46 protein-coding genes and 1 pseudogene are annotated in these 57,671 nt (G+C 62.4%); 23 read left to right on the forward strand and 24 right to left on the reverse strand.

The window, feature by feature from the left end; genetic code table 11:
- Positions 1-50: 50 nt before the first annotated feature.
- On the reverse strand, positions 51-1,706 hold the full coding sequence (locus E4K65_RS15755) for a GMC family oxidoreductase (protein WP_235885649.1): 1,656 nt from the start codon (positions 1,704-1,706) through the stop codon (positions 51-53).
- A gap of 6 nt (positions 1,707-1,712) precedes the next feature.
- A complete protein-coding gene (locus E4K65_RS15760; protein ID WP_209312067.1) occupies positions 1,713-2,207 on the reverse strand; it encodes a 2,4'-dihydroxyacetophenone dioxygenase family protein in 495 nt (164 codons plus the stop codon).
- Positions 2,208-2,515: 308 nt separating this feature from the next.
- Here E4K65_RS15760 and E4K65_RS15765 point away from each other — a divergent pair, with 308 nt between their 5' ends.
- Positions 2,516-4,135 carry a XylR N-terminal domain-containing protein gene (locus tag E4K65_RS15765; protein ID WP_135174951.1) on the forward strand — a complete coding sequence of 540 codons (1,620 nt, stop codon included), beginning with the start codon at positions 2,516-2,518 and terminating at the stop codon, positions 4,133-4,135.
- Positions 4,136-4,166: 31 nt separating this feature from the next.
- Here the strand turns inward: E4K65_RS15765 and E4K65_RS15770 are convergent, their stop codons facing one another.
- A complete protein-coding gene (locus E4K65_RS15770; protein ID WP_135174952.1) occupies positions 4,167-5,123 on the reverse strand; it encodes a MurR/RpiR family transcriptional regulator in 957 nt (318 codons plus the stop codon).
- Positions 5,124-5,364: 241 nt separating this feature from the next.
- On the opposite strand from E4K65_RS15770, the gene E4K65_RS15775 reads away from it, so the two are divergent.
- The 6 genes from E4K65_RS15775 to E4K65_RS15800 all read left to right on the forward strand — a co-directional run bounded on the left by E4K65_RS15775 (position 5,365) and on the right by E4K65_RS15800 (position 11,629).
- Complete coding sequence (locus tag E4K65_RS15775; RefSeq protein ID WP_167770842.1) at positions 5,365-6,906, forward strand: ABC transporter substrate-binding protein; 1,542 nt, start codon at positions 5,365-5,367, stop codon at positions 6,904-6,906.
- Positions 6,907-6,985: 79 nt separating this feature from the next.
- Entirely contained in the window at positions 6,986-7,930 is a 945-nt protein-coding gene (locus tag E4K65_RS15780) for an ABC transporter permease (protein WP_135174954.1), read from the forward strand.
- On the forward strand, positions 7,927-8,787 hold the full coding sequence (locus E4K65_RS15785) for an ABC transporter permease (protein ID WP_135174955.1): 861 nt from the start codon (positions 7,927-7,929) through the stop codon (positions 8,785-8,787). The genes E4K65_RS15780 and E4K65_RS15785 overlap by 4 nt, the downstream gene beginning before the upstream one ends.
- 3 nt (positions 8,788-8,790) lie before the next feature.
- Positions 8,791-9,765, forward strand: a complete 975-nt coding sequence (locus E4K65_RS15790) for an ABC transporter ATP-binding protein (RefSeq protein WP_135174956.1) — start codon at positions 8,791-8,793, stop codon at positions 9,763-9,765.
- Positions 9,762-10,718 (forward strand): ABC transporter ATP-binding protein, encoded by a 957-nt coding sequence (locus E4K65_RS15795; RefSeq protein WP_135174957.1) that lies wholly within the window; start codon positions 9,762-9,764, stop codon positions 10,716-10,718. The genes E4K65_RS15790 and E4K65_RS15795 overlap by 4 nt, the downstream gene beginning before the upstream one ends.
- Positions 10,719-10,993: 275 nt before the next feature.
- A complete protein-coding gene (locus E4K65_RS15800) occupies positions 10,994-11,629 on the forward strand; it encodes a LysE family translocator (protein ID WP_027548219.1) in 636 nt (211 codons plus the stop codon).
- Between the two features lie 142 nt (positions 11,630-11,771).
- Here E4K65_RS15800 and E4K65_RS15805 read toward each other — a convergent pair whose 3' ends face one another.
- The 14 genes from E4K65_RS15805 to E4K65_RS15870 all read right to left on the reverse strand — a co-directional run bounded on the left by E4K65_RS15805 (position 11,772) and on the right by E4K65_RS15870 (position 29,121).
- Positions 11,772-13,064: an ABC transporter substrate-binding protein gene (locus E4K65_RS15805; RefSeq protein ID WP_135174958.1), complete on the reverse strand. Its 1,293-nt coding sequence runs from the start codon at positions 13,062-13,064 to the stop codon at positions 11,772-11,774.
- Positions 13,061-14,959, reverse strand: a complete 1,899-nt coding sequence (locus E4K65_RS15810; protein ID WP_135174959.1) for an adenylate/guanylate cyclase domain-containing protein — start codon at positions 14,957-14,959, stop codon at positions 13,061-13,063. Before E4K65_RS15810 ends, E4K65_RS15805 begins: the two co-directional genes overlap by 4 nt.
- A 417-nt stretch (positions 14,960-15,376) precedes the next feature.
- Positions 15,377-16,690: an alpha-amylase family glycosyl hydrolase gene (locus E4K65_RS15815; RefSeq protein WP_135174960.1), complete on the reverse strand. Its 1,314-nt coding sequence runs from the start codon at positions 16,688-16,690 to the stop codon at positions 15,377-15,379.
- A gap of 19 nt (positions 16,691-16,709) precedes the next feature.
- Positions 16,710-18,140 (reverse strand): MFS transporter, encoded by a 1,431-nt coding sequence (locus tag E4K65_RS15820; protein WP_135174961.1) that lies wholly within the window; start codon positions 18,138-18,140, stop codon positions 16,710-16,712.
- A 198-nt stretch (positions 18,141-18,338) separates the two neighbouring features.
- Positions 18,339-19,622 carry a 3-hydroxyacyl-CoA dehydrogenase gene (locus tag E4K65_RS15825; RefSeq protein ID WP_135174962.1) on the reverse strand — a complete coding sequence of 428 codons (1,284 nt, stop codon included), beginning with the start codon at positions 19,620-19,622 and terminating at the stop codon, positions 18,339-18,341.
- The gene (locus tag E4K65_RS15830) at positions 19,609-20,835 is read right to left on the reverse strand and encodes an acetyl-CoA C-acyltransferase (protein ID WP_135174963.1); all 1,227 of its coding nucleotides are present in this window, start codon (positions 20,833-20,835) and stop codon (positions 19,609-19,611) included. The genes E4K65_RS15825 and E4K65_RS15830 overlap by 14 nt, the downstream gene beginning before the upstream one ends.
- A 66-nt stretch (positions 20,836-20,901) precedes the next feature.
- A complete protein-coding gene (locus E4K65_RS15835; RefSeq protein ID WP_135174964.1) occupies positions 20,902-22,080 on the reverse strand; it encodes an acyl-CoA dehydrogenase family protein in 1,179 nt (392 codons plus the stop codon).
- Between the two features lie 11 nt (positions 22,081-22,091).
- Positions 22,092-23,201 carry an acyl-CoA dehydrogenase family protein gene (locus E4K65_RS15840; RefSeq protein WP_135174965.1) on the reverse strand — a complete coding sequence of 370 codons (1,110 nt, stop codon included), beginning with the start codon at positions 23,199-23,201 and terminating at the stop codon, positions 22,092-22,094.
- Positions 23,198-24,655 carry a CoA-binding protein gene (locus E4K65_RS15845; protein ID WP_167770843.1) on the reverse strand — a complete coding sequence of 486 codons (1,458 nt, stop codon included), beginning with the start codon at positions 24,653-24,655 and terminating at the stop codon, positions 23,198-23,200. Before E4K65_RS15845 ends, E4K65_RS15840 begins: the two co-directional genes overlap by 4 nt.
- Positions 24,656-24,685: 30 nt before the next feature.
- Complete coding sequence (locus E4K65_RS15850) at positions 24,686-25,849, reverse strand: acyl-CoA dehydrogenase family protein (protein ID WP_209312068.1); 1,164 nt, start codon at positions 25,847-25,849, stop codon at positions 24,686-24,688.
- Positions 25,846-26,907 (reverse strand): acyl-CoA dehydrogenase family protein, encoded by a 1,062-nt coding sequence (locus E4K65_RS15855; RefSeq protein WP_167770844.1) that lies wholly within the window; start codon positions 26,905-26,907, stop codon positions 25,846-25,848. The genes E4K65_RS15850 and E4K65_RS15855 overlap by 4 nt, the downstream gene beginning before the upstream one ends.
- Positions 26,908-27,049: 142 nt before the next feature.
- Positions 27,050-27,808 (reverse strand): IclR family transcriptional regulator, encoded by a 759-nt coding sequence (locus E4K65_RS15860; protein WP_135174969.1) that lies wholly within the window; start codon positions 27,806-27,808, stop codon positions 27,050-27,052.
- A gap of 93 nt (positions 27,809-27,901) precedes the next feature.
- A complete protein-coding gene (locus tag E4K65_RS15865; protein ID WP_135174970.1) occupies positions 27,902-28,792 on the reverse strand; it encodes a sigma-70 family RNA polymerase sigma factor in 891 nt (296 codons plus the stop codon).
- A 20-nt stretch (positions 28,793-28,812) separates the two neighbouring features.
- Positions 28,813-29,121, reverse strand: a complete 309-nt coding sequence (locus E4K65_RS15870; protein WP_135174971.1) for a hypothetical protein — start codon at positions 29,119-29,121, stop codon at positions 28,813-28,815.
- A 181-nt stretch (positions 29,122-29,302) separates the two neighbouring features.
- Between E4K65_RS15870 and E4K65_RS15875 the strand changes: the two genes are divergently transcribed.
- Complete coding sequence (locus E4K65_RS15875) at positions 29,303-30,709, forward strand: DHA2 family efflux MFS transporter permease subunit (RefSeq protein WP_135174972.1); 1,407 nt, start codon at positions 29,303-29,305, stop codon at positions 30,707-30,709.
- A gap of 82 nt (positions 30,710-30,791) precedes the next feature.
- Here E4K65_RS15875 and E4K65_RS15880 read toward each other — a convergent pair whose 3' ends face one another.
- Positions 30,792-31,694, reverse strand: a complete 903-nt coding sequence (locus E4K65_RS15880; RefSeq protein ID WP_135174973.1) for a GNAT family N-acetyltransferase — start codon at positions 31,692-31,694, stop codon at positions 30,792-30,794.
- Positions 31,695-31,928: 234 nt separating this feature from the next.
- Between E4K65_RS15880 and E4K65_RS15885 the strand changes: the two genes are divergently transcribed.
- From E4K65_RS15885 to E4K65_RS15905, 5 genes and pseudogenes are all read left to right on the forward strand, one after another.
- Positions 31,929-32,852, forward strand: coding sequence for a 2-hydroxyacid dehydrogenase (locus E4K65_RS15885; RefSeq protein WP_135174974.1), 924 nt, complete (start codon positions 31,929-31,931; stop codon positions 32,850-32,852).
- Positions 32,853-32,921: 69 nt separating this feature from the next.
- The gene (locus tag E4K65_RS15890; RefSeq protein ID WP_135175021.1) at positions 32,922-33,215 is read left to right on the forward strand and encodes a cupin domain-containing protein; all 294 of its coding nucleotides are present in this window, start codon (positions 32,922-32,924) and stop codon (positions 33,213-33,215) included.
- Positions 33,212-34,674: pseudogene (locus E4K65_RS15895) on the forward strand (aldehyde dehydrogenase family protein). The gene E4K65_RS15890 and the pseudogene E4K65_RS15895 overlap by 4 nt, the downstream one beginning before the upstream one ends.
- 7 nt (positions 34,675-34,681) lie before the next feature.
- Positions 34,682-35,728, forward strand: a complete 1,047-nt coding sequence (locus E4K65_RS15900; protein ID WP_135174975.1) for a tartrate dehydrogenase — start codon at positions 34,682-34,684, stop codon at positions 35,726-35,728.
- A gap of 13 nt (positions 35,729-35,741) precedes the next feature.
- Positions 35,742-37,199: an NAD-dependent succinate-semialdehyde dehydrogenase gene (locus E4K65_RS15905; RefSeq protein WP_135174976.1), complete on the forward strand. Its 1,458-nt coding sequence runs from the start codon at positions 35,742-35,744 to the stop codon at positions 37,197-37,199.
- Between the two features lie 119 nt (positions 37,200-37,318).
- Here the strand turns inward: E4K65_RS15905 and E4K65_RS15910 are convergent, their stop codons facing one another.
- Together E4K65_RS15910 and E4K65_RS15915 are read right to left on the reverse strand one after the other, a co-directional pair.
- Complete coding sequence (locus E4K65_RS15910) at positions 37,319-38,593, reverse strand: NAD(P)/FAD-dependent oxidoreductase (protein WP_135174977.1); 1,275 nt, start codon at positions 38,591-38,593, stop codon at positions 37,319-37,321.
- Positions 38,594-38,608: 15 nt separating this feature from the next.
- On the reverse strand, positions 38,609-39,277 hold the full coding sequence (locus E4K65_RS15915) for a haloacid dehalogenase type II (RefSeq protein WP_135175022.1): 669 nt from the start codon (positions 39,275-39,277) through the stop codon (positions 38,609-38,611).
- A 176-nt stretch (positions 39,278-39,453) separates the two neighbouring features.
- Here E4K65_RS15915 and E4K65_RS15920 point away from each other — a divergent pair, with 176 nt between their 5' ends.
- The 6 genes from E4K65_RS15920 (at position 39,454) to E4K65_RS15945 (ending at position 47,114) form a co-directional block, all read left to right on the forward strand.
- Entirely contained in the window at positions 39,454-40,296 is an 843-nt protein-coding gene (locus E4K65_RS15920; RefSeq protein ID WP_135174978.1) for a GNAT family N-acetyltransferase, read from the forward strand.
- Positions 40,297-40,309: 13 nt separating this feature from the next.
- Positions 40,310-41,686: an aspartate aminotransferase family protein gene (locus E4K65_RS15925; protein ID WP_135174979.1), complete on the forward strand. Its 1,377-nt coding sequence runs from the start codon at positions 40,310-40,312 to the stop codon at positions 41,684-41,686.
- A gap of 277 nt (positions 41,687-41,963) precedes the next feature.
- Entirely contained in the window at positions 41,964-43,571 is a 1,608-nt protein-coding gene (locus E4K65_RS15930; protein ID WP_135174980.1) for an ABC transporter substrate-binding protein, read from the forward strand.
- Between the two features lie 83 nt (positions 43,572-43,654).
- Positions 43,655-44,605 (forward strand): ABC transporter permease, encoded by a 951-nt coding sequence (locus E4K65_RS15935; protein WP_135174981.1) that lies wholly within the window; start codon positions 43,655-43,657, stop codon positions 44,603-44,605.
- Positions 44,602-45,456 (forward strand): ABC transporter permease, encoded by an 855-nt coding sequence (locus E4K65_RS15940; protein ID WP_135174982.1) that lies wholly within the window; start codon positions 44,602-44,604, stop codon positions 45,454-45,456. The genes E4K65_RS15935 and E4K65_RS15940 overlap by 4 nt, the downstream gene beginning before the upstream one ends.
- Positions 45,453-47,114, forward strand: a complete 1,662-nt coding sequence (locus E4K65_RS15945; protein WP_135174983.1) for an ABC transporter ATP-binding protein — start codon at positions 45,453-45,455, stop codon at positions 47,112-47,114. The genes E4K65_RS15940 and E4K65_RS15945 overlap by 4 nt, the downstream gene beginning before the upstream one ends.
- Positions 47,115-47,128: 14 nt before the next feature.
- Here E4K65_RS15945 and E4K65_RS15950 read toward each other — a convergent pair whose 3' ends face one another.
- On the reverse strand, positions 47,129-47,605 hold the full coding sequence (locus tag E4K65_RS15950; protein WP_027547764.1) for an Lrp/AsnC family transcriptional regulator: 477 nt from the start codon (positions 47,603-47,605) through the stop codon (positions 47,129-47,131).
- 225 nt (positions 47,606-47,830) lie between these two features.
- Here E4K65_RS15950 and E4K65_RS15955 point away from each other — a divergent pair, with 225 nt between their 5' ends.
- Entirely contained in the window at positions 47,831-49,156 is a 1,326-nt protein-coding gene (locus tag E4K65_RS15955) for an NAD(P)/FAD-dependent oxidoreductase (protein ID WP_135174984.1), read from the forward strand.
- A 423-nt stretch (positions 49,157-49,579) separates the two neighbouring features.
- Here the strand turns inward: E4K65_RS15955 and E4K65_RS15960 are convergent, their stop codons facing one another.
- Together E4K65_RS15960 and E4K65_RS15965 are read right to left on the reverse strand one after the other, a co-directional pair.
- Positions 49,580-51,313, reverse strand: coding sequence for a thiamine pyrophosphate-requiring protein (locus tag E4K65_RS15960; RefSeq protein ID WP_135174985.1), 1,734 nt, complete (start codon positions 51,311-51,313; stop codon positions 49,580-49,582).
- Positions 51,314-51,335: 22 nt separating this feature from the next.
- Positions 51,336-53,063, reverse strand: a complete 1,728-nt coding sequence (locus tag E4K65_RS15965; protein ID WP_135174986.1) for an alpha/beta hydrolase family protein — start codon at positions 53,061-53,063, stop codon at positions 51,336-51,338.
- Positions 53,064-53,238: 175 nt separating this feature from the next.
- On the opposite strand from E4K65_RS15965, the gene E4K65_RS15970 reads away from it, so the two are divergent.
- Entirely contained in the window at positions 53,239-54,204 is a 966-nt protein-coding gene (locus E4K65_RS15970; protein WP_135174987.1) for a LysR family transcriptional regulator, read from the forward strand.
- Positions 54,205-54,644: 440 nt separating this feature from the next.
- Complete coding sequence (locus tag E4K65_RS15975) at positions 54,645-55,460, forward strand: Bug family tripartite tricarboxylate transporter substrate binding protein (protein ID WP_167770846.1); 816 nt, start codon at positions 54,645-54,647, stop codon at positions 55,458-55,460.
- A gap of 523 nt (positions 55,461-55,983) precedes the next feature.
- On the opposite strand, the gene E4K65_RS15980 is transcribed toward E4K65_RS15975, so the two are convergent.
- On the reverse strand, positions 55,984-56,547 hold the full coding sequence (locus tag E4K65_RS15980) for a TetR/AcrR family transcriptional regulator (protein WP_029677468.1): 564 nt from the start codon (positions 56,545-56,547) through the stop codon (positions 55,984-55,986).
- A gap of 78 nt (positions 56,548-56,625) precedes the next feature.
- Here E4K65_RS15980 and E4K65_RS15985 point away from each other — a divergent pair, with 78 nt between their 5' ends.
- Positions 56,626-57,636 carry a quinone oxidoreductase family protein gene (locus tag E4K65_RS15985; protein WP_135174989.1) on the forward strand — a complete coding sequence of 337 codons (1,011 nt, stop codon included), beginning with the start codon at positions 56,626-56,628 and terminating at the stop codon, positions 57,634-57,636.
- The last annotated feature ends 35 nt before the right edge of the window (positions 57,637-57,671 follow it).

Genomic DNA, 57,671 nt, shown 5'->3' on the forward strand with positions numbered 1-57,671 from the left:
CCGCCGCTCCGGATGCCATGACATCGTCGATCGTGCGACCGACAACGTGCTCATCGAACCGCGCTCGAAGCCGGCGCTAGCAGCGTCTTCCCGGCGATCAGATCGGCGGCGCGCTCGGCAATCATGATTGTCGGTCCGTTGGTGTTGCCTCCTGGCACGGTTGGCATGACCGAAGCGTCGACCACCCTCAGCCCCTGCAATCCACGCACGCGCAGTTGCGGATCGACCACTGCCGCTGGCCCAGTCCCCATCGCGCAGGTCCCGACGGGATGATGGCCGACCTCAGCCGTGCGCCGGACAAACGCGTCAAGGTCGGCGTCGGAGACGACCTCGGCGCCAGGCGAAGTCTCGCGCTCGATCAGCAGGCCGAGCGGTGGCGTATTGTAGATGCGCCGTACCAATCGAATGCATTCGCGCGCTGTCTCGCGATCGCCTTCGGTTCCAAGAAAATTGAGCCGGATACGCGGAGGGTCACGCGGATCAGCCGAGCGCAGACGCAATTCGCCGCGACTTTCGGGATAATTGATCGACGGATATCCCTCCAGCATGTGCTGTTGCGGCGGCGTGATCCCGGGAAACCAAACCTTGGCGTCCATGCGCGTCGAGTTGAAGAAGAGCTGAATGTCCGGTCGCTCGACATCGGGCCGGCTGCGCACGAAGGCGAGCGCGGTCAATGCCTGGGTCGCGAAATCGCCCTTGCGGAACAAGGCCCACTGCAACACAGAAAGTGCAACGCGATCGGCCCGCAGGCGGCTCAGAAAGGTGATCGGCTGCTTGATCGCGAATTGAATGTGAAACACCACATGTTCGGATAGATTCTTGCCGACCGCTGGGAGCTCGTGAACAGGGGTTATCCCGTGTTCGGCAACTTCATCGGCCGGCCCGATACCCGACAACAAGAGAAGCTGTGGTGAGTTGTAGCTCCCACCGCACAGGATCACCTCGCGCCTTGCGCGAACGGAAACACGCTTGCCGTTCGCGACGTAGGTGACGCCCGTCGCGCGCCCCTTCTCGATCAGGACCCGCTCCGTCAGGGCACCGATCTTCACGGTGAGATTGGCACGCTTCAATGCGGGGCGGAGATAGACCGCCGATGCGCTGCTGCGCACACCATTCTTGATCGTCAGGTCGACGATGCCAAAGCCCTCAGGCTGCGCTCCCGAGAAATCGTCGGTCATCGGAATCCCCGCGGCAATCGCCGTGTCGCGGATCAAGCCGAAATTCAGGTTGGAAACATCGGTTGGGCTGACGCCGAGCGGTCCTGCGCCGCCGTGATAATCGCCTTCGCCTCGCCAGCTGCCCTCCGCGCGCTTAAAATAGGGAAGAACGTCGGCATAGCTCCAGCCTTCGCACCCGGACTGGCGCCACAGGTCATAATCGCGCGGGTGTCCGCGCACGTAGAGCATGCCGTTGATTGACGAAGAGCCGCCCAGGACCTTGCCGCGTGGAAGCGAAAGACGCCGCCCGTCGAGAAACCGCTCCGGCTCCGTCGCATAATTCCAGTTGAACTTGGGACCGCGCCAGATCTGGCGCCATGCCAGCGGTATTTTCATGAATATGCTGTTGTCCTTGCCGCCGGCCTCGAGCACGAGGACGCTGACTTTCGGATCTTCGCTCAAGCGGTTCGCCAATACACAACCGGCCGAACCGGCGCCCACGATGACGTAATCACACTCGTCCACGCGCCCTCTCCCCAATTCCAGCAACCCGACTCAGATGAACATGTCGTTGTTGACGGGGAGGCCGTTCGCCTCGCAGTAACGCGTGTAGTGTTCGATGAACCAGAAGACATCGGCGGTGAAATCATACTCACCGTTGTCATCGAAGAATTCGATAGCGCCGTTCAGCCAGAACAGCGCCTTCATGCCATTCGGATCGTCGGAATAGAGCGTGTGCGCCGCTCCCGGGAGCTCGTAGATGAAGTCGCCGGGCCTGGCGATCCAGTCGTATTCGTAATAGCCCCAGGATCCTTCCAGAGTGATGGCCGACACGAAGCCGCGATGCTTGTGCGTGCCGATCCGCCCGCCGCTCTTGACCCACAGAATGTTGGCTGCTGCGTTGTTGCGAACGTCGAAGCACAGGTGCTTGATGGCTGCGACGTCGCCAAAAGGAATCCAGGGTGAGGATTTGTCATCGCCCGCGATATAGGCGCCTTCCTTTGCAAAGCGCCTGATCGCCTCCGAGTGTGGCTCATCCGGTAGCTTCACGATTTTGCTCGCGTCCCGCATTCCGTTTCCCCCCAAGAGCACTTGGCTCTCTTTTGGCCGAGGTAATCACCCTGGTCGGAAAGCGGTCAAAGAGGAAATCACCGCTGCACCGCAACCGTTCATTCGAACGTCCGTCAAGCTATTGATAAAGATGGAGATGTTCCTTCGGATCACGATCGGCAAACGCAGCTTGGCGACGATCGGGGCGAGAGCGAATGGATCATTTCATAAATTTGGATTGATCAAATGATGCAAACCCGGCAACTCTGTAGCGAGAAGAAAAGCTTGGTGGGGGGGAGTGCGGCCAAATGATTTCCAAGATCGAAGAAAGCAGCCTGCTCGATCGCGGTGGACGGCCAACCTTGCGGGATATGCTCTCCCAGATCGTGTACGATCCTGCTCACGCGCATATCAGCTTGCGCAACGCGCGGCTTGTCCTCCATCGCGCCTCGATCGCTGTTCAGCTCCAGGAGGAATTGGTTCGCCGCTTCGGGTCTCACGACGCGCGGGTTATTTTGCTGCGCTTAGGGTTTCAGGCGGGAACGCAGGATGCAGAGTTTATCCGCACCGCCTGGCCTGGGCTCGACATCGGGGACGCGTTCACCGCAGGCACGCGGATGCACACCATGTCTGGCGTCGTGCGCGTGCAGACTGTCTACAACGACTTCAATTTCAAGCAGAACAAGTTTGCAGCGGAGTTTCTCTGGCATGGTGGCATGGAGGCGACCGAGTTTCTCAATCGCCAACGCTGCGCGTCCGAGCCCGTTTGCTGGATGCAGGTCGGCTACGCGTCGGGATATGCCAGCTTTTTCTTCGACAAGCTGATCGTCTACAAGGAAACGGAATGTGCCGCGATGGGGCACAAACACTGCAGGGTGACCGGCAAGACGGCCTATGCCTGGGGTGCCGACGATCCCACGGTTCGCATGTTCCGCGAGGAGGTCGTTCCATCGCTTGCAGACCTTCCGCGCAGAACCGGCGGGGTCGAAACGGCAATCCATGTGCCGACGAAGACAACCTCCAGACACGGGGGTGCAAGCCTCGAAGACGTTGTTCTGGAGCCCGTCCGCAGCCAGCTGGATAGCGTTGCCGCAGGAGAGCTCCCTGCGCTGATCGTCGGTCCACATGGTTGCGGAAAACACCTCGCGGCGCGCTACCTGCACCACCAGCGCCACGGAACAGGCGGCCGATTGCGACGCCTTGTCTGCAGATCCCTCACCAGCGAGCAGATCGATATCTGGCTCAGGAAATTGAAGCAATCACGCGAGACGTGGCTCCTGGAGAATATCGAGACACTGTCCGAGGAATGCCAACTCCTGTTGGCCGAAAGAGTAGAGAGTCGGGACTTGCCGCCCGGGCTGCAATTGGCCGGCACATCCACTCATCGGCTGAGCGAGCTCATTGCCATGCCCGCACTCCGCCGGGACTTTCTCTTCGCCCTTGCGGTTCTGCCGATTGAGCTTCTCGGCCTCCAGCACAGGCGCGGCGACATTGCCGACATCACTCGGGCCATGCTCGCAGCGATGTCGGAGAACGAAGCCTTGCCGCAGCATCGTCTCTCCCGTGCGGCGCTGGATTTGGTCAAGGGCATCGCTCTCCCTGGGAATCTCCCGCAATTGCGCTCGGTTCTCCTGAACGCCTTGTTCAAGGCCAGGTTCGACGGCGGCAACGAACTGCCGGGAGAGATTCAACCGAAGCACTTCTCGAGCGAGCTGGCATTAGCGCCTCCCAGTTCTGCAGACACCTATGTGGGCGGCATAGTCGATCAAATGGCTGCTAAATCGCTCACGATGAGCGAACTAAACCAACGAATCTACGCGGAGGCGCTGCGACGTTCGGATGGCAGGGTTTCGACAGCAGCGCGGATGCTCGGCGTCACCAGGCCCCAGTTCGTTTATCGGGCGAGAGGAATTGAATCCGGGAATTGAGGACCGTACGATCGCGACGAGCTTCCTCGCTTCAGTCGCCGAGCGGCCCATTTGAATTTCCGTCCGTCCCCTTCAGCAACTCGTATTTGATCCGACGCATCCGTGTCTGGGCTTCGAGCGGCTTGCAATAGGCCGTCGAGGCGGCGAGCAGATCGATGGCCGCGAGAAGGGCATAGCGCGACGCGGTCGGCTTGAGCGCATCGGGCGCTTCGGGCACGTACACGCCGAGCGCAATATCGGCGATTGAGGCCAGCCTGCTTTGCGGCCTGGTAATCGCGACGACCAGGGCGCCGTATTGCTTGGCGATACTGGCTGCCTCAATCACCTCGGTCGCCGCACCGGTGGTCGAGATGGCGATGACGACGTCGTCCTGGCCAAGGGTCGCGGCGATCATGCGCATCAAGCTCGGGTCGGAGGCGTGAGAGACGGCGATCCCGAGGCGAAAGAAGCGATTCTGAACCTCCATTGCCGCAAGGGTCGAGCCGCCGCCCACGCCGAATGCTGCGAGTTTCGAACAGCGCGCGATGGCTTCGGCAGCCCTCTCGATGTCCTCCTTCCGCAGTCCCTCCTCGGCAGCGGCGATTGCGCGACGAATTTCCTGGAACACCGACCGCCAGAGAGCGGGGCGCGCCAGATCCGTGCCGACATGCGGGGGCAGCTCGACGTAAATCCGCCCGACCGCCATTGCTTGAGCCAGCCTCACCTTGAGGTCACGGACGCCGCGACAGCCGACGGAGCGGCTGAACCTGGTCACTGTCGGTTCACTGACACGCGCGCTGCGGGCCAGCTCCGCATTGCTCGCGTGAATGGCAAACTCGACGTCGGCCAGCAGCGCCATGGCAACACGCTGCTCCGATGGGCTGAGACCCGGAGCACTCTGTCTGATGACGGAGATGATATCGCCGGCCACGAACGCGTCGCGGCGCGACGGCGTCGAGACTGCTGTCCCAGCGGACTTCGCCGGGTGAATTCGCTTCGCACGCGGCATGCGCGCCCTTCCTCAGGTCGGATTAACCTGCGCCCCCAACCAGGAGAGCGTCGTAAGAAACCTTCAGCTTCGACCGATCAACGTATCGACAGATCGGCAATCATTGGCAATTTTCCACTTGAAACTTAGCATATTATGCATGTAACTTTCAAACAAACGATAACGCGCCGCCGGGTCAACACCTGAGGGCGCACCGCTGCACGTGAAGGCAGGCGGCTGAAACAAGGTGGGAGGGGCGATCATGAGATGCGACCTCAGTGTCTTGATGCGTGGCGCCGTCGGGATCGCCACCGCATTGTTTCTCAATGCACAGGCCAGCGCGGCCACCCTGCTTCGCGAAGCCACCATCGGCGAACCGCCGCCACTCGACGTCATGCTGACGACTGCCGACGTCGCATCAGTCATCGGCCGCCACATCTTCGAAACACTGTATGCGCTGGACTCGACCTATACGCCACGGCCGATGCTGGCCGAGAGCGATCGCGAGGAAGACGGCGGCAAGACCATCGTCATCAAGCTCCGCGAAGGCGTCCCCTTCCACAACGGCAAAGAGATGACCGCCAAGGACGTGGCCGCCTCGCTGACGCGGTGGGGCAACTTCGGTGCGCGCGGCAAGCTCCTGATGGCCGCAGCCACGTCGGTCGAGGCAACCGGAAAATACGAGGTCACGCTGAAATTGTCCGCGCCGAACGGCGCCTGGAAGAATCTCATTGCGGACGTCAATGGTGGCCTTGCGATCTATCCGGAAGAAATCGCCGCCAATGCCGGAAACCGGCCGATCGAGCAGAAGGACTATATCGGTACCGGGCCTTACAAGTTCGTGGAGTGGCGACCGAACCGCTATGTCGAGGTGGAAAAATTCGATGGCTACAAGCCGGTGAAGGAAAAGGGCGACGGCTTCGCCGGCGCCCGCGTCGCCATCTTCGACAAGATCCGGTTCATTCCGGTCCCGGACGTCGGCACCCGCGTGAGCGGCGTGCAGGCCGGCGACTACGACTATGCGGAAATGATCTCTGGCGATCTGTACGAGTCCCTGAGCAAGGACCAGTCGGTTCAGGTGCAGCGTACGAACGCGCCGATCTTCGGCCTTTTCTTCATGAACTCGAAGCAGGGAATCCTGAAGGACAACTACAAGCTCCGCCGCGCCATCCAGACCGCGCTGGACAAGTCGCAGGCCCTGCGCGTCGCCTTCGGCGCCAAGGACCTGTGGAATGCCGAGGGATCGATCTTCCCGAAGGGCACGCCCTGGTACTCGGCGGAAGGCGTTTCCGGCTACAGTCCGCGCGATCCAAAGAAGGCCAAGGAGCTCGCCAAGGAGGCGGACTACACGGGAACTCCGATCCGCCTCTTGGTCTCGACGAACTATCAGGCGCACTATGACGAAGCCTCGGTCTTCACACGCCAGCTGGCCGACGCCGGGATCAATGTTCAGATGATGGTCGTCGATTGGGCGACGCTTCTCAAGATGCGAGGCCAGCCGGAACAGTGGGACATCTTCGTCACCCACCATTCGTTCTCGCCTGATCCGCTGCTCCTCACGTTCCTGAATGCGAGCTATCCCGGGTGGTGGGACAGCCCCGAGATCAGTTCGCTTCGGGCCGAGCTGATCAAATCGACCGATCCGACCGCACGCAAGTCGACATGGGACAAGATCCAATCGCTGATCTACGACCAGGTGCCGGTCATGAAAGTGGGCGATGCCTACACCTATGACATCGCTTCTCCCAAGCTGAAGGGACTGAACCCGAACGGTCCAGTGTTCTGGAATGTGTCTACCAAGTAAGGACGGACAATGAGACCGCTGGGAATGTCGAGCGCCGTCACCGACGCGCTTCGTCGCCGCTGATCAGCTGCACCATCACATGTGGTCTTACGCACTCAAGCGCGCGGGAACGACGGCGGTAACGCTTCTAGCGGCGTCCATTATCATCTTTGCCTTCATCCATATCGTTCCGGGCGATCCCATCTATGTTCTGCTCGGTGACACCGCGACCCCCGATCAGATCGACGCTCTGCGACACCAGCTCGGCCTCGATCAACCGATCATCCTGCAATATCTGACCTGGATCGGCCACGTGCTCGAGGGCAATCTCGGACGGTCGATCTTCTTCCAGGCGCCGGTGCTGTCGGTGATTGCCGATGGGGCCGAGACCAGCGCCTTGCTCGCCACCATGACGATGATCTGGGTTACGCTCATCGGTGTGCCGATCGGCATGATCGCGGCGGTTCGGCACGGCACCTGGCTCGACCAGGGGCTGTCCGGCGCGGCGATGCTGATGGCCTCGATTCCTACGTTCTGGGTCGGGCTCTATTTGATCCTGATCTTTGCCGCGTGGCTCGGCTGGTTTCCGAGCTCCGGTTATCCATCGATCTTCGAAGGCGGGCTCGTCAACCTCCGCTATCTCGTCCTCCCGAGCCTGGCGCTTGCGGCGCCGAATGCCGCGCTGATTCTGCGGCTGACGCGCGCCAGCATGCTCGACGTCTCCCGCGAGGATTACGTGCGCACGGCGCGTGCAAAGGGTATCAGGCCCTGGCAGGTCGTGGTTCGGCACATCCTGCGCAACGCGCTCCTGGCGGTGGTCTCGGCATTCGGCTTCACTTTCGCGGCGCTGCTGTCCGAAGCGGTGGTGACCGAAACTGTGTTTGCCCTGCCGGGTATCGGCCGCCTCGTCGTCCAGTCGATCCTCCGCCGGGATTATCCGGTGATCCAGGGCGTCATTCTGGTCATCGTCGTCGTCTATCTCCTGATCAACCTGATCGTCGATCTGAGTTATCGCCTGCTCGATCCACGGGTCGAACTCCAATGAGCCGTGACGGCGCGATCCTTTGGCTGAAGCCGTTCATCGCGCGCCCGATCGCACTGTTGGGGCTCGGCATCCTCCTGGGGACCATACTCGCCGCGACTTTCGCGCCCTGGCTCGCACCTTACGATCCCTACGCCATCGACCCGTCGATCCGCCTGACGCCTCCGAACGCGCTTCATTGGTTCGGTACCGACCAATTTGGCCGGGACACCTTGTCACGCGTCATCCACTCGGCGCGCATGGCGCTCCTGATCGGTTCGGGCGTGGTCATGTTCGCGCTTGCGACGGGCGTGCCGATCGGCGTGCTGTCCGCCCTGTTCCCCCGGCTCGGTCACCTGCTGATGCGCATGGTCGATGTGCTCATGGCATTCCCGAGCCTGCTGCTCGCGCTTGGGCTGATCGTCGTCCTCGGCCCGAGCGTGGCCAATGCCATTCTGGCGATCGGGCTCGGCTACATGACGACCACGACGCGGATCGTTTACGGTCTGACGCTGCGCTTGCGCATGGAGACCTATGTCGAGGCATCCCGCAGCATGGGCGCCGGAACGGCTTGGCTCATCGGCAAGCATATTTTGCCGAACCTGGTCTCACCGCTTCTTGTGCAGGCCAGCTTCGTCTTCGCGTTCGCGCAGCTTGGCGCGGCATCGCTAGATTTCCTTGGCCTGGGCGCTCCGCCGGAGATTCCGAGCTGGGGCAACATGCTGGCGGAATCGCGCACCTTCATCACCCGCGCGCCGTGGCTGCTGTTCTTTCCGGGCATGATGATCGTGGCGACTGCATTTTCGCTCAACCTGGTCGGCGATGCACTGCGCGATCGTCTCGATCCTCGGTTCCGTCAGCTCTTTAGCGAGAAGGGCTAGATCGTGCTGTCCGTTCGCGACCTTACGGTGTCATTGGGGCCGGAGACTGCACCGGTCGACATCGTCGCCGGCGTGTCCTTCGAACTTGGCAAGGGCGAAATCCTCGGCCTCGTCGGCGAATCCGGCTGCGGCAAGAGCATGACCTCGCTTGCGGTGATGGGATTGCTGCCCCAGCCCGGCCCGCGGATCCGGGCCGGCCGGGTCCTGTTGGAGGGCTGCGACGTGACGCAGCTGCAGCCCTGGCAGCGCGTCGTAGCGGGCCACGGCCGGATGGCAATGATCTTTCAGGAGCCGATGACCTCGCTTAACCCGGTTCGTCGGATCGGCGATCAGATCGCCGAAGCCGTGCGCGTGCATGATCGATTGTCCGGCCCTCCGGCGATCGACAGGGCGCGCGAGCTGCTCGAGCAGGTGCGCATGCCCGATCCCGCAATGCAACTGTCGGCGTATCCGCATCAATTGTCCGGCGGCCAGCGCCAACGGGTCATGATCGCGATCGCACTGGCCTGCAGGCCTCAGGTTCTGATCGCCGACGAACCGACCACGGCACTGGATGTTACCATCCAGGTGCAGGTTCTCGGGCTGCTGCGCGAGCTCTGCAACCGCCTCGACATGGCGATGCTGTTCATCACCCACGACATGGGGGTGATCGCGCAGCTCGCCGATCGCGTGTCGGTCATGTATGCGGGCCGGATCGTGGAGACCGCGGGCGTCGAGGCGTTGTTCGGCAGACCGCGCCACCACTACACGCGCGGACTGATGGACTGCATGCCGTCGCGGAATTCCGGCGCACGCCGTCTGCCAACCATAGCGGGCCAGCCGCCGGCACCCGGCACGGTCGGCGCTGGCTGCGTCTTTGCCTCACGGTGCGCAGCGGTGCGCGAGACGTGCCGCACCGCGGCCCCACCGCGCGCGGAAGTTTCTCAAGGACACGACGTGCTCTGCGCCTTCCCTCTGGATGGCGGGGAACCGCGATGAACGGCAACGCAGTCCTCGACGTTCGGGATCTGAAGGTCTCCTTCAGCGTCAGGCGCGCCGGCCGAAAATATCAGGTGCGGGCGGTGGATGGTGTGTCGCTGTCGCTGGCAGAGGGTGAGGTGCTCGGGATCGTCGGCGAGTCAGGCTGTGGCAAGACCACGGTGGGCCGCTCCATCGTCGGGCTGGTCCGGCCCGACAGCGGCACCATCAGCTTCAAGGGAACGGACATGACGGGTGCCAGCCTTCGCGACATGCGTCTGAACATCCGGATGGTTTTCCAGGATCCCTATGCATCGCTCAATCCGCGGCGCACGATCGGAGATTCGGTCGCGGAGGCTGGCGATATCAATGGTTTCTTCACCAGTCGCGCCGGGCGCAGCGCGGCGATCGCCGCCACACTGACGGCGGTCGGCCTGGATCCGTCTTTCGCCGCGCGCTATCCGTACGAACTGAGCGGCGGGCAGCGGCAACGGGCCGGCATCGCACGAACAATTCTTCCCTCACCGTCCATTGTGATCGCCGACGAGCCGGTCTCGGCCCTGGACGTGTCCGTGCAGGCCCAAGTGCTCAATCTGATGATGGACCTGCGTGAGCAGCTGAGGCTGTCGATGCTGTTCATCTCCCACGACCTCGGCGTCATTGGGCAAATCAGCAATCGCGTTGCCGTGATGTACATGGGTCGGATCGTGGAGCAGGCCGCAACGCGGACGGTTTTGGATGATCCGCGCCACCCCTATACACGTTCGCTGGTGGCGGCAATTCCGAAGCCGGACCCATCCAAGCGGATTCTCGGTGCGATCGAAACGGGTGAACCGCCAAGCCTCTTCAAGCGGCCACGCGGCTGCGCCTACGCCCCACGTTGCCCGATAGCCAGCGATCGCTGCCAGGTCGACGTTCCTGAGCTTCGGTCTGCCGGCACGGACGGTAGAGCCATTGCCTGCCACAACGTGTAGCCGGCGAGCACATCAAGCATACCGTCGCTGGCCCAGGATGGGCCAACCGTACGGTGGCAGCCTAAGCTCTGTCCTCACGCCCGCCCTGCACACCGCGTCTGATCCAGCAAGCCTGTCGACGCGAGCGTCGATGGTGCGTACGATCGCCGCGTCGGCCAGGTGCAGACCATGCGGGTCTCTCGCCTCCAGACCGCTTCACGCATGGTGCGCCGAACCGAACCAAACACTCGGCAGTGTGTATTATAGTCGACGGCAATGTGGAGGAGCGGCGCGGTATGCTATCTTTTCTTGCATTCATCGGGGTGTCGATAATCGTCATCATCACGCCGGGGCCCGACACGGCCACAACGATCCGCAGCGCCCTTCTGGCCGGGCGGACTGGCGGGATTTGGACGGCGGCGGGCATAGCAGTTGGGCAGACAATCTGGGCCCTGGCGACCAGCGTCGGCCTTGCTGCTCTCGTGGTGGCCTCGGCGCCACTATTTATTGCGATCAAGTATTTGGGCGCCGCTTATCTTATCTATCTGGGCATCTCCGCGTTACGCGAAGCTCTTTGGCCGGGGGAACAAGGTTCGGGGATCTCGGTGGAAAGCCACTCGCATAGCCGCGTTAGCCCTTCGATGGCTTTCAGGCAGGGGCTCATCAGCGATCTCGGCAATCCTAAGATGGCTGTTTTCTTCACCAGCCTGCTTCCCCAGTTCGCACCGATAGGCGGCTCGACCTTCGCCACACTGCTCGCTCTTGGAATTGTCTTTGCAGGTATGACCTTTCTCTGGCTCGCAGTTTATGCCGCAGCTATCCACAAGATGCGGAATGCACTTCAACGCCCCACCGTGCGTCGCCTCGTAGAAGGCATGACCGGAATGGTCCTGATCGCTTTGGGTTTGCGCATCGCCACCGAGCAGCGGTAGAGGGTACGAGGACGCGTACTCATAAGTCTTCGTCGATGTCCGGCTCGCCCCGACGCCGACCGCCGTCCTCTTCCGTCCGGCCGGTGCGATCGTGGCCGAAGTCGTTTTCGATGGACAGCGTGTTGCTTCGTATATCGACAGGCTACCTATCTTTGAAGGTCGGCTCGGTACATCCGCCGCAAACCCAGGGGAAGGTCCAATCAGCGGTGCGCTTTGCGCTCTCGGGAAGGTACCTGCTCCAAACCGAAGCCTTGATCGGGTTGATTGACTGCCAGACCACATCGAAGCTTCCTGAAGCCTGGAGCTTGCCGATCATGGCTGGCTTGGAGAGATGATGATTGGTGTTCATCACCACTTCAAAGCCGCTTGGCGCATTGACTCGCTGGCCGTACATGGCTTGCCTGACGGCATTAACATCAGCCGTGCCTGCTTGACTGACAGCCTGAGTCCACATCCTGAAGCCAAGGAAGGTCGCTTCCATCTGATCATTGGTGGTGGTGTCCCGCTGTTCGTTGAAATCCGCCCACATTTTCACGAACACGTCGTTTTCCGGCGACTTGACGGACTGAAAGTAGTTTCGCGCAGCCAGGTGCCCGGCAAGTCCGCCGAGATCCAGGCCACGCAACTCCCGCTCGCTGACGGTGAGAGTCATAAATGGCGTTTTGCTCGTATCGATCTGTTGCTTCGCCAGCTCGGCGTACAGTTGAACGTTTGATTCACCGATGACGGTTGAGATCACTGCCGTCTTCTTCCCTCCGGAGGCATAGGCCTTCACGCTCTGAACGATCTCGCGCCAGTCGGATTGGTCCGGCGATGCGTAGATCGCCGTAATGTCCTCTGAAGACACACCCTCGGTCGCGAGATAGACGCTCATAATCTCGTTGGTCTTGCGCGGATAGAGATAGTCGGTTCCGAGCAAGACCCATCGGCGAACATTGCCACCCTCCTTGCTCATCAGGTAGCGGATCGCCGGTATCGCCTGCTGGCTCGGCGTGGCGCCCAAGTAGAAAACGTTGCGAGAACTTTCTTCGCCTTCGGATTGAACGGGATAGTAGAGCAAGCCGTTCATTTGCTCGAAAATGGGAATTGCCGCTTTTCGGGAAAGAGACGTCCAGCCGCCAAAGACCACCGCGACCTTGTCCTGGGTCAACAACACGCCGGCCTTTTCGGCAAAGGTGCCCCAATCGGACGCGGGGTCAGCAACGACCGGCTCGAGTCGCTTTCCAAGCAGCCCTCCCTTCCTGTTCTGGTCCGCAATCAGCATCAGGACCGTGTCTTTGAGGACGGACTCGCTAATCGCCAAATTGCCGGACAGTGAGTGCAGGATGCCGACCTTGATCGTGTCTTGGGCGGCGTGAACGAATGAACCGGCAAGGCTCAGCCAGAGCGCCAGCAGCGTCGACAGAATGCCGCAAGACAGCGGTGACTTACTCATGTCGATGCCCCCACGAGTTCGAAAATACGAGTTTCGCGTGTCATGCCCTTGGCAACGACGGCATCAAGAGCCCTGAACTTGAAGAGACTTTCGACCCGAGAGTACACATCCTCACTAACCAGTATCGTTGTCCGGGTATCCTTGTTCAGGCCTTCAAGGCGGGCAGCGAGATTGACGGTATTACCGAGCGCCGTGTAGTTCATGCGCTCGCTGGATCCGAGGTTACCCACCACCGCTTCGCCGACATGAATGCCGAATCTTGTGATGAAGGGCTTCAGTCCATCGGCCTCGAACTCGACGTTGAGCCGCTCGCCGGCGGCCTTCGCTGCCAGCACCGCCCGGCAAGCACGGGCGACGTGATCCGCCTGCGGGTTCGGCGCGTTCCAGAAAACCATCACCGCGTCGCCGATGAATTTGTCGACCGTGCCCCCTTCAGCGAGGAACGCTGCCGTCATTGCCGAAAAATACCGCGACGTCTGGCGCATCAGCACGTCTGGGTCCGCAGCCTCGGCAATAGTAGTAAAGCCCTGCACGTCGGTGAAAACCAGCGTGACCTCCTGCTTGACCCCGCCGAGCCTGGTCGAGATGGAATTTTCGATCAACCCGCGGACGATCTCCTTGGGAACGAAGTGGGCGAACGACCATATCGCGCGCTGCGCGAGATTCATTGTACTGCCCAGCGCGTGGATTTCCTTGATATAGGACGTTACCGGCACCAGTTCGGGTTCAGATAGTGTCTGCAATTGGCGGGCCTGCGCGGTAACGCGCTGGATGGAGCGCGACATCTGGCTGCCGAACATCCAGACGATCGGAAGAAAGGCAGCGCCAACCAGTATCGCAAGGACAAGTCCGGTGAACTGAAGCCTGCGGACATTCTGAACGAAGTCGTCCTGGGCAGCCAGTAGCAGGATGCTGCCGTTGTAACGTTCGCCGAGCGCGAACTTGGTCACTCGGAAGAGAAAGCCCTTGCCTGTCCCGTCATCGATGCTTCCTTCATAGCTGTCCTTGTTGTACGAACCGCGGATCACCGAGGCCATCATTCCCGTATTGATCTCATCGATGCTCGGCAACGACGATTGGGCCGGGTGCGTCATTGCGTTCGTAACGAGATCTGTAAATTCGGGGTGGGCGATAATTGATCCTGCCTGGTCGAAAATCATGACCGTACCATGCTCGCCCGGCCGCTGAGCCTGGACAAACTCACTGAACGTATCGAGCTTGAGATCGGCGGCAAGAACGCCCGGCACCTTGCCTCGCAGCGGCGCGCTCACGGTGATGACCGGCGCGCCTATGCTGTACGAGAGGTAGGGCTCGGAAATGTAGGGATTGTCCGCTTGCATCGTCGCCCAATACCAGGAACGTTTGCGGGGGTCGTAGCCGAATTTCCACAGGTCGAGCTCTCCAATCTCGTTGCCTTGCTTGTCCTGAAAGATGCGCCGTAGCGGCAGATCGCCGTCCATCGTAGGACGTATGAGACTGATCGCAATCTCGGCGTTCGCCGGCGCGCGGAAGTGCTCGCGCTGCTCCTCGGTAAGGTCTCTGATGCGCCGCACCTGGAGCCAGGCACCATTCTCGAAACCGGCATAGATACTGTCCATCTGCGGAAATTCTTGCAGCGCGGCCTTGAACAACGGAATTGCACGGCCGGTCTCGCTCCTCTCATTGGAGTCTGCGACGCTCGAACTCGTAGCCAGCACATGGACCAGGGACGAAATCGTGGAAAGCTCGCCCTGAAGCCGTCCGAGCACCTTGGTGCTGGTTGCGTCCATGTAGGCCGAAGCGGCTTCGCGCGTGGCAAAGCGCAACGAGCGTAGTTGAATGGCGACCAGCAGCAAGGTCAGCGCCACGACAAACGACATGACCGCAAAGGTGATGGAGGTCCGGAAAGTGAACATCCGTGTCTACCCGATCGCCATTCAGGCGCTCTACGGTTCGCTTCGGCGCGATTGCCCGCTCACCGTTTGCCGGCTGTCGTTTATCCGAATATTGCCGCTGTCGCGATAGTACCCCAAAAAGCAGTAATGGCTGCTGTCCAAATGTCACATGCAGTTTGTGTCACCTTCAGCGCCGAGCCGAGCCGGCTTCGACCCAGCACCAATCGATGGGAAGGTCCCGCGGCGGCTTGCGAAGTCGGCCAAATGGCGGAGATAGTGTCAGTCAACTCCTTTTGAAAGAACGACCATTTTGACCTTTCCAGGCCAAACCCACCATTTAAGCTACTGTCCGAAAATGGAGTTCCGTCCGCTTAAGCGGTGAGCGGGCTCATCATAAGCTTGTATTGTCCGAGGCCTGCCGCGCCTGGCAAGCTGTCGCTAACCTAGGATAGCCCACCCATGCGGCGGCAGCGTAAGCTCGGTCCTGCCGCCAGCCCTGCGCACCGCGCCTGATCCTGCGAGCCTGTCGACGCCGGAATCGATGGTACGTCCGACCACTGCGTCCGCCAGGTTCAGCGCAACCCATAGCCGATTGCCTTCATCGAATGCTTCGAAGACAAGGTCGGTATTGCGAATCTCGACCATGCGGGTCTTCGCCCGAACGAGCCATGGATGCCTCCGCCGTAGTCCGATCAGCTCCTGATGCAACCGGTATGTCGGCCAGCCGAATGGCGCCAGCTCGGCCGGCGCCGCCGGAAAGGCCGGGCGGATCGCGCCATCGCCTCCGGCACGGTGCTCCTTGATTCCGCGGAACGCCTGTTCATCCCCGGCATAGATCGAGGGAGTGCCGCCACAGGTCATGAGAATGACCAGCGCGTGCGCAATATGCCGTTCGTCCAGAAGCTGGCTCGCGATCCGCGTGACATCGTGATTGCCGATGAACGTCTGCGGCACGAACCGGCCGATCATCGCATTGTGCCGCGCGAGCGCCCATGCGAGCTCATGGAAGTTGCGATCGTTCAGGGCGCTCCAGATCGCCTTCCAAAGCTCGTACTGCGTGACCGCATCGACGCCGGTCGCGTCGACGAAGCTGGCATAGTCACCGTGAATCACCTCGCCGAAGATGTAGGCGTCGGCATGCCGCGTGCGAACCGCGGGCAAGACGCGGTTCCAGAATTGTCGCGGGACAGCATAGGCCGCGTCGAGCCGCCAACCATCGGCACCGCGATCAAGCCAGTGGTTCATCACACGTATGACATAGTCGTCGACCGCGGGTTCGTCATGATTGAGCGTCACAAGCTGGTGGTGACCTTCGAAGGTCGCGCAATCAGGCTCCTTTCCGTCCGCCGGCCAGGTCAAGCGAAACCAAGAGGCTTCCGGCGATTGCGGACCGCCAGCGACGGCGCGCTGAAAGCGTGGAGATTGGCGGCCCATATGGTTGAACACGCCGTCCAGGATGATGCGCAGGCCGCGGCGACGAGCCGCTTCGACGAATGCGTCGAAGTCCGCGTCGTCCCCAAGCCGCCCGTCGATCCGGAAGTGATCGGTCGTGTCGTAGCCATGGGTCGACGAGGCAAAGATCGGCCCCAGCAGGATGCCGGACGCGCCGAGCTCCACGACGTAATCCAGCCACCGAACAAGGTGGTCAAGGCGATGCACGACGCCGACGCACGCGCCGGCCTCCCGTTCGGCGCCGACGAAGCCGAGCGGATACACGTGCCACCAGATGGCGTGCTCGATCCAGTTGTTCACGCGCCCCTCCAAGCCACATTCACTCCTCAAGCCGGTCGCCACCCTTGACGAAGATCATGCCGATCGCACCGAGGGTCAACAGCACGGCGATCGGAACGAGACCGACGGCCTGGGACTGAAAGCGCGCCGTCAGGATTCCAACCAGCATCGGAGCGATCCAGACTGTCGTGCTGGCGGTCAGGCCGAACAGCCCGAAATAGGAGCCAACGCGCATCGGCGGCACGATCTGAATGATCATGGCGCGCCCCGACGCGATCGAGGCCACCGCGAACGCCGTCATCGATCCCGACAGCAGCATGAAGGCGATCTCGGGCACGGTTCGAAAAACCGGGCCGCTCCACAGCGGCTGCGCGGCCGGGTCATGGGGCCAGAAGAAGATCATCCGGTCCGGCGTCGTGCCGAGGACCATGACCAGCAGAACGACCGTAACCGATATCTGGACGATGATGGCGCGGCGCGTGCCAAGTCGCGCGTTCAGGCTTGCCGCCAGCAAGCCGCCGAGAGCGGCGAATGCGATCTTGACGACGGCAAAACTGAGGAGCTTGAAGCCGTGCCATCCCATCACGCCCGAGGCATAGATGCCTTCGAAGATGATAAGGGTGTGAAAGCCGTCGGCATAGAAGGTCCGGGCGATCAGGAATTTCAGCAGATTCGGCTGCTTTCGCAGACCGGCGATCAGAGCGAACACGTCCCTTGAACCGAGGCGGATCGCCCTCAGGAAGGTCTCGCCCGATGCCGGCGCGTCGATGGTGAAGCGAAGCAGCATCAACAGGCCGACGCAGCCGAGCGCTGCGATCAGAGGCCCGATCGATCGCTCCATCTCGTGGCTTGCCTGCGAGAAGCCAAGCAGCGGCACGTCGGGGATCCCGAACCAATGCAACTGCCCGGGAAGCGCAAATCCCCACAACAGGAACGTCATGATGGCGACGGACACGAGATTTGCGACCCCCAGGCTGACACCCGAGTAGCGGCCAACCCGCGACATCCCGACCGCCGGTCCCAACATCGCGTTATGCAGGATCTCGGAATAGACGAACAACAGATTGAGCGCCATCACGATCACCAGCACGGCATGGACCGACAATCCGCTGCGGTCCGGCTTCGCCCACCACAGGCTGACCAGTAGCGGCAACGAGATCAGGATGCAGGCCGTGATCCACGGCTTTCGCGGGCCCATCCGGTCGAGCGAGGCGCCGAGAAACGGCACTGTCACGGCGCCGACCAAACCTGCAACAAAGCCGTATCGAGCAAACAGCGTCTGCCCAAGCACGGGATCGCCGATCATGATCTTGCTGACATAGGGCGCAAAGATGTAGATCTTGAGCAGCACCAGATACGGGATCCGCGTCGCCTCGTAGCCGACCCAGGACCACGCACTGAGCGTCAGCGTGCGAGAGCCGGAGTTCGCGGTCGTGACAGGTCGCGACGCGGCGATAACATTCTCAGACATCCGGTGCGTTTCCCTGTGGCGTGGCTGCTGCGGTCACGCGCGATTGTTGCGACGGGCTCTTTTGCGATCAGCCACCACAAACCAGGTGACCAATGCCGGCCATGGCATCGATCCTATCGTCACTGATCGCGATCCGCCTCATCTGCGCGGGACGTACGTGCACTTCCATGGATATGGAAATATCCGCCAACCCGGGGATCAGTTCGGATGCCCGCCCGACGCGGCGATGCGTGCGAGCCGCGACGACAGCACGCCATCCGGGCCAAGCTTGTCGGCATGGCGTTGAAGACGCGCGGCGATGCGGCCAAGCCCGACGCTTTCCGCCCAGAACATCGGGCCTCCCGTGTGCGCAGGCCAACCGTAGCCATTGAGCCAGACCACATCGATGTCCGACGCGCGCTGCGCGATACCCTCATCGAGGATCTTCATGCCCTCGTCGATCATGGGATAGAGCAGCCGTTCCAGGATCTCATCGTCCGTGGCCTGACGCGAACGATAGCCGCGGCTCCTCGCAAACTCGGCAATGAGTGCCTCGACTTCCTGCGACGGCGTCGCGACCCGCTCTGCGTCGTAGTCGTAGTAGCCCTTCGACGTCTTCTGGCCGCGGCGGTCGCGTTCACACAACAGATCGCGAATGCTTTCGCCCTTCGAGGTCTCGCGCCGCCAGCCGAGATCGAGGCCTGCCAGATCGCTCATCTGGAACGGCCCCATCGGAAACCCGAATTCGGTCAGCACGCGATCGACATCCCAGGGTCTTGCGCCCTCGAGGATCAGCCTCTGCGCCTGCGCCTGTCGCCGGCCAAGCATGCGATTGCCGATGAACCCCGGGCAGACGCCCGAAACGACGGCGATCTTGCCGATCCGTCCGGCGAGGTCCATGGCGGTCGCAAGCTGCGACGGCCCGGTCTTCGCCCCACGCACGATCTCCAGCAACCGCATGACGTTCGCCGGCGAGAAGAAGTGCAGGCCGATCACCGCCTCGGGCCGACGCGTCTCCGCGGCAATCACGTCGATGTCGAGCCGGCTGGTGTTCGACGCCAGGATGGCGTCCGGTTTGGCGATTGCGTCGAGCTTGCGAAACACATCCTTCTTGACCGCCATGCTCTCGAACACGGCCTCGATGATGAGATCGCTGTCGGCAAGGTCGTCGATGACGAGGCTCGGCGTCAGCAACGCCAGCGCACGCTCGGCGTCTTCCGCGGCGAGGCGGCCGCGGCTTACGGCGCGTTCGTAGTTTCGGCGGATCGCAGCGAGGCCGCGCTCCAGCGAAACCTGGTCACGCTCGACGATCGTCACGGGAATGCCGATCGACAGGAAGTTCATGGCGATGCCGCCCCCCATCGTACCGGCGCCGAGGATGCCGACGCGTTCGATCGGAATCCGCGGTGTATCGGCACTCATACCATCGATCCTCGCCGCATCGCGTTCGGCGGCGAGGATGTGCTGCTGTATCTCCGACACATCGAGCTCACGCTGGCTCATGCAGTCCCCCGTGAAAAATCTCGAACAGGCCGGCGGCACCAATGCCGCCGGCGCAGCACATCGTCACCACGCCGTAGCGGGCCTTGCGGCGCCTCCCTTCGTGCATCAGATGTCCGACGCAGCGCGCGCCCGTCATGCCATAGGGGTGCCCGATCGCGATCGCGCCGCCCGAGACGTTGAGTCGCTCATCGGGAATGCCGAGCCGGTCGCGGCAATACAGCAGCTGCGAGGCGAAAGCCTCATTCAGTTCCCAGAGGTCGATATCGTCGATCCGCAGTCCGTTGCGTTCGAGCAGCTTCGGTACCGCGAAGACGGGGCCGATGCCCATCTCCTCCGGCGCACAACCGGCGACCGCCATGCTGCGATAGGCGCCGAGCGGCTCCAGACCACGCCGCTCCGCCTCCGCGGCTTCCATCAGGAGCACTGCTGCGGCGCCGTCGGACAGTTGCGAGGCGTTCCCGGCGGTGACAAATCGCCCCTGCTTGACAAAGCGCCCGCCGGCGAACACGGGCTTGAGCTTCGCGAGATCCTCGCGGGTGGTTTGCGGACGATTGCCCTCGTCCCGCGTCAGCGTAACCTCCCTGCTGGCGATTTCGCCGCCGGCGTGATCCATGACCGTCATCTCGGTCGTGAGCGGCGCGATTTCCCGGTCGAAGCGGCCTTCGGCCTGCGCTGTCGCCGTCCGCTGCTGCGATCGCAGGGCATAATCGTCCTGCGCCTCGCGACTGATGCCGTAGCGCTCCGCGACGAGCTCGGCCGTCTCGATCATCGAGCTCGTGAGACCCGTGGCGTGGCGGAGGATCCAATCGTCCCACGCGCGGTAACGATTGACCTTGTCGTTCTGCACCAGGCTGATCGATTCCAGGCCGCCGCCGATCGCGACCGGTGCACCGTCATTGATGATGTATTTCGCGGCAGTCGCGATCGCCATCAGACCGGACGAGCATTTGCGATCGATCGACATCGCGGCGACGCTGTCGGGAAGCCCGGCGCGTAGCGCAGCGTGACGGGCGACGTTGTTGCCGGAGGTCCCCTGCTGCTGGGCGGCGCCCATCACCACATCGTCGACCTCGGCCGGATCGAGCCCGGCGCGCTCGACGACCGCGCGAATGACGTGGCCTCCCAGCGTCGGCGCCGTCGTGTTGTTGAACGCGCCTCGATAGGCCTTGCCGATCGGCGTCCGCGCCGTCGAAACGATCACAGCTTCGCGCATCAAAACTCCTCCTGTCCGGAACGTCCGGTCGATCAACCGCGCCGCGTTTTGGCCTGTGCCCTGCGTTCAACTGAGCTCGGCCGACGAATATCCGAGGATGGCGCGCGCGATGACGAGCCGCTGGATCTGCCCGGTACCCTCATAGATGTCGGTGATGCGGCCATCGCGCAGGAATTGCTCGACCGGATGATCGTGGCTGAGGCTCATTGCGCCCAGCAGTTCCATCGCGCGCTGCGGACCGCTGCGACAGAGCTCGCCGCCCTTCGCTTTTGCGACTGATGCCTCAAGATTGTTGGGCTCGCCGCGCGCCGCGAGCCAGGCCGCCCGCAGGACCGTCAGCGTCGCTGCCTCGATGTCGGCCTCGAGCTCCAGCAGCGTCTGCTCCGTGGAAGTCCGATCGTGCGGCCCCTTGTCCCAATCGACCGCGATCCCTTCCTTAGCCAGGCGATCCCGCGCATACCGGAAAGCGCCGAGCGCCTTTCCGATGCCGCCAGCGGCGACGGTCGGACGGGTGATGTTGAACGTCTTGAGGACCCCTTTGTAGGAGGCGGAGCCCTCGTCCGCGCTTTGCGGCACGCGCTCGTCGCCACCGATCAGATGGTCGCGCGGGATGCGGCAATCGCGAAACGCGTAGGCCGCGGTATCGCTGCTGCGAATTCCGAGCTTCTTTTCCTTGCGGACCAGCTCGAACCCGGGCGTGCCCTTCAGCACCAGGAACGATTTGATGCCGCCGCGACCGGCCGCCTTGCTGACTGTCGCCCAGACGATCGTGCCGTGGCACCGCACGCCATTGGTGACGAAGATCTTGTCGCCATTGAGCACCCACTCGTCGCCGTCGAGAACGGCGGTCGTCTGGATCGCCTTGGTATCGGATCCGGCACCCGGCTCGGTGATCGACATCGCCAGCATCAGATGCCCCCACCGCTTCTGCTGCGCGGGCGTGCCGGCCGCGCCCAGCGCCGCATTGCCTAGCGCCGATGGCGCCTGGCGCAACGGCACGCCATTGTGCGCCTCGCGCTCGATCCTGATCAGCATCTGCATGATCACGGACGGCGTGTCGTCGCTCGGGCGACGCCGCATCCGTTCGAGCAGCGAGGGGAACGCCGCGGCCTCGACAAACGCCTTGGGCAGGATTTCGTCCTCGTGCGCGTCGTAGTGGCGCGCGTATTTCTCGCTGGCCTTTGCCTCCTCGGCGACACCAGAAAGAATGTCCCTATCAGGGTCGGAAAGCGTGAAGTCCACCATGCTCTGCTCCGTCACGCCGCCGCGAGCGCGCCGTGGATGGTCAGCATCCGCGCGTTGCGCAGCCACATCTCGAGCGGAAGGTCGCGGATGTAGCCGTGGCCTCCGAATATCTGCAGCCCGTCATCGGCGATCCTGATCGCGCGGCGGTTGACGTAGTTCTGCGCAAGAACCGCCATTTTCGAAACATCGGCTCCCCGATCGAACGCGGCGGCCGCCTTCCACACCAGCCAACGCATGACGTCGCACTCGATATGCATGTCGGCCAGCATGAAGGCGATCGACTGCTTCTTTGCGATCGGCTCACCGAATGCGACACGTTCCCTGGCGTACGGAATCGCGAAATCGGTCACCGCGCGCACCAGCCCCACGGCGAGCGCCGCACCACCAATGCGCAGGCTGGCCAGCAGGGGACGGATATCCGCGCCATCGCCCTCGCCGAGGATCGCGTCAGGTGGAAGCGAAACGCCGGCAAGCTCGACCCGGGCAAACCGCATCGGCGTGAGCCCGATAGTGCCGCTCTCGCGGGTGATCGCGACGCCTGGGGCACGCGGAGGGACGATGAAGGCCTTGATCCCGTCAATGCCCGGCGCGTCGGATGCCCGCGCGAGCACCAGCATATCCCCAGCCTCCTCGCCGAGTGGCACCAGCCGCTTGACGCCGGTGATCCGCCAGCCGTCCGCCCTCGGTTCGGCGCGGGTGACGATCCGCGACGGATCGAACGCAAACGAGTCCTCGTGCAGCGCAAGCGTTGCCGCACGACGCGCATTCCCGCAGAATTTCGGCAGCTCACGTTTCTTCTGCTCTTCCGACCCGAGGTCGATCAGCGGGTTGACAAACAGCGACGATGCAGCGGCGGCGCCGCCGAGTCCGGCGCATCCGGAGCCCATTGCTTCCAGCATCAACGCGCCCGTCAGGGTAGAACGTGGCGCACCGCCGCCACCATAGGCCTCCGGAATCGCAAGCGAAGCGAGCCCCAGGGACCACGCTTCGTCGAGCAATTCGGCCGGTGCGGCGCACGTTTCGTCGGCTTGCCGCGCCCGCGGCGTCAGCTCCTCCTTCGCGAAGGTGAGGAGCATGTCGCGGATCTGGCTCTGTTCGTCAGTGACATCGAAGCTGATCATGATGCCATGGCTCCGCTGTCGAATGCGCTCGCGCGGTCGTCGTGGCCGGCGGTGCTCAGTGCGCGCATGGCGACGACAAGGTCCCGCGCCCGCTCGAACACCGCAAATCCCGCGGTCGAGAGCGCTTCGCGCGCGAAGGGTGACAGCAGGGTGTAACTGTAGATCAGGACGGGCTTCGATCGGCGCGCGCGGAGCGCGCTCAGCGCCGCCACGTCCAGCGAGATGCTGCGTTCGTTCGACAGCGACAGCGACAGCACGATGGAGTCGACGTCCTCGCCGTCAAGCAGCACCTCGAGCGATTGAAGAACGCCGCCCGTGAAAATGCCTTGCGCCGTGACATCGATCGGGTTCGCGGCGGAGCCATAGGAGGGGAACGTCGGTCGAAGCCGCGCCTGCAGCTTCTGATCCAGTACGGGAACGCTGAACCCGGCTTCCGTGAGACATTCGCTCAGGACGGTTCCGGCGCCCCCCGCTGTCGTGACAATGCCGACACGACGCCCGGCGGCGACCGGGTTGGTCAGGCGTCCAAGCGCAGCCGCGACCGCATCATCCGGATCAGCGACCGCGATCACGCCGGTAGCCGCGAACATCGCGTCAAAATCCGTAGCCACGCCCGTATCGCTTGCGGTGTGCGCGACAGCCGCGCGGCGGCCGGCTTCGGATCGGCCGATCTTGATCACGATCACCGGCTTGCCCGCCGCTTGCGCCCGGCCCGCCGCAGCCGCGAACCGCTCGAAATCACGTACTTCCTCAAGGTAAGCGATGATGGCCGCACAGCCGGGATCGCCTGCAAAATGCGTGATGAAGTCGACCGCAGTGAGATCGCACTCATTACCCGTCGTGACGACATGGCCGATCTCGAGGCCGGCGGCCCGCCCGCGACTGAACAGCGAGAAGCCGAGCCCCCCGCTCTGCGCCACGATCGCCACGCGACCGCCAGCCGCGTTTCTCGTCGAGCCCGAAAGCGAAGGCTCCGCTGCCGCGCTGAATGTCGCGGCGACGCATCCGGCGACGTTATAAAATCCCTCGCAATTCGGCCCGCAGATACGGATTCCGGTGCGTCGCGCGATGTCCGACAACCGCAACTGACGTTCGGCCTTCGCAACGCTTTCCTCGGCGAATCCCGAGGAAATGACGATCGCCGCACGAACGCCGGCCGCGACGCATTGCTCAACGACGTCGCAGACCAGCTCCGCCGGGAGGGCGATGATCGCGAGATCGATCGGGAACTTGACTGCGCCAATGGCGGGATAGCAGCGCAAGCCGTTGACCTCGCGGTAACTCGGATTGACCGGTGCAATTCGCCCGGTGAAGCCGGCGCGGCGCAGCACCCGCAGCAACATGCCGCGGATCGAGCGCTGTTCGGCGGGAGCGGCGCCGATGACGGCAATCGAGCGGGGTGCAAGAAAGGCTGCGATCGACGCCGCGTCCGATGGGCGGAGGATTTCGTTCAAGGGACTATCCATGCAATGTCTCGGATCGCGTCAGCGCGGCAGTCCGACGAGATGTCTCGCCATGATGATGCGCTGGATCTGCCCGGTGCCCTCGACGATGTTCAGCGCCTTCGCATCGCGAAACAGCTTCTCGACGAGGTGATGACCGGCACCTGCCTCAAGCCCGACGATCTCCATGCCGGCACTGGCGAGATCCTGGGCGGTCTCGGCGGCAAACACCTTAGCCATCGAAGCGTCCACGATGTTGGGAATCCTGCTGTCAGCCTTCCAGGCCGCGCGAAGCGTCATGAGCCAGGCCGCGCGAAGCTGCCGGTGCATCGCCTCCAGCCGGTCGCGCACCCGTATCGACCTGAACGCGCCTGACTGCTTCGCGAAATTCAACGCCTCGTCATAAGCGGAGCGCGCCAGGCCAACGGCGCTCGCCGCGACGCCAACACGCGTCGTGTTGAGCGTTCCCATCGTGGCGCCGTAGGCGCTTGACCTCGACGTCTGTTCGGGCCGCTCGCCGCCCAGGATGTTGTCGCGCGGGACCTCGCAGTCCTCGAGGATGAACGACACCGACTCATAGGCGCGGAGCCCCATCTTGTTCTCGACCTTGATTCCGGTCATGCCGCGGTTGCCGCGCTCGACGAAAAACGACCGCTGCCCGGAGCGGCCCTTGTCGGGATCGAGATTGGCCTGCACCAGCACCCAGTCGGCGCGAGCTGCATTGCCGATGAAGCATTTGGCGCCGTTGAGCAGAAAGCCGCGATCGGTGCGCGTCGCGCGGGTGCGGAACGCCGTCGTGTCCGAGCCTCCGCTTGGTTCCGTCAACGCGAAGCTGCCCCAGCGCGGAATCTCACTGCCGCGGAATGGCCCAAGGAAGTGCTCGCGCTGCTCCGGCGTGCCGGCGGCGGCGACGATCGGCGCCGGCAGTCCCGGCCCTGGCGCGGCGACACCCATGCCGCGATCCCAATAGGCATTCTCCTCATTGATTGCGGCCATTCGGACCGCGGGACCTTCAGGCACCGCGCCGTCGTCGACCGGCCCGGGATGCCTCCTCCGGAAATCGACATACCCGGCGAAATAGGGATGATCGGGCGGCAACGGCGCGCCGTTGCGATCGGCCTCGAGTCCGGCCGGCCGTACCTCGCGCTGCCCCCACTCCCGGACCTGCTCGATATGCACATTGAGTGCGGCGCTGAATTTGTTCACGCGGCGATCCTCTCCGAGATTGTCGCCGCAAGTCCCGCGCCGGCATCCTCGCGCGCAGAATCGCATCCACCCGCCAGCAGGCCGAGCGCGCGACAGTCCCGCATCGCCTTCTCGACGGGGAAATCACGCATGAAGCCGTGGCCGCCGAGGATCTGAACGCCATTCGGGCCGACGAAGCGGCTCGCCTCGATGGCATCGACGAAAGCTGCCGCCGCCGCTCCGACGGCGCGGCCTTCGCCGGCATCGATTGCCATCGCCGCATCTTCGATCAGAAGCCCCAACCGCGCGACGGCGACGTACATGTCGACGATCAGGAATGCGAGCGCTTGATGATGGGCAATCGGCTTGCCGAACGCGACACGGTCGAGCGCGTAGCTGCGCGAAAACCCGGCTGCATCGGAGAGCACACCCCAGATCAGCGAGGCGTAATAAATCCTGATCCTGGCGAGCGCCCGCGCCGCACGCATCGGGTCATGCCACGCCAGAATGGGCGTGCCGTCAAACCTGACGGCGCTTGCGCCTGCGGCGTGCAGGGCCGCACCACGGACGGGCTCAAAAGCAAAACCGTCCTTCAACACCCATGCGCCCTGCGGACCAAGGCCCACGAGCACATCCGCCGGGGCTGCAGGTATCCAGGCCACATGGCCCGCAACTCGCACACCCGCAACATCCCCTGCACCAGGATCCGTGACCAGGGCGAAGCGTAGGTCGGACTGCCCGAGGTTCATCCCAAGCGACTTCAGCGGTTCAACCCCGCCGAAGGCCTCGATCACGTAGATCGCCGGCGCGAACCGGTCCAGCGCAAGCGCGGCGCCGGCGTCGGCTTCAGCGAGCAGACGATTGGTCCTGACACGAGCGAGCAGACCGAGGCCGGCACCGCCGGCTTCCTCGGCGATATCCAACGCCTCGAAGCCCAGCGCGGCGAAGCGTTCCCGCACGCTTTCGCCGACCGTGCGCGCGGCTTCGAACTCGCGAAGACGGGGACGCAGTTCGTCAGCCGCGAAGCGCCCGATCGTCTCGGCGATGATCTCGTCGCTTTCTCCCCGCGCAAAGTCCACGCCTGTCCTCCCGTGTCGATTGTGCCGGGCGATCTGCAAGCCGGCTTGTCATTCGCCGGCAAACTAGATCGGGGAGGACGGGCGCCGCAATCCGTTGCATGGACATGTCTCTCACTTCCATATCCATGGAAGTGAGAGACAGTCAGTTTCCGGCATTTCTCGGCAGGAACCGACGGATCGTCCCGCGCAGCGCCGCGACGTTCTGGTCGAGGTCCCGCTCGAGGCGGTACACCGGCCCACCAAGCGCGATGACGAAGTTGCGGGTGAACGGCGCGCGCGGCAGCGGCATCGCAATCACGCCGATGCCTTCGCTGTAGATGCCGCGAGAGAAGAAATAGCCTTGCTTGCGGATGCGCTCGATGTTCGCCATCACGTCTTTCAGCGCCACGCGGTGGCTGCGCACCGGTTCCGCATGATTGCTGCGGTAGACAAGCGTATCGATTTCCTCATCCGGCTTGCTGCTGAGCAACGTCAGGCCGACACCGCAGCGTGCCAGCGGGCGCAGCGATCCCGGCTCGGCCGAATAGGCAAGCGCCTGGTTTGAGCGCAGCACATGCACATATTGGGCGCTGATGTCGCTCTGGGTCCCCACGATCACCGTTTCGCGGGTACGATCGCGCAACTCCTCCATCAGCGGCAGCATCCGGATTTCGCCGAACAACTGCTCCGACACCCATCGCCCCAATACCGCGATCCGCATGGTCGGCAGATAAGTCTGTGTCTTGCGGTCGTACTCCAGATAGCCCAGCGTCACGAGGCTCTTCAGCATCGCCGCGCCGCTCGAGACGGGGTAGCGGAGTTCGTCGCAGATCGCCTTGAGGCCGAGCGGGCGACGCGCGCGATCGAAGAATTCCATGATCTCGAACACGCGCCGTGCCGACTTGATCGCGGCATCCGCCATCGGAACCTCCCGGACATAGCTCCTAGTATGTGGAGAGACGTTCCATATACGTGTTTACGCGCCAGAGCCACTCCCTTGACGTCTGTGATCCACTCACCCTTTGTCCACTACGCACTCGGCCGCATCGATAACGTACGCCGCGTGACGAAAATCCCTGATGGTGGCGAGCTTGTCGGCGGACCAGTTCAACAGCATGAAATATTTCGGCCGCCCGCCCGGCTCGTTCGGATCGAACACCAGGATCGCCGGACGTCCGTCGACCTGCCCCGTCACCAGGTGCCAGTCGCTGATCTTCGAATAATTGCCGAAATAGCGCGATACCTCGGCCTTGCCCTTCAGCCTGGTGCGGTTGACGAGCTCGAGCCTGACGTCATCGGCGATCATGGCGCGGATCGCGTCGAAGTCGCGGGCATTGAAATGGCCGACATAGGCGTTGAGCCGCGTGCGGTCGGCTTCCGACAGGCCCGGCTGCGGCGCGTCGTCCGGCTCCTCGGCAAACTCACGCAGCTGCGTGCGCCCACGATGCAGCGCGGCCTTCACCGCCGGCAGGCTGAAATCCATGATGCCGCAGACCTCGGCCAGCGAGCAGCCGAGCACGTCCATCAGGATCACGCTGGACCTCTGCGCCACCGACAGCCGCATGAAGGTGCGCAGGCTGGTCGCAGCAATCTGGCGGCTTTCCAAATCATCGAGCTGGTCGGCAATCATCTCCACCTCCTCAGCCGAATGCAGCGCCTCCTGCCGGTTGCGGCGGCGCAGGAAATCCAGCGCGGTGTTGTGCGCGATGCGGAACAGCCAGCCCTCCGTATTGACGACGGGCGTGACCGATTGCAGCGCTCCCATCGCCTTGATCAGCGCATCCTGCAGCACGTCCTCACCGTCGATGACCGAGCCGACCATGCGCGCGCAGTAGCGATGCAGCTTCGGCCGCATCCGCGCCAGCAGCGCCTCGATATCGACGGTGGCCAGTGGCTCTGGCGCCATTGTTCCTCCGACTCGCCTGTTCAGGACTCGTCCAGCATACGATAGTTGCCGACGATCCTCACATCACGAACCAGCGGCGGCTCGGCGCAGCGGTCGCGGATGCCGTCCTGGAACGCCTGAAACGCCCTAAGTTTCGGGATCGGGCTCGAGCCGTCCTCGGTCGCGGCCTCGACAAAATGGATGAAGGTGTCGTCCTCCAGCCGCAGCGTCAGATAGCGCACGCCGTCCGGCCCGACCGCCTTCAATTCCGCAAATACGGCCGAAACCAGCTCGGCATTCCTGTCGGCCAGCTCCGGCTTGGCCTTGTACCTGATCAACGTCCTTCTCATCGCACGCTCCTTGCTCATGTCGCGACCTGGCTCGCGGCCGCCTCATCCCTAGGACGTTTGCCGGCAGCCGAAGGATGCAGCCCGGGGAAAATTATTTTTGGGCGCATCCTCTACCCCTCCGGCCTCGTCTAGCCCGCAGAACGCGCCGCGACAGGGTGGCGCGACACACGGAGAGAGGGCGATGCAGACCCCGACCAATCGCGCCGAGCAGAACTGGGTGCTTGGTGTCACTGCGCTGGCATCCTTCATGCTGGCGCTGGACGCCATGATCATTACGACGGCATTCGCGGCCGTCCGCGCCGAATTCGGCAGCCCGGTCGAGACGCTGCAATGGACCGTCAACGCCTTCAACCTGACCTTTGCCGTGCTGCTCCTGACCGGCGCCGCGCTCGGCGACCGCTTCGGTCGCCGCCGCATGTTCGCGGCCGGGATCGCCCTGTTCGTCGTTGCATCGGCAGCCTGTGCGCTCGCAGGCAATGCCACCGCGCTGATCGCCGCCCGCGCGCTGCAGGGCGCCGGCGCCGCGCTGGTGATGCCGCTGGCGATGGCGATCCTGAGCGGCACGTTCGGCCGGGAGGAGCGCGCCCGCGCGCTCGGCATTTTCAGCAGCATCACCGGATGCGCGCTGATCATAGGCCCGGCCATCGGCGGCTTCATCACCGAACATTTCGGCTGGCGTTGGGTGTTCTGGATCAACCTGCCGATCGGCCTGATTGCGATTGCCCTGGTGCTGGCACGGTTGCGCGAAAGCTTCGGACCGGCCGCCGCATTGGACATCCCTGGCCTCGCGCTCGTCGCCTTCGCAGCGCTCGCGCTGGTCTGGGGCCTGTTGCGCGGCAACGCCGTGGGGTGGGCGAGCGCCGAGGTCATGGGCGCGCTGATGTCAGGCCTGGTGTTCACCGCCGGCTTCGTGCTCTGGGAATTGCGCGCGGCCGCGCCGATGGTGCCGATGCGGCTGTTTGCTTCGCGCGCCCTCGCCTCCGGCATGTCCGCAAGCGTCCTGTTCTACGCCGCGATGTACGGCGTATTGTTCCTGCTGCCGCAGTTCCTGCAGATCACGCTGGGCTTCGATGCCTTCGGCGCCGGACTTCGTCTGCTGCCCTGGACAGCGACGCTGTTCGTCACCGCCCCGATCGCCGGCGCGGTCGTCAACAGGTTCGGCGAGCGACCGCTGGTGGTGACGGGATTGCTGATGCAGTCGATCGGCCTTGGCTGGATCGCTGAGATCGTGAGCCCCGCGGTTCCCTACTCCGCTCTGGTCGCGCCGTTGGTGCTGGCCGGCGTCGGGGTCTCGATGGCGATGCCGGCAGCGCAGAACGCCATCCTGAGCTCAGTCGCGGTGGCCGAAATGGGTAAGGCGTCCGGCGTCTTCAACATGGGCCGCTTCCTCGGCGGCATGTTCGGCGTCGCCGCGCTGGTAGCGACCTTCTCGGCCAACGGCGCGGTCGATTCGCCTACGCATTTCGCGAGCGGATTTGCCGCGGCGATGAGCCTCGCCGCAACGCTGTCATTGGCCGGCGCGATCGCCGGATTTTTCCTGCCGGCACGGCGACGGACCGCCGGCGCAGCCGCGCCGCAAGATGCTTGACGCTCACAGCGATGGAGTTTCGCTATCGGCCCCGTCGGAGCGACCTTTAGCCTCTTTGAGTGCTTGATAGCGACGATGGGTCTCAACCAAGCGCTTGGCTCGCAAGCGCATAGGTTACGGGCATGTTTCCCGAGCGTTCGTTGGGATCACGGAAGTCTCCTCCCAGAGACATCGTCGTAACAGTGTCAAAAACAGCAAGGCCTGACCGAGCCACGAAGGAGGAGAACTCGCCGTCGGCGAGGTGCGTATCGAGCCTCAGAAACTCTCCCTCATGGGCAGTCATGTGCGGCGCAATGACGACGATCGCGTCCTTGTCATTTGACGCCACCACGGGCCCGATGACATGGCCGCGCCCAAACGGGCGGCACAGCGCATAGGCCTCCATGCGGCCATGCCGGTAGAGGCCGAACCCAACCGATTGCTGCAAGAGAGCGTTGAGCAGCTCCACGCGGGATGCGCCGTACCCCTGCGCATCGAGTTCGGCGACGGCCGCAAGGTCGCCCTGGTCGAGACGGCGCAGCTCGGCTCCTTCCGGAGGACGCGGCATCTCGTCGGATCGCTGCGCCTCCGCTTGACATTGGAACACCGTCCTCTCGGGGCGGAAGCCGAGCGACAGATAGAGTTTGCGCGCTGCGCGCGTGGAATTGAGGCGGAGATTGCGTCCCTTGCACTCCGAGAAAACGCGCTTCATGAGCCACTGTGCCGTGCCAAGCGCCTGAAGGCGCGGAGACGTGATGACCATGCCGACGGTGGCAAAATCCGAGCCATAGGGAAACCACATGGCCGATCCCAGCACCCGTCCGATTTCATCGTGAGCCACGATGCCGTGACCAACGTCACGGAGGAACTGCCAGTCCTCAGCCCGGTGCGGCCAGGCGACGCCGATCGAGAGCGCGTGAAGCTGTTCCAGCTCGACGGTATCGATCTCGACAGCACGCGCCTCGAAAGCATCGATCGTAATCGAATTGGATATGCGGCGTTTCATATCTCTCTCTGCAATCAGCCTGACGTCGCTCGAATGGTGCCACTGCGGGTCCGCTGCAGGCTCCCGGCAAAACCACCATAAACCATCAATCGCGGCAGAATGCGTTTCAGATCAGGCGTCGTACCGAACAATCCGCTAAATCGCGATCGCATTCGGCATGGAAACGGCCCCCAGTCCATTAGGTTGGTTCCGTTCCGGCGTACTCGCCATTCCCTGTGCTTTGAAAATCGGCCAATGACCTTTCTCTTCAATTCCGACGCCGAGCGCGGGACCGTTTTTCGCGACGCCTTCGTTCGCGAGCTCCCTCACCTCCCGTTCACGATCGATCCGGCATCGGTCGATACTGACTTGGTGCGTTACATCATCAGCTGGACGGTACCCGACGGGCTCGAACGTTATCGCAATCTTGAAATCCTGTTCTCCGTTGGCGCCGGGGTCGATCAATTTCCGCTATTGGCGATTCCGCCCGAGGTGAAGGTGGTGCGGATGGTGGAAGACGGCATCATCCGGATGATGCAGGAGTATGTCACGCTCGCGGTGCTGGCGCTCCACCGCAACCTTCCCGCCTATCTTGACCTGCAGCGGCGGCACCAATGGCAGGCTCTGCCGCAGAAGCAGGCGGCCGACCGGCGAGTCGGGCTGCTCGGGCTTGGCATGCTCGGCCGCGCCGTGCTGGAAAGCCTGAAGCCTTTCGGCTTTCCCTTGAGTGGCTGGAGCCGATCGCGCAAGACGATCGAGGGAGTTGCGACATATTGCGGCCAAGCCGGTCTCAGCCAAATGCTCGGCGAGACCGACATTCTGGTCTGCCTGCTGCCTCTCACCGAGGACACGCGCGGGATCCTGGATTGCAACCTGTTTGCGCAGCTGCCGAAAGGCGCTGCGCTGGTCCATGCGGGACGAGGTGCGCAGCTCGATCACTTCACACTTCTGGCCGCTCTGGACGCCGGTCAGCTCGCCAGCGCCGTCATCGACGTAACCGAACCCGAGCCACTGCCCTTGGATCATGCCTTGTGGGCTCATCCGAAGGTGCTGCTCACCCCGCATGTGGCGAGCGCAACTCAAGCGGAAACCGCCGCGCGGTCGGTCATCGACAACATCAAACGATACGAGGCGGGCCTTGATCCCATCGGGCTCGTGGATCGGACTCGTGGTTACTGAGAGGAGCCCAAGTTGCTGCTGAAATCGATCGATCCCAATCCGAGCTTCGCCCCCGAGGAGTCCACCCCGATGCCCGAGCGGCTCATTGCCGGCGCCCCCCACTTCAGGACCTGGGCGCAAGACGTGGCTAAGGGCGAACTCGTACATACCGGCATATGGGAGGCGACCCCGGGCGAGACACGCTCCATCAAGGGAGAGACCTTCGAGTTCTGCCACATCATCTCCGGTATCGTGGAGATTACGCCCGACCACGGCGATCCCATGACCTTCAGAGCCGGCGACAGCTTCGTCATGAAGCCCGGATTCACGGGCGTATGGAAGACCGTCGAGACGGTCCGCAAGATCTACGTCACGGTGTCATGAGCCTAAGCTTCGATCCCGATCGGATTTCGCTACCCATCGGCCACTTCATCGGCGATCGGTTGCTGGAATCTCCTGGCCTGCTTCCGATGCGCCGCCCCTCGGATGGTGCGTCCTACGCCGAGTGTCCCATCGCCTCGGAAGAGGTCGTGGACGAGGCGGTCCAGATCGCCAGGAAGGCGTTGAAGACGAGCAACTGGGGTGGCGTGCGGCCCCGAGAGCGAGCCAACGTGCTCCGGCGATGGGCCGATCTCATCGAGAGCGAGGCCAAGACGCTCGCCAGACTTGAGGCGGTTTCATCCACCCGCCCGGTCGGTCAACTTGTTGCGGGAGACATCGCGGTCACCGCAGAGCAAATCCGTTTCTTCGCTGAATTCGCGGACAAGGAAGGCAGCGATCTGGTGCCCACCGACGACAAGCATCTCGGCATCATCATGACTGAGCCCTTCGGGGTCGTCGGCGCCATTACGCCCTGGAATTTTCCTGTGTCCATGGCAGGCTGGAAGCTCGGACCGGCTCTTGCTGCGGGCAACGCGGTCGTGCTCAAGCCATCCGAAATGACGCCGTTCTCGTCCGTCTTCCTCGCCCAATTGGCGGTACAGGCGGGCCTGCCCGCGGGGCTTGTCAACGTCGTGCTCGGTGACGGGCAGACAACCGGTACCGCCATGACGGGACATCCCGACGTCGCCAAAGTGAGCTTCACCGGATCGACTGGCGCTGGCGCGGCCATCATGGCCAATGTCGCGCACACGGGCATCAAGCCAATGACGCTCGAGCTCGGCGGCAAGAGCCCACAAATCGTCTTCGCCGATGCCGATCTCGATCAGGCCGCTTCTGCGATTGCCGGCAGCATCATCGCAAATGCCGGGCAAGCCTGTGTCGCCGGATCGCGGCTCATAGCCCACGCCTTTGTGGCCGAGCCGCTCGTTGAGGCCATCCTCGCTCGTATGAAAGCCGTTCAAGCAGGCCCCACCTGGGACGCCGCAACGACCTATTCCCCGATCATATCCGAGGGCAGCGCACGAGGATTCACTCGCTCGTGCAAGCAGCCTGCGCCGAGGGCGCAGAATGCCTTAGCGGCGGCGAACCGATGGAGGGCAAGGGCTATTTCTATGCGCCGACGCTTCTTACGAAGGTCGATCAGTCTTCTCCCGCCATCACCGAAGAGATCTTCGGACCGGTACTGACCTTACAAACGTTCACGACCGAGGAGGAAGCCTTGGCGCTCGCCGATCACCCGACTTACGGTCTCGCTGCCGGGCTCTTTACCCGCGATGTTTCACGGGTCATGCGGATCACACGCGCAATTTCCGCTGGCACTGTGTGGGTCAACCGCTACGGCCGATCGCGTGACCACATCCTGCCGACCGGGGGCTACAAGCGCTCCGGCATTGGCAAGGACCTCGGCCGCGAGGCCTATCACGCCAACCGCCGCTCCAAGAGCGTGCTCATTCAGGTTTAGAGCCTCCATGAAGAACTATACGATCGCACTCATTCCGGGCGATGGCATTGGCCACGACGTGACGGAGGCCGCCTGCGCGGTCCTTGAGGTTGCCGCCAAGCATTCGGGCTTTGCGCTCAATGGCGCCAGATTTCCGTGGTCCTGCGCGTTCTACAGGGAAACGGGCTCGATGATGCCTGCTGACGGCATCAAGACGCTGCAGAAGTTCGACGCCATTCTGCTTGGCGCAGTCGGCTGGCCCGCGGTCGTACCCGATGCCGTTTCGCTGCACGGGCTCCTGCTGCCGATCCGCAAGGAGTTTACGCAGTATGCCAACATTCGGCCGCACCGCCTGCTCCCGGGTGTCAACGGCCCGTTGAAGGCGACCGAGTTTGACATCCTCTGCATCCGCGAGAACACCGAAGGCGAATATTCGGGGGCTGGCGGACGGGTGCATCAGGGCACCGGCGACGAGGTGGCGGTCGAAACCTCCGTGTTTACGCGCGCCGGAGTGGAACGGATTTTGCGATTCGGATTCGCCCAGGCGCGCAAGAGGCGTGGGAAGCTCGCCTCGGTCACCAAGTCGAATGCCCAAAGATACTCGATGGTCTTCTGGGACGAGATGACCCAACGGGTTGCTGCCGAGTATCCGGACGTGGAAGTCACGAGCTACCACGTGGATGCACTCGCCGCGCGCATGATCCTGGCGCCGGAGAGTCTCGACGTCGTCGTCGCCTCCAACCTGTTCGGCGACATTCTGACCGATCTCGGCGCGGCTATTCAGGGTGGACTTGGCTTTGCCGCCTCCGCCAACATCAACCCGGACCGCAACGCTCCTTCGATGTTCGAGCCCGTTCACGGCTCAGCGCCCGACATCGCTCATCTCGGCACTGCCAACCCAATCGCGGCCATCTGGTCCGGGGCGATGATGCTCGATCACCTTGGCGAGCGCGATGCCGCGGCGCGCGTCATGGCGGCGCTGGAGAAAACCACTTCCCATGGCATCGGTACGGTCCAAGGCAAACACCGAACCGAAGCAATCACCGCAGCCGTTCTTTCCAGACTCTCCCAATAGACAAGGATCCGACATGCAGAATCTGAGCGACAAAGGGCTCTTCCGCCAGCAAGGCTTGATCGGCGGCCAATGGCAGGCGGCTCTCTCGGGCAAGACGGTCGACGTGATCGAGCCGGCTACGCAGGCTGTTCTTGGTACCGTGCCGGATATGGGACGGGATCAGACCCGCGCCGCCATTGCCGCTGCCGCCGAGGCATCCCGCGCCTGGCGCGCAAAGACGACCGCCGAGCGCGCCGCGCTTCTGGAAGCCTGGCATGGGCTCATGATCGCGCATCTGGATGACCTGGCCCGAATTCTGACGCTTGAACAGGGCAAACCATTGGACGAGGCCAGCAGCGAGATCCGGTACGGCGCTTCGTTCGTCAAGTGGTTTGCGGAGGAAGCCCGGCGCATCGGCGGCACGACGATCCCGTCACCAACGGCCGATCGGCGCATCGTGGTTCTCAAGGAGCCGGTCGGCGTGTGCGGCATTATCACGCCGTGGAATTTCCCGAACGCCATGATCACGCGCAAGGTGGCTCCCGCGCTTGCGGCGGGGTGCACCGTCGTGATCAAGCCCTCCGAATTCACGCCCTATTCGGCGCTGGCTCTCGCGGTTCTGGCCGAGCGCGCCGGAATTCCCGCCGGCGTGATCAATGTCGTCACGGGATTGCCGACCGAGATCGGCGCCGAGATCATGGCCAACGAAATGGTGCGCAAGATCTCCTTCACAGGGTCGACCCGCATCGGCTCGCTGCTGATGCGCGGCGCCGCAGACAGCGTTAAGCGGGTGAGTCTCGAACTCGGCGGGAACGCCCCCTTCATCGTCTTTGACGACGCCGATCTTGATCTCGCGGTCGAAGGCGCGCTCGTGTCAAAATTCCGCAACGGTGGCCAGACCTGCGTTTGCGCCAATCGGATCCTCGTGCAGGCCGGCATTTATGATGCCTTCGCAGACAGGCTTGTCGCTCGTGTCAATGAAATGACGGTGGGACCAGGCCTCAAGCCCGGTGTGGCGATTGGACCGATGATCAACGAGGCGTCGATCAGCAAAATCAACCGCCATGTCGCCGACGCGCTGTCCAAGGGCGCCCGCATCGCCACCCAACCGGCTACACTGCCGAAGGGGGCGCAATTTACGGCGCCGATCGTGCTGACCAACGCAACCACCGATATGGTGCTGGCGCACGAAGAAACATTTGGTCCGGTCGCGCCGCTCTTCCGCTTCGAGACAGACGACGAGGCGATTGCCATCGCGAATGCGACGCCGTTTGGACTTGCCGCATATTTTTACACATCGAACCTCAAGCGGTCCTGGCGCGTTGCAGAGGCGCTTGAGGTCGGCATGGTCGGCCTCAACACTGGTATGGTGTCAACGGAGGTCGCCCCATTCGGCGGAGTGAAGCAGTCTGGATTGGGGCGTGAAGGAGCGCAAATCGGGATCGAAGAATATCTCGAGGTGAAAACCTTCCATATCGGCGGGCTGGCTTAGCCAGCGACGGAACGGAGAAGGCGCCGCTCGCGCCTCTCTTTCCGGACAGGCAGCCACCGAGACGGACAAATCGCAGTCTGTGATTTGTCCGGCCCGCGCGGTGGCCTGGAGTGTCCGAGCTACTGAATTCGATCGAGCATCTTGTAGTACATTCCCACCAACGGCAGAAACCATGGTTTGCCAAAGTGGCCGGGCACCGCAGGCCAGCGGAGGCCTTTCATCGGGTTTCTATCCTCTTGTCCCAGCATGGCGTCGGCGATGATCATGCCAAGATGGGTCGACAGCTGTGCGCCATGTCCTGAATAGCCCATCGCGTACCATAGCCCATCCTGGTAGCCGGCCCGTGGATAGCGGTCGCTGGTCATGTCGACGAGCCCGCCCCAGCAATAGTCGATTGGTATGCCGGCGAGTTGCGGAAAAATTCGCGTGAGACTGTCGGCGAGAACGGCGCCGCTCTTGGCGTCGGACCGCTGGTCTGACGTCGCCGAGAACCGCGCGCGTCCGCCGAAAATCAAGCGATTGTCGGGCGCAAGCCGAAAATAATTGCCGACGTTCATCGAATTGACGCAAGTACGGTTGCCGGGCATCGTGGCTGCGACTTCAGCCGCGTCCAGCGGACTGGTCGCTATGATGAAGCTGCCGACCGTGACGATGCGCCGTCTGAAGTAGCCGAAATTCGGCGTGGTGTAGGCGCCCGTGGCCAGCACCACCTGATCGGCGGTGACGCTGCCGCGCGACGTCGTCAGGCGGTGGCGCGACCCTTCCCGCGCCTGGGCGATGACCGCAGCCTTCTCGAAGATGACGGCACCGCGGCGTTTGGCTGCCTCGGCCAGCCCGATGCCATAGCGTCCCATATGCATCATGGCGCTCTTCTTCGAGAGCATCGCGCCGAAGAAGGGCGAACCCACCTCAGAGCTCAGATCCTGGGCGGAGAGCAACGCGGTCTCCGGATCCACCTCGCGATGGACCGCCTCGAAATTCCGCGCGATTGCATCGAAGTGCTTCGGCTTGGAAGCGAGCTTCAGCTTGCCGGCGCGGCGGAAACTGCATTCAATCCCCTCCTCCGCGATCAGCGCCTCGAGAGTGTCGATCGAAGCATCGAGCGCACGATAAAGCGCGATAGCTTGCTCCTGGCCCAACTCCGTCTTGGCGGCAAGATAGCTATGAGCCAGACCGTTATTGAGGTGTCCGCCGTTCCGGCCTGACGCTCCGCAGCTCACCCGGTCGGCCTCGAGCACAACAACCCTGGTGCCCGCCTTCGCGAGCTGGCGCGCGGCTCCCAGGCCTGTGAAGCCACCGCCGATCACCGCAACATCGTAATGTCCCTCGACCGCCCCTTCAGCGCCACCGCTGAAGGCCGGTGCGGTGTCATGCCAATAAGAGACGTATTTCACCGCAGATCCGTGGGCTTAGAGGCCGAACACATCCGGCAGGCCGGCAATGTCCCTGATTTCAACATAGCCGTAATATGGGTTGGCGGGCTCGTGCCCGCGATTAACCCACACCTTGTTCTTGATGCCGAGATCATGGGCCGTCATCAAGTCATAACGGAACGAGGAAGAGCAGTGTGCTACGTCCTCGGGCCCGCAGCCTAGCGCATCAAACATGTATTCAAAGCCCTTCATGCGCGGCTTGTAGGATCTCGCCTGTTCGGCCGTGAACACCGCGTGGAAGGGTGCGCCAAGCTTCGCCACGTTGGAAGGGAGCTGCACATTCATGGCGTTCGAGAGGATGACCAGCGGTATTTTATTGGCAACCCTGGACAGGCCAGCGGGAACGTCGGGATGCGGTCCCCAGGTCGGTACGCGGTCGTAGACCATCTGCGCATGCTCGACCTTGAAGGCGACACCATTGCGCTTGCAGGCGCGCTCGAGCGCGTTGTGAATAACCTCGGCATAAGGCTTCCAGTCGCCGAGAACCTCGTCGAGCCGATACGCCGCGAAGTCTCTGACGAATTCAGTCATCCGCGGTTGGGGTAGCAGAGCGCCATAGAGATCCTGCGCCGCGTCTGCCATGCGGAAATTCGTCAGCGTCCCGTAGCAGTCGAAAGTTATGTATTTCGGGCGAAAATGGCTCATCATCCTCATCCTGGCGCGCTTGCGCGATTTCACAGCTGCAAGCATAGAGCGCCTGTGCGGCATAAGATGCGGCTTTTCCGTCGGCTGCAGTCGAAGATATCGTTCACGCGGTGACCTTCAGACGATGTGCCCGTCCCTTACACAGGAGACTGGAGCCGGACAATGGAAACGAGCCAATGACGCAGAGCTCCATCTCGCTCATCGCCTTCGGGCCCGAACATCTCGCAGGCGCCACACGCCTTTCACGTCAAGCCAATTGGCCGCACCGCATCGAGGACTGGCAATTGGCACTCGCCCTCAGCACGGGAATCGTCGCGGTGGATGCGAATGCCACAACCGTGCTCGGGACGGTTCTGATGACGCCGTACAAGCGCGATGTCGCAACCATCAACATGGTCCTGGTCGATGAGGCCGCACGCGGGCGTGGATTGGGCCGCAAGCTCATGGAGGCAGTGATCGCTCTGGCGGGATCGCGCGCGCTAAGGCTCATTGCAACGCGCGAGGGTTTGGCGCTCTATCACAAGCTCGGCTTTCGCGAAACCGGCACCATCGTCCAGCATCAGGGGCAGGTTCGGCGCGTCGCGCCTCCCACGCATGTCCGGCCGCCAGAGGCGCGCGAGATATCCGAGATCATCGAACTCGACAGAAGCGCGAGCGGTGCAGACCGCGAGGATCTGCTTCGTGTTCTTGCGAAGGTCGGTCGCCTCGCGGTACTCGTTGATGGCTTCCGGATTGCCGGATTTGCAGCCGTACGTGCCTTCGGCAGGGGTGAGGTGATCGGCCCCGTCGTGGCCGCAAACGCCGACGACGCGACGGCTCTGCTCGCCTATTTCATGGCCGAGCGGGAAGGACAGTTCGTTCGCGTGGATACCGCCGAGACACCCCAATTAGGGTCCTGGCTCACGGATAAGGGCCTCGTCCGCGCGGACGAAGGCGTTGCCATGCAGCGCCCCGTCATTCCGCGATCCAGCGGCGCCCCGCTCACCACATTCGCCCTTGCCAGCCAGGCCTTTGGATAAGCGGAGATCGTTAATGCTCAGCAATTCTCTCATCGAGCTCGATCGGGCCCATCTCATCCACCCGGTCGCCTCCTACCGGGGTCACGAGGCCGCCGGGGTCAGGGTGCTGAAATCGGCCAAGGGAGCAACGGTGACCGACGCCTCCGGACACCAACTCGTTGACGGCTTCGCCGGGCTCTGGTGCGTCAATGCCGGCTATGGGCACGAGAGCATCGTTGCGGCCGCTTCCAGGCAGATGCGTGAGCTTCCCTACGCAACGGGCTATTTCAGCCTTGGCTCGGAGCCGGCGATCCGGCTCGCGGCGGAATTGGCACAGCGGACTCCCGGTGACCTGAACCACATCTACTTCACGCTGGGCGGTTCGGATGCCGTCGACAGCTCGGTACGTTTCATCCGCTACTACTGGCACGCCCGACGCGAACCGCAACGCGACCAATTCATCTCCGTCGAGCAGGGATATCATGGGTCCTCAACGGTCGGCGCCGGGTTGACAGCCCTGCCCGCCTTCCATGCCGGTTTCGGCCTGCCGCTCAGCTGGCAGCACACGATCCCCTCGCACTATGTCTATCGGAATCCTGCCGGGCAGGATGAAGATGCCATCATCGCGGCCTCGCTGGCAGCGCTCGAGGCGAAGATCGCGGAGATCGGCGGTCCACATCGCGTCGCCGCATTCTATGCCGAGCCGATCCAAGGATCGGGTGGCGTGCTCGTGCCGCCCAAGGGCTGGATGAAAGCGATGCGCGCACGGTGCCGGGATTATGGCATTCTCTTCGTGGCGGACGAGGTCATTACCGGGTTCGGCAGGACGGGTCCACTTTTCGCCTGCAGCGAGGACGACGTCGTCCCGGATCTCATGACCGTCGCCAAGGGACTGACCTCCGGGTATGTGCCAATGGGTGCAGTCTTCCTGTCGGATCATGTTTACGACACGATCGCCGATGGGGCGGGTGCAAGCGCGGTTGGACACGGATATACTTACTCCGCCCATCCCGTCAGTGCCGCGGTGGCCCTGGAGGTGCTGCATCTCTATGAGAGCGGCTTGCTTGCGAATGGCGCGAAAGCCGGTGCACGTCTGATGGCCGGCCTTCAATCGTTAAAGGATCATCCCCTGGTGGGCGACGTGCGCGGCCGCGGCATGCTGGCCGCCATCGAACTCGTCACCGACAAACAACGCAAGACGCCGCTCCCCGCCGCGGCCGAACCGGCGCGGCGTATCTTCGACCGCGCCTGGAACAACGGCCTCATCATCCGGGCCTTCCCGACAGGCGTGCTCGGCTATGCGCCGCCGCTCTGCTGCTCCGAGTCCGACATCGAAGCCATCGTCGAGCGCACGGCCATGATTCTTGACGAGACTCTGGCCGATGCGGATGTGCGCACCGCACTGCAATAAAAATAGGCATGCGTAAGGGGCCGGCAGATGGCAGGTCCGAAACACTACAAATGGGCGCATCTTCGCAATTTTGTGCCGTTGCCCCGGTTTTTTCGGCCACCGCCGCGGGTCCAACCTGCGAGACTTCGAGCGCGGGAAAAGAATGAAAGCCTGGAGGACGCAGCAACTTGGTCGCCATGACGGGACCAGGCCGGCATCCACCACAACGGCCCGGCAGAACAATCTGCCGCTTACCGCAACCTGAGCCATAGCGGTATCCAATAGCGAGGGGATTGAGATGAGCGACACGACGACGAACTGGTCTCGTTCAGACGACGCGATGATCGAGCGCTCCATTCGCGGCGGTGCTTCGCGCCGCGAGCTTCTGAAGCTGATGCTTGTCAACGGCATGGCAATGGCAGCCGCCAGCACGGTCCTCGGCCGCGCATCGCAGGCGGTAGCGGCGACGCCTGTCAAGGGAGGCGCTCTGAAAGCAGCGGGCTGGTCCTCTTCGACCGCCGACACGCTTGACCCGGCCAAAGCCTCACTATCGACCGACTATGTGCGCTGTTGCTCGTTCTACAACCGCCTGACATTTCTCGACCAAGCGGGCGTGCCCCAGATGGAGCTTGCCGAGTCGATCGAGAGCAGCGATGCCCAGACCTGGACGATCAAGCTGAAGAAAGGCGTTACCTTCCACAACGGCAAGGACTTGACCTCCGATGACGTCATCTACTCGCTGAAGCGTCATCTGGACAAAGCAACGGGATCCAAAGTCGCGGCGATCGCCGTCCAGATGACCGGCTTCAAGGCCGTCGACAAGAATACGGTCGAGATCACGCTGGCGAGCCCCAACGCGGATCTGCCGACGATCCTGTCCATGCATCACTTTATGATCGTGGCCGACGGCACGACCGATTTCTCCTCAGGCAACGGCACCGGCGCTTTCAAGTGCAAGCAATTCGAACCCGGCGTGCGCTCGATCGGCGTTCGAAACCCCAACTATTTCAAGGGAGGTCCGAATGTCGATTCATTCGAGTTCTTCGCCATTCAGGATGAAAACGCCCGCATCAATGCTCTTCTCTCCGGGGACATTCATCTCGCTGCGGCGATCAACCCGCGGTCCGTGCGCCTGTTCGATGGCGTCAATGGCTTCGCACTGTCCAAGACGACTTCGGGCAACTACACAGACCTGAACATTCGCATGGACATGGCGCCCGGCAACAACAGGGATTTCGTGGAGGGCATGAAATACCTGGTCAACCGCGAGCAGATCGTCAAGTCAGCACTGCGCGGGTTCGGCGTAGTCGGCAACGATCAACCGGTATCCCCGGCCAATTTCTACCACAACGCGGCCCTCAAGCCCAAAGCGTTCGATCCGGAAAAGGCCAAATTCCATTTCCAGAAAGCGGGCGTTCTCGGTCAACCAATCGAGGTCATCACTTCCGACGCAGCCAATTCGGCGATAGACATGGCCGTGATCGTCCAGGCCACAGCCGCCCAGATCGGCATGAAGCTCGATGTGAAGCGCGTGCCTTCCGACGGTTACTGGAGCAATTACTGGCTGAAGGCGCCGATCCACTTCGGCAACGTCAACCCGCGCCCGACGCCTGACATCCTGTTCTCCCTGCTCTACAAGTCGGATGCTCCATGGAATGAGAGCCGATACACCTCGGAGAAGTTCGACAAGATGCTGGCCGAGGCCCGTGCCTCGCTCGATCAGGCAAAGCGCCGCGAAATCTACAACGAGATGCAGATCATGGTGTCGGAAGAAGCAGGCACCATTATTCCGGCCTACATCTCCAATGTGGACGCCGTCACCGAAAAGCTGAAGGGACTGGAGCCCAACCCGCTCGGCGGCATGATGGGCTATGCGTTCGCCGAGTACGTCTGGCTTGCCACCTGATTGGGCTCCAGCGAGGTCCCTGCCCTGGTCCTGAAATCGGAACCGTGGGCGACGAAATCGCCGGGTGATGTGGGAGTGCGAACGTGAGAAGACAGATTTCGTCGCTCGTGATGAGACGGCTGCTGATCGCCTTGATCACGCTCTTGATCGTTTCCATTGCCGTATTCTCTGCCACCGCGCTGTTGCCCGGCGACACAGCCACCATCCTGCTTGGACAGTCCGCGACGCCAGAAGCCGTCGAGGGTCTGCGCAAGGCGATGCACCTCAACGATCCCGCGATCATCCGATTCCTGAAATGGATCGCCGGCATCTTCCAGGGCGATTTCGGCACGTCCTACGCCAACAACGTGCCGATCGCCAATCTGATACATGGACGCCTTGCCAACACGATGAAGCTTGCAGGATTGACGGCCGCGATCGCCGTGCCATTCGCCCTGACGCTTGGCATCACTGCCGCGATGTGGCGGGGCACGCTTTACGACCGCATCGTTACCGTCGCCACGATCGGTATCATCTCGGTACCGGAGTTCATGATCGCAACCCTGGCCGTCCTGCTCTTCGCCGTGTATCTCAAATGGCTGCCGGCACTGTCCTTCACCAACGAGACCAAGTCGTTCTATGACCTGATGCGGACCTACGCGATGCCGGTCATGACGCTCACATTCGGCGTGTCTGCGCAGATGATCCGCATGACGCGCGCTGCCGTGGTCGAGACTTTGAACACACCATACGTGGAGATGGCGCTTCTCAAGGGGGCATCGCGTCCCCGGATGGTGCTGAGACATGCACTTCCGAATGCGCTTGGTCCCATCGTGAATGCGGTCGCACTCTCGCTATCGTACTTGCTCGGCGGCGTGATCATCGTGGAGACCATCTTCAACTATCCCGGGATCGCAAAGCTGATGGTCGATGCCGTTTCCACCCGCGATCTCCCGCTGATCCAGACCTGCGCGATGATCTTCTGCCTTGGTTACCTGGCATTGATCACGGCTGCGGACATCGTCGCCGTCCTTTCCAATCCGAGGCTCCGATGACGACATCGACTTCGTCCGGCCGGCGCGGCATTCGATTGGGCTATCGCGCCAATCTTGTCGGCATCTCGGCTCTGGGCGTGATCCTTCTCTGGGTCGTCGTCGCCCTTTTCGCCCCGCACATGATCCCCCATTCCGTCGGCGAGATCGTCGATACGGATTATTTCGGGCCTGTGAGCCGAGACCTGTGGCTCGGGTCCGACTATCTCGGTCGGGATATCTTTTCGCGCATCCTGATGGGAGCGCGCTATACGCTCGGCATTTCGCTTGCCGCCGTCTCGATCGCCTGTTTCAGCGGCGTCGCGCTCGGCATGACGGCAGCCGTTGCCGGAGGCTGGCTCGACACCATGCTGAGCCGGTTTCTCGATGCGCTGAACTCGATTCCAAGCAAGCTGTTCGGCCTCGTCGTGGTCGCCGCGGTCGGCTCGTCGATCCCGGCGCTGATTGCGACGCTGTCGGTGATCTACACCCCGGGAGCCTATCGGTTCGCCCGGGCTCTCGCTGTCAATGTCAACACGATGGACTTCATGGTGGTGGCCCGGATTCGCGGCGAAAAGCTCCCCTATCTCATCGCCTCGGAAATCCTGCCCAATATTCTGGGTCCAGTGTTGGCCGACCTCGGCCTCCGCTTCGTCTTCGTTGTGCTACTGCTCTCCGGTCTGTCCTTTCTGGGACTCGGCGTGCAACCACCCTACGCCGACTGGGGCGCGCTCGTGCGCGAGAATATCGGTGGACTGCCCTTTGCTGCGCCGGCGGTGCTCTTCCCCTCGCTCGCCATCGCAAGTCTCACCATCAGCGTCAACCTTCTGATCGACAATCTGCCGCGCAGAATCCGCGACCGGAGCCCCGAATGACGGGAAACCTCGTTGAGATCCGCAACCTCAGGGTTGAGGCGACAACCGACTCCGGCAGGCGGCTGGAGATCATCAAGGGCGTCAGCCTCGATATCGCCGAGGGCGAGATCGTCGCCCTGATCGGCGAGAGCGGCTCGGGCAAAACGACCATCGCCCTGACGCTGATGGGCTACACCCGGCAAGGCTGCAAAATAACAGGCGGTGAAGTCCGTGTGGGCGGCGTTGACATGGTCGGCCTTTCGGAAACGGAACGCGCCGGCATTCGTGGCACGACCGTGGCCTACGTGCCGCAGAGTGCTGCGGCCGCCTTCAACCCGGCGATCACCATCATGGATCAGGTCGTCGAGGTGGCGCAAATTCACAAGCTCATGCCGGCCGCTCAGGCGCGAGCGAAGGCCATTTCGCTGTTCAGGGCCTTGTCGTTGCCGGAGCCGGAAGCCATCGGCGACCGTTATCCTCACCAGGTCTCGGGCGGGCAACTTCAGCGCCTCGCCGCAGCCATGGCCCTGATCGGCCAACCGAAGATTGTGATCTTCGACGAGCCCACGACGGCGCTCGATGTCACCACGCAAGTGGAGGTGCTGCGCGCGTTCAAGACCGTGACGAGACAGCACAATATCGCCGGTATTTATGTTTCCCACGATCTGGCCGTCGTCGCCCAGATCGCGGATCGGATAGTCGTGCTGAAGGATGGTGAAATCCGGGAGACCGGCACCACCAGCGAGATCCTCGAACATGCTCGCCATCCCTATACTCAGGAACTCCTGGCCGCTTTCAGGCCGAAGGCGCAAGAGCGCGTCCCGGAAATCGAAACGACAGCGAACCTGCCTTTGCTGATGGTGGACCAGCTGACCGTCGGCTACGGCTCTCGCCTGCGCAATGGAGAACCGTTGGTCAGTGCTGTCCAGTCGGTCAGCCTCAGGCTGGACCGGGGCCGAAATCTGGGCGTCATCGGCGAATCTGGCTGCGGGAAGTCAACCCTTGCCCGGGCAATTGCCGGCATCCTGCCGGCCCACGCGGGAGGCATCACCTTCAATGGCCGGGAATTGGGGAAAGCCGGCCGCAGCCGCACCCGCAACGAACTCCGCCAGATTCAAATCGTATTCCAGCATGCCGACACCGCGCTTAATCCAGCGAAGTCCGTGGAAGACATACTGGGACGCCCCCTCACCTTTTATCATGGGACGAGGGGTAAGGCGCGCGATGCGCGCATCAGCGAGCTTCTCGATCTGGTCCGCCTTCCCAAATCCGTGCGCCAACGACGGCCAGGAGAACTTTCAGGCGGTCAGAAGCAGCGTGTCAATTTCGCTCGGGCGCTTGCTGCTGAACCGACGCTTATCCTGTGCGACGAGATCACGTCGGCCCTCGATACGGTTGTTGCGGCCGCGGTGATCGAGCTCCTGAAGGAGTTGCAGCGGGAGCTCGGTCTTTCCTACATCTTCATCAGCCATGATCTGTCGGTCGTCGAGGCGATCTGCGACGAGATCATCGTCATGTATCGCGGTCAGAAGGTCGAGGAGATCACGCCGGTCCGGTCAAAGGTACCGGAGCATCCCTATACCCGGCTTTTGTTCTCTTCAGTGCCGAAACTCGACCCGACCTGGCTAGATGGATTGCAGCAGGATCCAGAGCAGGTGCGGACCTATTGCCACCACTAGCTGGCGCAGTGGCATCAAGCCGGGAAGAGGCTGGTCAGTGGCATGTGGGAGCGCACGATAGGCGACTTGAGGACAACGAAGCTGAAATACTTATCGATGCCGATATCCATATCGGTCAGACGCTCCATTATCGTCTGGTACTCGCCGATGCTGGCGGCGACGAATTTCAGCATGTAGTCGTAGCCTCCCGAGACCAGATGGCATTCAATCAGCTGGTCGACTTTCTCAACCGCGCTCAGGAAGCGGGCAAAGTCGATCTGTCGATGGTTCTTCAGCGTCACTTCCGTGAACACGGTCAGCGTCTGTCCCAGCTTGCGCATGTTGATCTGGGCTGAGTAACCCTCGATGTAGCCCTCGGTCTGCAGTCTCTTCACGCGCATGAGGCATGGGCTGGGCGACAGATTGACCAGCTCGGCAAGCTCGACATTGGTGACGCGGCCGTTCTTCTGGAGTTCGTGAAGAATCTTGATGTCAATCCGATCGAGTTTCATTGAGCGCCCTCCACTCATCAACGCGCAGCAGAAAATTCTGCACAGCGAGCAAAAAGCTTACTTCTCTCGCAGCCGACGTCCGTCACTGACATGTATCGTTCGGACAGAACGCCGTTTTGCAGTACATGGAGGATACAGCATAAAATGCTGGACCACCATCGAATCCGGTGCCGTCTACGCGAATGCGCGATCTAAGATGCAGTCATCGAAATCCAGGAACACAGGATGCCCGCGCCCCTCTGTCAGATTGAGACCTCGCCTGATCTTCCCGACCGCGCCGACGTGGTGGTCATCGGAGGCGGCATTATCGGAGTGTTCGCGGCCTATTATCTCACCTTGCGCGGCCTCAGCGTCGTTCTCGTGGAGAAGGGGCGGATTGGCGCCGAGCAATCCAGCCGAAACTGGGGTTGGTGCCGCCAGCAAAACCGCGATGCTCGAGAGCTGCCGATGGCAACCAAGAGCCTGGACCTGTGGGAGAGATTTGGCGCTGAAAGCGGAGAGAACACCGGTTTCTCCCGCTGCGGCCTCCTGTACCTCAGCAACGATGAGGCCGAGCTGGCGGGCTGGGCGCGCTGGTGCGACTTTGCCCGCGGCGTGAACGTCAGCACTCGCATGCTCGATGCGACCGAAGCTACTTCCCATGGCGCAGCCACCGGGCGCGCCTGGAAGGGCGGCGTCTTCTCGGCGAGCGACGGCATCGCCGATCCCTCCAATGCGGCCCCTGCGGCAGCGCGGGCCATCCTCAAGGGTGGAGGCACCGTGCACCAGATGTGCGCGGCACGGGGATTAGAGACCGAGGGCGGCCGGGTGAGCGCGGTCGTGACCGAGCGCGGTACGATCCGCACCAAGGTCGCCATATTGGCAGGAGGCGCGTGGTCCTCCTCCTTCTGCCACCAGTCCGGCATCCGCCTTCCGCTTGCCTCGATCCGCTCGTCCATCCTTTCGGTCTCGACTGCCGTGAAGGGCTTACCCGATGCATTGCATACCTCCGGCGTTTCGGTCACGAAACGCGGCGATGGCGGATATACACTCGCCATCAGTGGTCGAGGGCGCGTTGATCCGACAGCCCAGCAGTTCCGCTTCGCCCCGCAATTCCTCCCGATGTTTCTGCGGCGCTGGCGCAGTCTGCTCCCCGGAGGCCTCGAGGGTGTATGGTCGGGACATGAAACACTCCACCGTTGGCGGCTCGACAGCCCTACGCCGATGGAGCGGGTTCGCATTCTGGATCCGGCGCCCGATCGAAGCACAATTGAACTCACGCATCGGCGCGCCCTCGACCTCTTACCGGCCCTGAGGGACACGAAAATCACCGCTGCATGGGCGGGCTACATCGACTCGACGCCCGACGGCGTGCCAGCCATCGGAGAGGTTTCATCTCTACCCGGCTTGATATTGGCCGCGGGCTTCAGCGGACACGGCTTTGGTATCGGCCCGGGCTCCGGCCACCTGGTCGCGGATATCGTGACTGGGGCGGCGCCAATCGTTGATCCGAAGCCCTACCGACCAGATCGCTTCGCTGGCTTTGCGGTCGGAAAAGTTTCGGATTTCTGAGTGGTGGAAGGCCAGCCGATGTCCGAGTGGTATCGGCTGAGGCGATAGCGCCTGCAAAGTTTGGACACTGACCTCACCGGGTTGCCGCCTTCGGCGCAACTGCCACCTGCGAGCTCGCGCGGCTACCGCAAGGCGTACAAAATCGTAGAGGAACGTAGTTTGGCGAGGAACGCCGTGCAAATGGCGGAGAGAGGGTCAAGTCAATCCCCGTTAAAAGACAAAGTGTTTCCGGAGGGCAACTTAACTCGGGACATTGCTTCTTAATACCCTGCTAAGAGCTGCTGCCTGCGCGAAATCGATCCCGTCCCATGCTGGACACCGGAGTGCGCACGACGCCTAAGTCGCGGCACGATTGTTGAGGGCGAGGCTTTTGCCAATTGGCAGGTCCCGTTCGATCGGAATGGCCTGGTAAGCACCTGGCAGCTAAAGTGGTGTGATGCGCGCGTGAAGAACGGCGGCACGCCCGTCATCGACAGCGGCAAGGCAACGGTCGATCGCCGCATCAAGCTGAACCGGATCAACTACTTCCTCGCCGTAGCCGCCGAAGGCGGATGCAACATCGGCGAAGCATCGGCGCTCCCCCTGCCGGCCTGACGCAAGCAGCGACTGGAATGAATTCATCCTCTGCGCCACACCGTCGGGATAGACGCGCTGGACCGACGCTTTGACGGCTTGCCATCCACCATTGTCGAGGACGACGGTAAAGATCGGCAATTGATACTGCTGGGCCGTTGCGTAGACGGAATCCGGTGAGGAGAAGTGGAAGGCGCCGTCGCCGACGACCTGCACAACGCGGCGGGAAGGTTGCGCCAGCTTGAGGCCGAGTGCCATGCCGCCGCTGAACCCCAGCCCACCCCCCGCGAGGCCTACATAGCTGCCAGGCTCTGTCCGCCGGAGTTGCTGTTGCAGCAGCGGCCCATTGCGAATCGCTTCATTGATGACGATGTCGTTCGGCGAAAGCGCTGCACTCAGGCGGGCAAACAGGTGGGCAGGATTGATCGCACCTTGAACGCCTTCCGCGGCCGCAGCCGCCTGACGCCGTGCCTCGGCAGCTTCGCGCGCGGGGGCCCAGCTCGAAATCCGCGCCTGGGCCTTGCTCCGATAGGACTCGTCAGCGCGTTCCTCCACAATATCCAGCACTTGCTGCAGAACGGTCGCGCAGTCGCCCTGGACGCGCATGTCGGTGGCAAATCCCCACATCGGAAAATCTGCCTTCAGCGGATCGACATCGATCTGGATCCAGCGCCTGGCTGCGGCTGCCTTCAACGATTGCGGCACAAAAGGCACATCGACATCGAGCAACAGCCCAAGATCCGCCTGTGACACGATTGAGGCCGGATCAAATCCCGCAAAGCACGGTGACTCCTGAGAGATATTCAGATCGATCGAATTGAATTCAACGACACGGATGCCGCAAGTCCTCGCCAACCGGTCGAGCACGGCGACCGCTTGCGGTTTGCGACCAAGATAAGCGGTCACGGCAACCGGATTTTCTGCGCTCATGAGGGCTTCGGCAATCGTGGCCGCGCGCCCCGGCTCGATGCCGCCCGCCCGAACGCTGCCGTAGCGCGCCGGCGGATAGGCCGGCATTGCGGAATCGTCCCAGGTTTCGGCCAGCGTCTCACGCGGCAGCAACATGTAGACTGGCCCCGGGGGATCGCTCTGCATGAAAGCAGCGGCGCGGGCCAATGCTTCCTTCACGACCACCCCGGACGGCAGCGAGTAGTCCCATTTGACATACGGCCGCACGATGCTGGCGGGATCAAAGCTATCCTGAACGAAGTGGACGTAGGTGTCGCGCGATCCCAGCAGTTCGCCATGCAGAGTAAATGGCGCCCGGCCGGCAAACAGCATGACCGGCAGGCGATAGCGGAAGAGATTCTGGATCGCCATGCAGGCGTTGGCGGTGCCGGCATCGACATGGACGAATACGGCCTGCCCGCGCCCGGTAGCGAGGGCGTAGCCCGCCGCCATGTGAACCGCGACCACTTCGTGGGGACACAGTATCACTTGCGGGTGCCGGCGCCCTTCGCTGTCCCAGCGCGCGATCTCCTCGATCAGTGAGACATGGTCCGTACCGAGATTGGCAAAGACGTAGTCGACCCCGATATCCGAGAGTCCTTCGAGGAAGTAGTGTGCAGTGCTGCGCTTCGTCATGTCCGGATTTCTTTCCCAGACATCAGAATGCAGCCTGGGTCGCAGTACCGGCAACAATGTACCAAGTAACGAGCAGACCGCAAATCAGCGCTCCCGGCAGCGATGTGCCGGTGCGTCGCCAAGTGAACGTCGAGATGATAGCGACGGTGGCAAACACCGGGATGAACTGGATGCCGATAATGGTGGACAGCGGCACGACCGGCGAGCTCGGGACGGGATTTATCAGTTTTCCGCCCAGCCAGAGAGCCAGATACTGGCCGCCGATAAGGATAGTGAAACCAAGCGAAAGCGACAGGATCATCGCGGCGTAATGACCAGGAGCCGAGGCGCCGAGGCGGCTGAAGTTGCGGTGCTGGGCGTGCAACGCGACGACGAAGAACAGGGTGAACGGTATCAGGTAAATCAGCATGATCATCCATTGCGTCGCACTCGGCAGCTTGAGCGCCACGACCCAGAACCGGAAGTCGATCTTGAACAGGACATCGGCCAGCCACATCGCAACATAACCGACAGCAACGGTCGCGACCGCAATCAGTATCGATTGACCCACGACGCCCTTTCGGATCGGGCGCTTCGGCAACAGGGGAAGCAACGCCAGCGTAATCGCCGTATTGATCAGAGCCCAGAGTGCGATCTGGGTGGTGAAGGATTGCGGCAGGAAGCGGGATGCGGGAAGCCACGTGGCTCCAAGTGCAAAGGCTGGATAGTATGTGATGGCCGGCAGCAGCGCCGAGAGCCAAAACGCGATCCACCAACGTCCGTTCTGCATGGATGGTGCTGAGGTCGTCACACCAGGGCCAGACGGGACGGCGCGGAGCACCGAAAATGGCGCCATGCCGAGCAGAGATTCGAACGCACCAAGCAGGAGGACGACAAGTCCTACCAGTGCGACCAGCGTCCCAACTTCCTTCCAGAGCCAGATCTGATCGGTCGATGGCAACGGTGTGCCCCCGGTCAGCGTTTTACCGAACCAGTCGAGACTATAGCCGATCGCCTCGCGCGAGAAATGATCGGCGGGATGGGTGATTGCCGGCGTATGGAGAACCCGTGCCGTGCCCTTGGCGATATCGCCGTACACCTTGCCGGGCTCGATCGGTCCCGCAACACCGAACACCGCGGCAAGCTTTGCCGACTTGGGAATATCAGCAGCATACTCGCTGCCCCACATGATCAGTGAAAATTCGTCGTATTGCGAGAAAACGAGTGCGAGATTGCGTGGCCACGTGGGCGTTCCGTCGGCTGCGAACGGCTTTCCGGTCGAGGAGCCCTCGAGCACGATCGACCTGTAAGCGTCGGGCATCGCCGTCGCCGCGGCCTGCACGGTCCAGCCGCCCATCGAATGCCCTTCAAGCCCGATGTTGTTCTTGTCCACATAGGGCAGGCTCCGCAGATAGGTGAGTCCGTCGGGGCCGCCAAAGCCGTTGGCGATGGCCGGTGGATCACTGTAGCCGTGACCCGTCTGGTCAAGCGCCACGACGACATAACCGCGACGCGCAAACTCGATCGCAAAGCCGTCCTGCGTCTCGCGCGAATTCAGATAACCGTGGACCGCGAGAATCCCCGGTGCCGGCGTCTTCTCGGTCGCATTCGCTGGAATATAGACAAGGGCGCTCATGGTATTGCCCTTGGCGCCCTTGAAGCGGACGTCTTCGATGCGAATTCCATTCGCGGTCTGGGTGAAATGAGCGAGCAGCCCGCCGAGAACGATCAGAACGGCGCCGATCGCGGCCAAAGTCCCTTTTTGACCCATGAAGTCCTCCCCTTGGTAGCCCGGCTTCGTACCGTGGCCTGATCAGGCCCAGTCTGGCTGCGCGTAGCGCGCCATACTGGATTTCATCGCGGGCACATTCGGCTACCGAAATATCTTGCAGGTTCCGATCGTTCAGAATAGTCACAAAATTCTCATCATTTCATAAGGTAAACTCATGATCCCGACGATGCGACAGCTCGAAGCACTCGTTCTGGTCTATCGCCATGGCAGCCTCACCAAGGCCGCCGCCGAAATGCGCGTGACGCAATCGGCGGTCAGTCTCCTGATCAGGCAGATTGAGGAGAACTTTCAGCTCAGACTGTTCGACCGCACGACCCGCGCGCTGCGTCCGACCCTCGCCTGCAAGGACGCGATACCGATTGCGGAACGGATACTTGCTGGCGCCAACGGATTGGCCAGGCACATGAGCGATCTGGTCGAGGTGAAGGCAGGTCGGACTACAATTGCGGTGTCGGCGGGAGTTGCCTCTGCATTGCTCCCTCGCGTCCTGGCGCGATATCGAGCGGACTATCCGGACGTCCGCGTCGAGATCTTCGATGTTGCGCCTGATGACTTGCTTCCGTTTGTCACCGCCGGAGATGCCGAATTGGGCATCGGAAGCGTTGAGAACGCCGACACGCCGGACGTGAAGATCGAAACAATTACGCACAGCTCACTATCGGCTATTGGGATCAAGGACGGTCGCTTTGAGAAAGCTTCCCGGCTGACGTGGGACAGCCTCGAAAAATGCAACTTGATCGCAATGCGCCGCGGAACAAGGATCAGGTCGCAAATCGATGATGCCCTAGCCAGGACCGGACGTCAGCTAAAACCAAATCTGGAAGTTTCTCTCATCACGACTGCACTGGCATTGACGGCAGAAGGCGCCGGAATAAGCATTTTGCCTGCACATATGCTTCCCGTGGCGCAATTCCCGACGCTCGCAGCCGTTCCCTTGTCTCGCCCCGCGATAATCAGACACGTTTCTCTGGTAAGCCGGGCGGATTTCGTCCTCTCACCAGCGGCCCAACGCTTCGTGGAGACAACGAGACAGCTCTTGTCCGTTCGACGCGCCGCCGACCGAAGAGGCGACGTGTCTGCCCATTCCAGCCCGAAAAAGACCAGACCACGAATTCAATAATTCAGAGCGGTGGCCGACAGCCGACCGGCTCACCGCATCTGCGCAGACGTCATGAGCACGTTAAGGCGCTACACATGCGAATTGCCGCATTGCGGGATTCATAAGGCGTCCTGATTAATGGATGAGTATTTTGTGGCTAACGGGAAGCGTCCGGAACACGCAATATGACCCGACGTGCCCGCGTATCTGCCAACCAACAACAGGAGGAGAACGATGATGACCGTAGAAATCGAAACCTGTTGGCTTGGCGCTCGGGCCTAGCAAAACGGCACCGGTAAAGACCCATGAGAAGCGCTTCAAGAGCAGTGATAGCAATCGTGCTCGCATGCCAGTGCGCTGCGGTTGGGAGTGGTAGGGCTGCGAGTGCTTACCCCGAACGTGCGATCCGCCTCGTCGTTGGGTTTCCCGCCGGCGGCAGTTCCGATGCAATCGCACGCATCGTGCAGCCGAACGTCGAAAAGCAATTGGGCCAGACGCTGGTGATTGAAAACCGCCCGGGCGCGGGCGGCGCGATCGCGATGGGCATCGTCGCCAAAGCACCACCAGATGGGTACCTGATTGGACTGGGCGGCGCGGCGGGGCTGGGCGTAAGCCTCGGCGTCCAGGAGAACATAACCTATGACGCGCGCAAGGACCTTGCGCCCATTACGGGCCTCGCCTCGGTGCCTTTCATTCTGGCAGCTTCGAATTCGCTGCAGGGAAAGACACTTCGCGACATCATCGCCATGGCAAAGCAGCCAAACAAGCTTGCACTCGGTCACGGCGGTAACGGCACGCTGATGCATCTCGCAAGCGAGATGTTCAATCAGATGGCTGATACCAGGCTCGAGCTGGTGCCCTATCGGGGCATGGCCCCGGTAGTTACCGACCTGATTGGCGGACATATGCCGCTCGGGATCGTCGATCCTCCGTCAGCGATGACCGCGATAAAGGGCGGACTGATTACGCCCATCGCCGTCTCGTCGGCTCATCGATATCCAGGTCTTCCCGAGACGCCAACGTTTGCCGAACAGGGCCTCACTGATTTTGAGGCGATTGGCTGGTTCGGCATCGTTGCGCCGGCGGGAACGCCTGGCGATGTTGTCGCGAAAATCAACTCGGCATTCGTGACGGCGCTGAACGATCCGGCAATCGTGGAGCGAATCCGCGGGCTGGGCTCTGACCCGATGCCGATGGCGCCGGATGAATTTTCACGATTCCTTGAGAGTGAGGCGAGGAAATGGGAAACTGTTGCCGCCAAGGCAGGAAAAAATTGACCTCATTTCACTCGCGCTTCGCAAATCCTCCTGATCGCGCAAATGTCCGATTTGTTCGCCCCAATATCCAAATCTACGACGCACGCGTGATCGATCTGTACCGGTAGATCCGTGCGCGGTATCTCGTTGGTGCGAAGGGGGCACAAACGAAGGCAAAGCGTAGGATCGGCTCCCGACCCAATTTCAGAAAGATCACGCTGGCTTTCCAAACGCTGTCCCGCCTGGAAGCAATCCGGGGGCCAAAATCGACAAATGGCGGAGGGAGTGTCAGTCAACCCTCATTGAAAGATAAAGCACTCTCGACTTTTGTAGACCAAAACCCACCAATTCAGCTACGCGCGAATATGAAGATTCGTGTGAGAAAGCCGCCAATCAAGACCGGAAGGCTGTATGTCCCCGTGCGTGACCATTGGAAGTACATGGGCAGACTTCGCGGTCAGAACCCTCATCCGCTTCCGCAAGAAGCGGCTCTCCCCGGCAAGTCAGAGCGCCCTCAACGGAGGTAGAGCCTTAGTCGAAGCTCTCAATCGCAAAGCCGGGCAATCTGAGCCCCACACGCGCGCATAGGCTCCTGCGATTGCGCCACGCGCGCCTGAATGAGAGCACCTTCAAAGGCCGCCAAGATTACCGGTGCGAGCGTCTCCGCATTCTTCGGGGCCATTCCGCATCGGATCAAGCCATCAGCAATCGTTTGCTGCCAGAGAGCGAACGCGTTCTTGCACGCCTTGGTGAGCGCCTGAGATTGGGGTGCAGTTTCCAGTGCAACGGTGCACACGGGGCAACCAGCGGTGAACCCGGACTTCGCCAACTGCGCCGCGCTACCCGCAAACAACTTGCGGATACCGTCCGCAGCGCGGCCGCCTTCGGGGAAGCACTGCGCGATGCCCGCAGCGACATTCTGTGACGCCCATTCGAGAGCGGCGACGCCAACCTGCTCCTTACCATCCGGAAAATAGTGATAGGCGGAGCCCCAGGGCGCTCCCGACTCCTGCACCAACCGCCGCCATGAGGCCGCGGCATAGCCTTCCCTCTGAAAGAGGGACATGGCGGCCAAAATCATTTGTTCGCGCGGTGAATGGGCTGTCATGGCTGTTGACTAGGACGACTGTCTTATCTATTGGTGAGGGAGCGTTAGGACAAGCGTCATAGTGGAGGGTGCGGGTCTATGAAGGCGGTATTGTTGCATGCCTACGGCGATGCCGAGGCGCTTCGGGTGGAAGAGGTTTTGAAACCGCAGCCCGGGGCTGACGAAGTGCTCATCCGGATCGAAGCCGCGAGCGTCAATTACGCCGACATCGTGCGTCGGCGCGGTGATCCCTATCCACTGCCGACACCTTTGCCGGCGATCCTCGGCAGCGAAGCCGCCGGCGTCGTAGACGCAGTTGGCCTGGGCGTCACAACGCTGCATCCAGGTGATCGGGTGTTCGCGTTTTTCGGCGGAGACGGTCTTGGCGGCTACGCCGAGTACGCCCTCGCCGGCGTCGACAATGTCATCAAACTGGACCCAAGACTCGATCTTGACGTCGCTTCCACGCTTGTTGTTGCCGGCGTCACTGCTTTTCAAATGCTCAAGGAAGCTGGACGGCTCAAGCCCGGCGAATCCGTCTTCATTCCCGGCGGCGCCGGGGGCGTTGGCAACTACGCAATTCAGCTCGCCAAGATTTTGGGCGCCGGCCGCGTCATTGCCGGCGCCAGTACACCCGAACGCCGGCAGCAAGCCTTGGCGCGAGGCGCCGACCACGCTGTCGACTCTATCGCCGCTGATTGGCCGCGCGAGGTGAAACGGCTTACCGGCGGACGCGGGGCCGATGTGGTTCTCGATATGGTCGGAGGCTCATTTTTCGACCAGGCTCTCGCCGCGCTCGCACCATTCGGGCGCCTCGTTGTTTATGGGACTGCAAGCAGGCGCCCCTCTTCTTTTGTCGCCCAGCGCCTCATGCCGATGAACCAAGCGGTGATTGGCTATTACGTCAGTCACTGGTTCAAGGCCCGGTCGGATGAAGCGCAGAAGGCCTTCGATACTGTTGCGGAACTTGTCACCCAAAAGCGCCTTCACGTGGAGGTTGCCGGGCGGCTGCCTCTCGAAGGAGCCGGCGAAGCTCACCGCATCATGGAAGCTCGGCAGGCGACGGGAAAATATGTGCTTAAGCCATCGCTGACCGGCCCCTTGAGCTAAGCAGCGCCACGCATGGACGGCGGCACGCAGCACGC

It is taken from the genome of Bradyrhizobium niftali (assembly GCF_004571025.1).
In the GTDB taxonomy this organism is placed as follows: Bacteria; Pseudomonadota; Alphaproteobacteria; order Rhizobiales; family Xanthobacteraceae; genus Bradyrhizobium; species Bradyrhizobium niftali.

Coding starts and splice junctions, on each gene's coding strand:
- E4K65_RS15865 (WP_135174970.1), bottom strand. CDS start 28,792: ATGGCGCCAGAGCCACTGGCCACCGTCGATATCGAGGCGCTGCTGGCG.
- E4K65_RS15940 (WP_135174982.1), top strand. CDS start 44,602: ATGACGACATCGACTTCGTCCGGCCGGCGCGGCATTCGATTGGGCTAT.
- E4K65_RS15925 (WP_135174979.1), top strand. CDS start 40,310: ATGCTCAGCAATTCTCTCATCGAGCTCGATCGGGCCCATCTCATCCAC.
- E4K65_RS15960 (WP_135174985.1), bottom strand. CDS start 51,313: ATGACGAAGCGCAGCACTGCACACTACTTCCTCGAAGGACTCTCGGAT.
- E4K65_RS15915 (WP_135175022.1), bottom strand. CDS start 39,277: ATGAGCCATTTTCGCCCGAAATACATAACTTTCGACTGCTACGGGACG.
- E4K65_RS15900 (WP_135174975.1), top strand. CDS start 34,682: ATGAAGAACTATACGATCGCACTCATTCCGGGCGATGGCATTGGCCAC.
- E4K65_RS15970 (WP_135174987.1), top strand. CDS start 53,239: ATGATCCCGACGATGCGACAGCTCGAAGCACTCGTTCTGGTCTATCGC.
- E4K65_RS15890 (WP_135175021.1), top strand. CDS start 32,922: ATGCCCGAGCGGCTCATTGCCGGCGCCCCCCACTTCAGGACCTGGGCG.
- E4K65_RS15770 (WP_135174952.1), bottom strand. CDS start 5,123: ATGCCGCGTGCGAAGCGAATTCACCCGGCGAAGTCCGCTGGGACAGCA.
- E4K65_RS15810 (WP_135174959.1), bottom strand. CDS start 14,959: ATGTTCACTTTCCGGACCTCCATCACCTTTGCGGTCATGTCGTTTGTC.
- E4K65_RS15830 (WP_135174963.1), bottom strand. CDS start 20,835: ATGCGCGAAGCTGTGATCGTTTCGACGGCGCGGACGCCGATCGGCAAG.
- E4K65_RS15795 (WP_135174957.1), top strand. CDS start 9,762: ATGAACGGCAACGCAGTCCTCGACGTTCGGGATCTGAAGGTCTCCTTC.
- E4K65_RS15880 (WP_135174973.1), bottom strand. CDS start 31,694: ATGAAACGCCGCATATCCAATTCGATTACGATCGATGCTTTCGAGGCG.
- E4K65_RS15885 (WP_135174974.1), top strand. CDS start 31,929: ATGACCTTTCTCTTCAATTCCGACGCCGAGCGCGGGACCGTTTTTCGC.
- E4K65_RS15775 (WP_167770842.1), top strand. CDS start 5,365: ATGAGATGCGACCTCAGTGTCTTGATGCGTGGCGCCGTCGGGATCGCC.
- E4K65_RS15980 (WP_029677468.1), bottom strand. CDS start 56,547: ATGACAGCCCATTCACCGCGCGAACAAATGATTTTGGCCGCCATGTCC.
- E4K65_RS15835 (WP_135174964.1), bottom strand. CDS start 22,080: ATGGTGGACTTCACGCTTTCCGACCCTGATAGGGACATTCTTTCTGGT.
- E4K65_RS15905 (WP_135174976.1), top strand. CDS start 35,742: ATGCAGAATCTGAGCGACAAAGGGCTCTTCCGCCAGCAAGGCTTGATC.
- E4K65_RS15875 (WP_135174972.1), top strand. CDS start 29,303: ATGCAGACCCCGACCAATCGCGCCGAGCAGAACTGGGTGCTTGGTGTC.
- E4K65_RS15825 (WP_135174962.1), bottom strand. CDS start 19,622: ATGAGCCAGCGTGAGCTCGATGTGTCGGAGATACAGCAGCACATCCTC.
- E4K65_RS15930 (WP_135174980.1), top strand. CDS start 41,964: ATGAGCGACACGACGACGAACTGGTCTCGTTCAGACGACGCGATGATC.
- E4K65_RS15820 (WP_135174961.1), bottom strand. CDS start 18,140: ATGTCTGAGAATGTTATCGCCGCGTCGCGACCTGTCACGACCGCGAAC.
- E4K65_RS15860 (WP_135174969.1), bottom strand. CDS start 27,808: ATGGCGGATGCCGCGATCAAGTCGGCACGGCGCGTGTTCGAGATCATG.
- E4K65_RS15870 (WP_135174971.1), bottom strand. CDS start 29,121: ATGAGAAGGACGTTGATCAGGTACAAGGCCAAGCCGGAGCTGGCCGAC.
- E4K65_RS15805 (WP_135174958.1), bottom strand. CDS start 13,064: ATGAGTAAGTCACCGCTGTCTTGCGGCATTCTGTCGACGCTGCTGGCG.
- E4K65_RS15985 (WP_135174989.1), top strand. CDS start 56,626: ATGAAGGCGGTATTGTTGCATGCCTACGGCGATGCCGAGGCGCTTCGG.
- E4K65_RS15785 (WP_135174955.1), top strand. CDS start 7,927: ATGAGCCGTGACGGCGCGATCCTTTGGCTGAAGCCGTTCATCGCGCGC.
- E4K65_RS15965 (WP_135174986.1), bottom strand. CDS start 53,063: ATGGGTCAAAAAGGGACTTTGGCCGCGATCGGCGCCGTTCTGATCGTT.
- E4K65_RS15840 (WP_135174965.1), bottom strand. CDS start 23,201: ATGATCAGCTTCGATGTCACTGACGAACAGAGCCAGATCCGCGACATG.
- E4K65_RS15955 (WP_135174984.1), top strand. CDS start 47,831: ATGCCCGCGCCCCTCTGTCAGATTGAGACCTCGCCTGATCTTCCCGAC.
- E4K65_RS15765 (WP_135174951.1), top strand. CDS start 2,516: ATGATTTCCAAGATCGAAGAAAGCAGCCTGCTCGATCGCGGTGGACGG.
- E4K65_RS15950 (WP_027547764.1), bottom strand. CDS start 47,605: ATGAAACTCGATCGGATTGACATCAAGATTCTTCACGAACTCCAGAAG.
- E4K65_RS15920 (WP_135174978.1), top strand. CDS start 39,454: ATGACGCAGAGCTCCATCTCGCTCATCGCCTTCGGGCCCGAACATCTC.
- E4K65_RS15945 (WP_135174983.1), top strand. CDS start 45,453: ATGACGGGAAACCTCGTTGAGATCCGCAACCTCAGGGTTGAGGCGACA.
- E4K65_RS15780 (WP_135174954.1), top strand. CDS start 6,986: ATGTGGTCTTACGCACTCAAGCGCGCGGGAACGACGGCGGTAACGCTT.
- E4K65_RS15800 (WP_027548219.1), top strand. CDS start 10,994: ATGCTATCTTTTCTTGCATTCATCGGGGTGTCGATAATCGTCATCATC.